Here is a 53016-nt window from a genome sequence, read left to right on the forward strand (position 1 = left end):
ACAGTTTTTTTGCCCACGCAAAAACACCTCCGAATAATGTCACAATACTTATCTCAAGTATTGCCATTTTGGAGGTGTTTTATATTGTCTCACTATTTTAGGTTAGTCCAGTTTCATGCTGTGAAACCATGCCTCTTTTATTTAAGCTTTATCTACATGCTTCTATTCAGAATAGTAGTAGCGAACTCAACAGATTCTTGGGTAGGTGGTTCAATTCCTTGTAGAGGATATTCTAGTCCTAGTGTTTCCCATTTATAGACACCTAATTTGTGGTAAGGAAGAATATCGATTTTTTCTACGTTTTCTAATGTGGCAATAAAATCACTTAATCTTGTTAGGTCTTCTTCCGTATCATTAATCGTTGGTACTAATACATGTCTTACCCAGATAGGTATTTTTTTGTTTGATAAATATTTAGCGAAATCTAATATATGATCATTGCCCATTCCTGTTAGTTTAATATGTTTTCTACGGTCGATATGTTTTAAATCGAGTAAAACTAAATCGGTATATTTCATTAATTCGTCTAACTGTTCTTGAAATAAGGGAGCTTTAGAATAGCAACCGCCAGAAGAGTCAATGGTTGTGTGAATACCGAGTTTTTTACATTCTTTAAATATCTCGATTAAAAATGGAATTTGTAGTAATGGCTCCCCGCCACTTACAGTAATACCTCCACCAGAAGGTTCGATAAAAGGAAGGTATGTTTTTAAATCATTCATAATGTCCATAACTGACATTTGTTTCCCAGTACCAATTTCCCAAGTGTCTGCGTTATGACAAAATTGGCAGCGAAGTAAGCAGCCTTGTGTAAACACAACATAGCGAATACCAGGACCATCTACCGTTCCAAATGTTTCAATTGAATGTATATTGCCGTTCATGATTAATTCCTCCTTATAATAGACCCACGGAATTTCGAAGTAATACTGTAAGAGGTAGGGAAGAGGGATTAAGAATAATCCCTCGACCAAACTTACATTACATAGATTCGTGGAAAGTACGACTAATAACGTCTTGTTGTTGCTCACGTGTTAATTTAATAAAGTTTACTGCATATCCAGATACACGGATAGTTAATTGTGGATACAATTCTGGGTGTTCCATAGCATCTAATAATGTTTCTCTGTTAAATACGTTAACATTTAAGTGGTGACCCGCTTTTGTTGCATAGCCATCAAGGATAGATACTAAGTTATTTACACGGATATCATCTTCTTTACCTAATGCTTTCGGCACAATAGAGAATGTGTTTGAAATTCCGTCTAATGAGTAATCGTAAGGTAATTTAGCTACAGAAGATAGAGAAGCTAAAGTTCCTTTTGTATCACGTCCATGCATTGGGTTAGCTCCTGGAGCAAATGGTTCACCTGCACGTCGTCCATCTGGAGTATTACCAGTTTTCTTACCATACACAACGTTTGAAGTGATTGTTAAGATAGACATAGTATGCATAGAATTACGATATGTTTGATGTTTACGTAATTTTTTCATAAAGCTTTCAACAATACCAACCGCAATGCTATCAACCGCATCATCATTGTTTCCGTATTTAGGGAAATCGCCTTCTGTTTCAAAATCAACAGCAAGACCATTTTCGTCTCTGATAACTTTTACTTTCGCATATTTAATTGCACTTAATGAGTCTGCTACAACGCTTAATCCTGCAATACCTGTAGCCATTGTACGAAGGATTTCTGTGTCGTGAAGAGCCATTTCTATTCTTTCATAGCTGTATTTGTCATGCATATAATGGATAACGTTTAATGTGTTAATATATAGTCCAGCTAACCATTCCATCATATTATCGAATTTTTCACTTACTTCTTTGTAGTCTAGATATTCAGAAGTTATTGGCGCAAATTTAGGACCAACTTGGATTTTAAATTTCTCGTCTTTACCACCATTGATTGCATATAATAAACATTTCGCAAGGTTAGCACGTGCACCGAAGAACTGCATTTGCTTACCGATTGCCATTGCGGAAACACAGCACGCAATACCGTAATCATCTCCCCATTGAGGTTTCATGATATCATCGTTCTCATATTGGATAGCGCTCGTTTGAATAGACATTTGAGAACAGAATTTTTTAAAGTTTTCAGGTAACTGAGTGGACCAAAGAACTGTTAAGTTTGGCTCTGGAGCAGGTCCTAGATTGTCTAATGTATGAAGGAAGCGGAATGAGTTCTTTGTTACTAAAGGTCTTCCGTCATTAGCCATACCACCAATAGATTCTGTTACCCATGTTGGGTCACCACTAAATAATTCGTTATAGTCAGGAGTACGAGCAAATTTTACAAGACGAAGCTTCATAATAAAGTGATCGACAATTTCTTGAGCTTCTTTTTCTGTTAAGGTGCCATTCTCCAAATCTCTTTCTACATAAATATCTAAGAATGTAGATACACGTCCTAAGCTCATTGCTGCACCGTTTTGTTCTTTAATTGCAGCAAGGTAGCCAAGATATACCCATTGGAAAGCTTCTTGAGCATTTGCTGCTGGTTTTGATAAATCAAATCCGTAGCTTGCTCCCAATTCTTTTAATTCGTTTAATGCACGAATTTGTTCAGAAAGTTCTTCTCTTAATCGGATAGTTTCTTCTGTCATAACGGAGCTTGTAGCTTTTTTATCTTTTTGTTTTTCGTTGATTAAGAAGTCTACTCCGTATAGTGCAACACGGCGATAGTCACCAATAATTCTTCCGCGGCCATAAGCATCTGGAAGACCAGTAATGATTGCAGCTTTTCTTGCTAATCTCATTTCATCAGTATAGGCATCAAATACTCCAGCATTGTGAGTTTTGCGGTGTTCGGTAAAGAATTTTTCTAATTCTTCGTCTGCTTTATAGCCATAAGATTCACAAGCTTGAACTGCCATTCTAATACCACCGTTTGGTTGGAAAGAACGTTTGAAAGGCTCATCTGTCTGAACACCAACAACTTTTTCCTTTGCTTTATCTAAGTAACCAGGACCGTGAGAAGTAATCGTTGATACGATATCAGTATCTAAATCGTAAACACCGCCTCTTTCTCTTTCTAATTTACTTAATTCCATTACTTGTTCCCATAATTGTGTAGTTTCTAATGTTGGACCAGATAAGAATGTAGAATCTCCGAAATACGGCTTAAAGTTTTTTAAGATGAAGTCACGAACATTTACTTCTTTTTGCCAAGAACCTTTTTTAAAGCCTTCCCAATAATTAGTTGTTTCTACTTTTTCCATTATAATCACCTCATGATTTAATAAAAATATATAACAGAAAGCTTTTTTCTTTCTGTTTTAACTATAACAGATTTTATGTGATAACTATCACAATAAATGTGTACATCTTGCGAATATTCTGTGGCATAAATGTGAACATCAATAATATCAAGGGATTAAGACGAAAAAGCAAAGATGGTTAAGGAGGGGTTGTAAAAAAAATCGAAAACAACTGTTATATAATTTTTTGGTTATTTTATCAAACTGTTATACAATAGTGTGAAGGTGTATAAAATTTATACAGTAAAAATTGGAGAAGAGGAGAAGTTTTCCTTTTAATAGAATAGTGATTTACATTTTGACCATACTATTGATAAGAAATAAACGATTGATAGAAAGAAAGTAGTTTTAAAAATTTCCTTTTCTTTACTAATATTTTTAATATATGATTAATCCTAGGTCAGAATGGATAGAATTATTCAAACATCATGTAAGAGGTGGTAAATATGTCAAACGGTATGAAAAAAATCTGGATTAATATGGCTAAGATACTCTTACCAATTGTCCTATTTATCATCGTTGTGCGAGAAATAAAGAATATGATTGTTTCAACAGATATACACCTTATATATGGATACTTGCAGATAATCCCTATTCAGAGCTTGTTTTATATTGTGATAGGGGGGTTCATGGCAACCTTACCAATGTTTTTTTACGATTTTTATCTTGCAAAGCATTTAAAGAAGGATATTCCCTTTGTAGAATTAGGGAAATATTCTTTTATAAGCAATTCAATTTCTAACTTAGTTGGTTTTGGTGGACTAATAGGTATCGCTTTACGAAACTTTTTTTACAAGCAATATGAAACAGATCGTAAGAAATTATTAAAAGGGATTGCTGTTGTAACTTTATTTTATTTAACAGGGATTAGTATTTTGGCATGGATTGCTATCTTATATAGTAAAAGATTAAATTTAATAGATGAACATATTTGGATATTTGCTAGCATTATTGTTGTAGGCTTAATATTTCCTGTTTTGGTCGTTAGTTATCAGAAGGTAAAATTACATAACTTTGTTTTTGAAAGAGAACAAATCCTTGGTTTAATATGTGTGTCGCTCATGGAATGGATTTTCTTGTTTTCCTATTTATTTTTAATTGCAAAACTAATTGCGCTTCCTGTCTCTGTCGGGGATTTCTTCTTGTTATTTTTAGTTGCTGCCTGTACAGGCATTATCAGTATGATTCCAGGGGGAATGGGCTCTTTTGAATTAATATTTTTATGGGGGATTGAATCATTAGGTGTAGAGTCAGAACAGATGCTAATTGTCCTATTTTTGTATCGTGTCGGCTATTATCTCCTACCATTTTTAATGGCAGTATTCCTTCTCTTAATGGAAGTCAGTAAAAAGATCAAGAAAAATGCAACAGCTATTCTAAGGGGCTTAACAAGTGAGTAGTACCCTTTACGTATAGATCAATATTTATTGTTTAAAATACAAAAGGATTTCAACTTTGTGACAAAATGATAGATGTTCTTTATTATTTAAATTTATTTGGTACAATAGTCATGGTATTTAAACACAGAAAAATAATAGGTGGGGGAAAATGAGAGAAACAATCATCACGATCTGTTTCGTATTACTACTAGTATGTCTTCCTACAATAAGTCAAGCAAAAGAAAATGGGGAACCAGAACTAGTAAGCGAGGCGGCATTCTTATTAGATAGTGATACGGGAGCAGTATTATATGAAAAGAATGGATATAAGAGAATGTATCCTGCGAGTTTAACCAAAATAGCAACAGCAATTTATGCAATAGAAAAAGGTAATATGGATGATGTCATTACAGTTAGTGACAACGCATATTCAACAGAAGGGACAAGAGTTTATTTAGAAAAAGGGGAACAAGTAACATTAAGACATTTGCTTGATGGAATGTTAATTAATTCTGGAAATGACGCAGCAGTAGCTATTGCAGAATATCTTGATGGTTCAATTAGTAATTTTGAAAAGAATATAAATCAGTTTTTAAAAGAAGAAGTAAATGTTCATTCCACAAACTTCAAAAATCCCAATGGTCTTTTTCATAAAGAGCATTATACAACGGCTAACGATTTAGCATTAATTACGCAATATGCAATGCGAAATGAAACGTTTAGAGAGATATTTGGAACAAATGAATTAAAGTGGGATGGATTATCTTGGGACACGACCTTAGTTAGTCATCATCAAATGGTAAATGGGTCTAGACCATATGATAAGGTTACTGGTGGAAAAACCGGATTTGTTAATGAGTCGAAACAAACATTGGCAACAACAGCAGATAATGGAGAGCTACAACTAGTAGCTATTGTATTAAAAGGGAATTATAAGCGGGATGTATATAATGATACGGAGGATTTATTTGATTTTGGTTTTAATCAATATACACATAAAGTGATTCCTGCTGGAAAATCTTTTTTTGTAAATGGGACAACTTATGAAACAACGAAAGAGGAGAAAATTACAGTTGCTCGGACAAATGGGGAAGAAGAAGTATCCTCAAGTGGTGTATTAATGATTGAAAATGACAAAGGCGATATTCTACAATCGATACAATTAGCAAAAGTGTTGCCAGCAGAGGAAACATTTAAAGAAGATATTCCTGAAGAAGCTGTAAGAGAAGAGAAGAAATCTTCATTTCCCGGAATCGTCTTTATTATTCCGTTAGCGTTATTCTTTCTTTTTTATATGAAGAGAAGAGCAATTAGACGGTAACCTCGATAGGCAGAATAAACTAAATAGCAAATATAATATGTAATCGCTCGTATCCTATTCGGCGCTTCGAGTGTCTATATCACCTGAGTATTTATATAAAGTAGATAACCAGTATGGGAAACAAGGGCATTTGTAAATAGCTAAATTAGAGAAGAGCATTTCACATTCTTTTAGAGGATAAGAAAAAAACCGGGAATCCCGGTTTTTTTTATTACTTATACATAGCAGCTATATTTTTTTGTAAATCGGCATCTTCTAAATACTCATCATAATTCATTTGCTTATCAACAAGTCCACTAGGCGTAATTTCCAAAATACGATTAGCGATTGTAGATACAAATTGGTGGTCATGAGAAGTGAAGATCAACGAACCTTTAAAATTAATTAAACCATTATTTAAAGCTGTGATAGATTCTAAATCTAAGTGGTTTGTGGGCTCATCTAAAAGAAGTACATTTGCTCCACTTAGCATCATTTTAGATAACATACAACGAACTTTTTCTCCACCTGATAAAACACTAGGCTTTTTCAACACTTCTTCACCTGAAAATAGCATACGACCTAAAAATCCTCTTAAGAAGCTTTCTGTTTGGTCATTTGGAGAATATTGACGTAGCCAATCCACGAGTGTAGCATCATCATTGCTAAAGTACTCTGAGTTTTCAGCAGGGAAATAGCTTTGAGAAGTGGTAACCCCCCATTTATAAGTGCCGCTATCTGGCTCCAATTCGCCTGCTAAAATACGGAAAAGAGTGGTTTTAGCAATTTCATTTGGACCAACAAGCGCAATTTTATCATCTTTATTCATAATAAAGCTTACATTATCAAGTACTTTTACTCCATCAATTGTTTTTGATAAGTTTTCAACTCTTAATAAGTCATTGCCGATTTCACGCTCTGGTGTAAAGGCGACATATGGATATTTTCTAGAAGATGGCTTAATGTCATCTAACGAAATTTTATCAAGTAATTTCTTTCTAGAAGTTGCCTGTTTTGATTTAGAAGCATTTGCACTAAAACGAGCAATAAAGTTTTGAAGCTCTTTGATTTTTTCTTCTTTCTTTTTGTTTGCATCATTTGCCATTCTAGCTGCTAATTGACTAGATTCATACCAGAAATCATAGTTACCAACATAAATTTGAATTCTGCTGAAATCTAAATCGGCAATATGGGTACAAACTTTGTTTAAGAAATGTCTGTCATGGGACACAACAATTACCGTATTTTCAAAGTTAATTAAAAATTCTTCTAACCACTTAATCGCATTTATATCAAGATGGTTAGTAGGCTCATCTAGTAGAAGAACATCTGGTTCACCGAAAAGAGCTTGTGCAAGTAAGACCTTCACTTTATCGGAACCGTTTAATTCAGCCATTGTCTTAGAATGAAGTTCTTCTCCAATTCCTAGACCTTTTAAAAGAATGGCAGCCTCAGATTCGGCTTCCCAACCATTAAGTTCTGCGAATTCTCCTTCTAGCTCAGCTGCTTTCATACCATCTTCATCTGTGAAATTTTCTTTCATATAAATAGCATCTTTTTCCTGCATAACTTCATACAATCTTGCATGACCCATAATTACTACTTTAAGCACTTCATGTTCTTCGTATTCAAAGTGGTTCTGCTTTAAAACAGCAAGTCTTTCACCAGGACCTAAAGAAACATTTCCAGATTGTGCTTCTAGCTCACCAGAAAGAATTTTTAGGAAAGTGGACTTTCCAGCACCATTTGCTCCAATTAATCCATAGCAATTTCCTGGTGTAAATTTAATATTAACATCTTCAAATAATTTACGATCACCATATCGAAGACCTACATTCGTAACTGTTATCATTTAAAATCCTCCAAACTACAATATCCTTCAAATTATATCATTTTTAGAATAGAAGCGCGAATTATTTTCATAAGCTTACATATCAAATTGTTCTTTCGTTCTATTCTATCTATTTAAATAACAGTAGGGAATAATATATTCTTAGAGGAAGTGCGTCTAATTGCAATTGGTTTTAGAGTTTCCAGGTTCGGTATAGGAATTTCTTATATAAAAATATGTAATATGTCTGATGGAAAAAAGGAAACATGTTTATCATAATAGGTGGATAGGGTAAAAAATAATCAAAAAATAAAGGGTTTTCTTTCCAAGGATAGAATGTATAATATAGAACGTATTATCTTGGTTAAGAAATTTTTAAAATAACAAGAATAATGTCTAAATTTATTTATGATTTGTTCATAATTTCTTCATAAATTTCTAGTACACTAAAACTATTATAAGAAGTAAAGGAGTAGTTACTATGGCTAAAAAACAGCTAGTTGAATTGGTAAATAAAATGAAAAAATCCGGTATCAAAATTAGCTTTACAAAGCCAAGATCTCAGTTTTCTGTAGCCATTCAACAGAACAATAAATTAACAACCACGACACACTAATCAAGATAACTTATGCTGTGTAAGTGGATGTGGTCAAAAAGTACATATCATATTGAAAGTATTGGGTGTGCCTTTTTGGAATAAATGAATTGTTAAGAAATGTTCATATTTTCACAATGTAATTCATTTTCCCTTTTGTATAATTATTATATACAGAAAGGAAGGTTTTACAATGGATATACACCCTATCGATAAAGCGATCAACTATGCGATGAAAAAGAAAGAAACAATTGATGATTCCTTTTTCCGTTATTTTGTAAAAGCAATTTTAGCAGGAATATATATCGGATTTGCTTTAATGCTATGTTATCGTTTAGCACAACCCTTTTTTGATGTTCATTCACCTGCAACATACATGATGACTAGTTTATTTTTTGGTATGGCTCTTGTACTTATTTCCTATGGTGGAGGTGAATTATTTACTGGCAACACCATGGCTTTTGCAATGAGCACCTTGTCTGGAGCAACAAGTTGGAAGGATACCATTTATAATTGGGTTACTACGTATTTTGGTAATTTAGTTGGCGCGCTATTTTTTGCTTTATTAATCTATTATTCTGGATTATTTAGCTTAGCTCCCAAAACAACTTGGCTTATGGATGTAGCCAATTCAAAAATGAGTGCTACAACACTAGAATTGTTTATTAGAGGAATCCTTTGTAACTGGTTAGTTTGTTTAGCTATTTGGATACCAATGAATATTAAAGGAGATGTCGGGAAAATAATTGCAACATTATTAATTGTATTTTCCTTTATGATTTCAGGTTATGAGCATAGTGTTGCAAATATGGCTCTTTTCGCCATTTCTCTAATTGTTCCTCATCCAGAAACAATTACCGTTGCAAATGCATTGCACAATCTCATCCCAGTTACGATTGGTAATATTGTTGGAGGGGCATTCTTTGTAGGTGCACTAAACTTATATATTTTTCCTAAGAAAAAAGGAAAAGCAAAAGATCCTGCTTTACATGTAACTACATCAAGATCTATTGCAAAGTAATACTAATTATATTTACCTCTAGTAAAACTGCCGAAAAACATAGCATGTTTTTCGGCAGCCGCTATCCAATATGACTCATGCTTAATGAAAAAATTAATCCTACACATGCAACAAATCCTACGGTAGGTCCTCCTTGCTCAAATGCTTCTGGCAACATAGTTGAGCAAACCATCGCAATTAATCCACCAGCCCCAAATGACTGAATGCTTGAAAGCATAGTAGGGGAAGCATTTTCTAAAAATAAATACCCAACTGAGCTACTAATAGCAGAAATGACAATCACACTACTCCAAAGCATTAATATTTTTTTATGTGAATATTGATCTTTTTTTAATCCTACTGTGGAAGATAAAGATTCTGGAAAGTTACTGATGAAAATTGCTATTAAAAATAGGAGATCCACTTTTTGTGTATATAACAAGCTAAGACCGATAATCATGGATTCTGGAATAGCATCCATTAAAGTACCGACAAAAATCGCTAAACCTGAATGTCCCTCTGGATTTTTATGTGATCGTTTTCGATTAGATCCGCCTTTTCGATAAAGGAAAATTTCAATAATGGTAAATAAACATGCTCCTGCTAAAAAAGCGATAGCAGTAGTAAACATACCACTTTTATTTACAGCTTCAATTAAAAGTTCAAAAGAAGAGGCACCTATTAAAATACCTGTTCCTAAAGCCATAAAATAGGCAATAATTCTTTTTGGAATGGAAAGAAATAATCCTATGACAGAACCTGCAAGCAATGAAGAGCTAGCAATTGCCCCCCACATGGCTGCTTCTAACATATTAAAAACTCCTTTTTACTTTACTTATTTTTCATTCTGCTACTTAAGAAATTATTTTTAAATTATTTGCGTTTTTTTTTGGAATATGTAAGCTTTTCTTTTCATACATAACCTTTTTTAGTAACAAATATGCAATTAATAAGTAGAATATTTTCATTTAATATGTTTATTAAAGATTTTGCTGAAATATCCGCACCTTCTACAAGATAGTTGTCCATACTTTTTTTAGACTTGTACATAGGATATTAGAGATTAACGTTGGAGGTGTGATAGATGTCTGGTAATAATTTTTATCATCAATGTTCTAGAGGTGTAGGAAGATGTGTTCGTATCCGTACTCATAGTGGAGAGATTCATACTGGAGTAATTGAAAGAGTTACACCAAATAAAGTCTATATTAGACCAATTGGAGGAAACAGAAGAAATTATGGTGGATTTGGATATGGGTATAGACGTGGTTATAGACCTGGCTGGGGTTGGGGCTGGGGCTGGGGAGCAGCAGCTGTAGGAGTTTCTTTAGGATTAATCGCTGCACTGGCTTTTATTCCTTTCTTTTAATCAAATTAAACAAGCAGAAAGAGGCTGTGACAAAAGCATTTCAACTAATAATAAACACGAACTTTTGTATAGTTAATATACATAAAAGTTCGTGTTTTTCAGTTTGAAAAAAGTTTAAAAACGAAGTGAAATGGAGCGGAGGACGCTCGACTCCTGCGGGAAATAGAGGAAAGGCTGAGACCCCGCAGCGCATGCGAGGAGGCTTAGCTTCCTCCCCGCGGAAAGCGAGCGTCTGTAGCGCAATGGAACGACTTAGTTTTTACACTTAACTATATTTAAAAACTTAGATAACCATCATGAGAAGTAGCTTTATTTAAGGGCTAAATTAGAGATTGTTCGTCTTTAAAGATTGGTTATTTAGTTTTGTCCCAGCCTCTTCCTACATAATAAACAAGTATATTATATTTTTTTTGCGAGCGCCCAAACAGGACAATCTCTAGACTCATATGATGCTTATGTGTATGAGGGAGGTGGAATAAATGAGTGGTGGCCCAGTAGCTGGTTTTGGTGGAGGATTTGCTCTACTAGTAGTGCTATTCATTTTATTAATAATTGTAGGTTCTAGTTACGTTGGTTTTGGATACTAAGAAAGATAGAAAAAGGAGTGTTTTATAAATGAGTTACGGTTTTGGTGGTTATGATTATAATTCTTGTGGATGTGGGTATGCTGCACCTATGGCAGCTCCAGTAGCATCTTGTGGTGGTTTTGGTAATGGATTTGTATTAATCGTTGTCTTATTCATTCTATTAATCATCGTTGGAGCAGCTTGGCTATAAGAAAGGAAAATAGTAGCTTTCTTAAGATTTTAGAAGCAAAATAATTGGATACATGGCAGTCTGAGTTTGAGCATGTAAGATACTCTCAGGCTGCCTATTAACAAAAAACCTCCAATTTATAAAGATACATGTCTTTGTAAGTAATGCTGGACAAGCCCATAATCCCAATTGATTCATTCAAAATTAGTTCGATTAATGATACAATGTTTTAAAGAAATGTTCGGAAAAAGTGGGGAGTTTTATATGATGATGAATAAAGCCCGTAGTATTCTAAAAGAATACTTTGGATATGATGATTTTAGAAAAGGACAGGATGAAATTATTCAGCTTTTATTAAATAAGGAGAACGTTGTAGGGATAATGCCAACTGGTGGAGGTAAATCCATATGTTATCAAATACCTGCAATGCTTTTCCCAGGATTAACGGTTGTTATATCGCCATTGATTTCTTTAATGAAAGATCAGGTAGATGCACTAACGGAAGTTGGTATTCCCGCTACTTTCATCAATAGTACGTTACATAATGAAGAAGTGCAGGAAAGAGTTTATAATATAAAAAATGGACATTATAAATTACTATATATTGCACCAGAACGACTAGAAGCAGATTATTTTATGGATATATTAAAAGAAGTTACCATTTCATTTATTGCAGTGGATGAAGCGCACTGTATTTCACAATGGGGCCATGATTTTCGACCAAGCTATGCAAAAATTGGACACATGATCAATAAATTATCTGAAATGCCACTTGTAGCAGCGCTAACAGCTACAGCAACTCCTAAAGTTCATGAAGATATATGCCAATTATTAAATATACCATGGGAAAATACTGTTAAGACAGGCTTTGCCCGTGATAACTTGTCCTTTTCGATTATAAAAGGCCAAGACAAAGGGAAATTTCTTGAATCCTTCCTAAAGAAAAATAGAGAGGAGTCTGGCATTATCTATGCTTCAACAAGACAAGAGGTAGAAAAGCTCTATGACCGTTTATTGAAAAAGGGATATTCTGTTTCGAAATATCATGGAGGGATGAGTGATTTACAAAGGGAAACGGAGCAGCAAGCATTTATAAAAGATGATGTATCGATTATGATTGCGACAAATGCCTTTGGGATGGGCATTGATAAAAGTAATATAAGATATGTTATTCATTATCAGCTTCCCAAAAACATGGAGGGATATTATCAAGAGGCAGGAAGAGCGGGGCGTGACGGATTGCCGAGTAAGTGCATATTATTATATTCTGCACAAGATATTCGCATCCAAAGATTCTTGATTGATCAAACGATACATGATGCGGATAAACAAAAGCAAGACATCGATAAACTACAATCTATAATTAATTTTTGTCATACCGAAGATTGCTTGCAAGAATATATTTTACATTATTTTGGGGAAGAGCATACGGAAAAGTGTGGGCAATGTTCTAACTGTACGGATGAACGAAATGTTATTGACGTAACAGTCGATACCCAAAAGGTGCTGTCTTGCATGATTAGAATGGGAGAGCGATTTGGAAAGACAATGATTGCCCAAGTATTGACTGGTTCTAAAAATAAGAAATTAATGGATTTTCATTTAGATCGTATAAAAACGTACGGACTGATGAAGGAACAATCCGCAAAGGAAATCAGTGATTTTATTGAATTCTTAATTTCTGAACAATATATTGATGTAAGTTCAGGTGCAATGCCAATATTAAAGGTTTCCAAAAAGGGAAAAGAGGTACTTTTAGGTAGATTAACAGTCGAAAGAAAAGAACAAGTCGTCACAGTGAAAGTATCTGAAAATAACGCATTGTTTGAGTATCTTAGAGGTATAAGAAAACAGCTTGCTGAAGCAGAAAACGTTCCTCCTTTTGTTGTTTTTTCTGACCAAACGTTAAGGAATATATCAATGACAATGCCTGTAACACAGGAGGAGTTTAGTGAAATAAAAGGAATTGGCGATCATAAACTGCAAAAATATGGAGATATGATGATAGAACATATCAAAAAGTTTAAAAACGATCATCCTGATTTTACTACTGCAGTAAAAAGCGATCAATCATTGTTAGGAAAAAGGGAAAAACAAACCAAAAAAAGCGTGGGAAATTCCCACTTAGTAACGCTAGAATTATGGAATAGTGGATTATCATTAAAGCAAATTGCAAAAGAAAGAGATTTAAATATGCAAACAGTAGAAAATCATTTACTTCGATGTGGGGAAGAAGAGTTGGAGGTTGATTGGACTCATTTTCTTAAGCCAGAAGATCAAATGAAGATTGTTGATGTTATGCGGAAAGTTGGGACGGAAAAACTAAAACCGATTAAAGAAGAACTACCAGAAGAGATTAGCTATTTTATGATTAAAGTGGCCATCATGCTTGAAAGTCGCAAGCAACAGATTTTACATTAATTGAAAAAAGTCGATGACAAATTCACTAATTGTCATCGACTTTTTTATTTATAAGGTGTTTAATAAGGTTACATTTAATTTTTTTAAACAGGCTTGTAATTGCTGAACGGAAGGGAAAGTAGCTTGTGCTAAGATTTCGTTTCCGCCACCTTTGCCTTCGAATTCTTGGATAGTTTCCCGAAGAAGCTTCCCGCAATGAAAGGGAAACTCCCCATTATGCTGTAGTAGAAGTTTTTTGTCAATTTCTGAGCTGAAAAGAATGACAAGACTAGATTTTTGTAATATATATTTAGCTAGTGTTGATAAGTCCTTCATTGTTTTCTCTTCAAACTTAAGGGAGATAACTTTTTCGTTATGTTCTGCAAGAATTTGTTCTGCATGAAATGCATTATTTTCTGCTTTAAGTGTTTCTAATTCTCGATTGACAGCTTTTTTCTCTAATTCTAGCTTACTGATACGATCTTGAAGTTGCTGCTTATTCGTTTTAAAATGGTTGCTTAAATCATCTAATATCGAATGGGAAGTTTGATAGTCATCAATGGCTCTCCATCCACTTAGGAAGAACACTCTCGTCTGACCCCGATGTTTTTCTGTCTTCACTATTTTAAAGTTGCTTAATTCACCTGTTCTTTGTACATGTGTCCCAGCACAGGCAGAAAAATCAATTCTAGCTATTTCAACGATTCTTATAGCCCCTGTTACTTTTGGAAGCTTTCTTAAAGGGAATTTATTCACATCTTCATGTGTAGTAAAATATGTTTTGATTTCTAGATTTTTCATGATATATGTATTACAAATATGCTCAATCTTATCTATTTGCTCTGTATTTAATTCAGGTGTATCGACATCAATCGTCGTATAATCCTTCCCTAAATGAAAGCTAACTGTCGGAATATTGTATTGTTCTTCTAGTACAGCGGATAAAAGATGCTGTGCCGTATGCTGTTGCATATGGTCAAATCTTCTATTCCAATTTAATTCACATTCTACATGCGTATTTACTGGTTTTCTTTCAACGAGGTGATAAATTTGCTCGTTTTTAATCTGAACATCTAACACATCAATGCCATCTATTGTACCAGTGTCTGCTGGCTGGCCACCTCCTTCTGGATAAAAAGCAGTTTCTTTTAAAATCACAAAAAATTTATTTTCTGTTTCAATTACTTCTTCTATTTGGGTTGACCATTTTGTTTCATAGGGCATGGAATAATACAACTTTACTGACATCTGCGACTCCTTTTATCATCGTTTTCCCTTATTTTATCATAGTTGTTAGCTTTAAAAATAGAGTTGATAGAAATTTGTGTCTAGTTAAGTTAAAGCAATATTTTATTTGTGAATAAGGAATATGGGGGAGCTTGGCAAATAAGCAAGCATATTTGCCACTTGAAAATTACATTTCCATTCCGTATTTTGATAAATAGTTTCAAAGCGTTATGCTCGGAACATGTTATACAATAAATGAAAGCATCTATTAGTGCTGTTTAAACGACAAAAATATCTATTAATACATAAATAATGGAAGTAGTGGCAATAATAAAGAAAAAAGGGGGCACTCACATGTTTTTTAATCGGAAAGGTGCAGAAGAAAAACCAGAAGAAGTCTTGATGAGTATGGAAGTATATGCATGTAATTCATGCAATGGCTGGATGAGAAAGGATTTTGCTACAGATGATCTTCTTTGTCCATTGTGCGGAGATCAAACATCGGTGGAAATGAGAGAGCTTCCTCAAATCAGTAATTAATCTCTAAACTATCGATTGTTGTAACTTGCAATCAGTGCTGGTAATTCCCCACTGATTGCAGTTTGTTAAACCCCCATATTTCTATTCAAAGATAATAATAAATAGATTTGATAGAAGCTAATTATTGCTCCCTCTATTAATAATCTGACCATCCAATAATCCTAGTATAATATTAAAAGAATACCATATAGTCATTATTGTGACTAAATTGTGAATGATTTGTAGAAAAGTACTTTCTTATCTGTTTTATTTGATTTACAATCAAATAGAATGCAATCCTGAAGTAGCCTATTATCCTACTTTAGGGGTGTATTATTTTTTGGTATAGATTAGGAGGATTTTTTGTTGTATAACTCCATATTGATTTTTATTAGTATCCTAATCGTCTATATGGCATGCTATTCTTCCTTTGACTTATTTCAACTAGTGAAAAATGGGGAGAAAAATAGTAGATTTTTATTTTTAGCAAGCACGTTTACGATTGGGTTTGGATTTTGGATATTAAGTTTTATTGACATGATGATTAAGAACGTATATGCCACTGCCAACTATAATATTCCTATTACTATCTTATCGATGGTAGTCGGTATTTGTTTTAGCGGGATGGCGTTTTATGCGTTATTAGATAAGGAGAAAAAGAAAAGAAGAATTTATGTATCTGCATTCTTTTTTAGCTTATCTATATTATCGGTTTCTATTATTGGTTTTTATTCCATTGGCAGTAAAGTGTATTATCAACTTCCACAATTATTAGTAAGTTTTATTTTATTGTATGTTGGCTTTTTTATCTCCATTTGGCTTTCTTTTTACCCAGTACAGCTTTCTGTTTACTTAAAAAAGTGGATACGACCATTATGTAGCTTATTAATGACAGGTGTTTGTTTAATCAGCCATTTTATCCTGTTAACTAATATTAGCGCACCAGAAGTTGCCATTGCAAAGGATTCCTATGAAAGCAGTTTTATCATTTACATTGCATTATTTATCTCTGTGCTAGTTTTAGGCGGACTTATTGGAACAAGTACATTGATTGGTGAGCGTACAGATGTTGGGGCGATTAATGTGCGAGATATGCAGCATGCCCTGGATGAATCGGCGATTGTGGCATTTACTGATAATAACGGCATTATTACATATGTAAACGATAAATTTATAGAAGTGTCGAAATATAGTCGTGAAGAATTGCTTGGTCAAAATCATCGCATGGTTAATTCGGGTCATCATTCACCTGAATTCTTCCGTGAATTATGGAATACGATCAAGCAAGGACAAATCTGGAAAGGAGAACTGCTTAATAAAGCAAAGGACGGTACTCATTACTGGGTGGATACGGTGATTGTTCCGTTTTTAAATAAAGAAGGTACTCCTTATCAATATGTTGCCATTCGTAGGGACATAACAGAGCAAAAAAAGGTTCAGCACCAATTGGAAGAGTCTGTCCGTGAAGTGAGTGATATTACTTATGCATTAGAGCAATCGAGTATTATTGCATTTACAGACAAACGAGGGATTATTACAAATGTCAACTCAAAATTCTGTGAGATATCTGGCTATAGCAGAGAGGAACTAATTGGAAAAACACACCGTATCGTAAATTCAGGGTACCATTCTAAAGAGTTTTTCCGAAATGTTTGGCAAACAATTGGGAAAGGGGATATCTGGAAAGGGGAAATTAGAAATAAAAGAAAAGATGGTTCTTATTACTGGGTAGATACTACCATTGTCCCTTATTTAGATAAAAACAATAAACCTTACCAATATTTAGCGATAAGAAATGATATAACAGAAAAGAAGAGAACGGAAGATATTCTTCATCGACAAGATAAATTAGCAGCTGTAGGGCAGTTAGCTGCTGGCGTTGCACATGAAATTCGAAATCCACTAACATCTATTAAAGGGTATGCTGAATTTCTAAGCATGGATGAAACCGCAAAGGATAGACAGGAATACTTTGATATTATTTTAGAGGAGATCGAAAGGGTAAACTCAATAGTAGAAGAATTTATGCTTTTATCGAAGCCGACAGTTTCTGTATTAGAAAAGAAGCCATTACTCCCAATCATGGATAATGTCGTTTCCATTTTAGATTACCAGCTTCGGAAAAATAAAATTCAATTACATCGCTCCTATGAAAATCCAAATTTTTTCGTAGAATGTGATGAGAATAAATTAAAGCAAGTATTCTTGAATTTTATTAAAAACGCTGTAGAAGCAATGCCAAATGGTGGTTTCATCGAAATAATCGTGAAAAAAGAGAATGACAGCATTAGCATTGTCATTAAAGATAGCGGGATTGGTATGTCAAAAGAACAATTAAAGAAATTGGGCGAGCCATTTTTCACGACAAAAAAGGACGGAAACGGGCTAGGCTTAATGGTAAGCTTTAAAATCATTGAAAATTTAAATGGCAAAGTATATATAGAAAGCGAACTAGGAAAAGGGACAAGCTTCCATATCACTTTACCAGCAGTAGACTAAGATTATGCGAAACATCCATGAGCAGGGATAGTCTTCCATCACCTGCTCTTTGTAAGTTAAACCATTCGGAACTATTTGGGACAGAATAGCAAGGTAAATAAGCAAATAAACAGTGGGTAAAAAGGAAAAAGTGGCTAGAAGGGGACAATGCATACTACGATAATAGGCAGTTAGCCGTGAGAGACAAAATATTAAAAATTATATTATATTCAAACAGAGGTTAATTAATTCATTATTCTGACGATTCGTATTGTGATTGTTAATTGATTGTCATATAAGTAATCGAATTAACAACTCCCTGTTCTTTTTTTTGAGCTTTTTCATGTTAAGATTATACCGTTAGCTCAACTAGAGCTTTTTCGAGGAGGTATAAAAATGAAAAAGATTTTTTCTATTGTAACTTGTGCATCATTACTGACAACAGCTGCTCCGTTTGTTGGTGCGGAAGAAATCAAAGTAGAAAAAGGAGATACCCTTTGGTCCATTTCACAAAAGAAGAATGTTAGTGTTACAGATATAAAAAAATGGAATAACTTAAAAAGTGATCTCATCAAAGTCAACGAAACATTAATACTTCAAAAAGTGAAGAATTATAAAGTTAAAGCAGGAGATAATCTTTGGAAGATTTCTCAAAAATATAATACAACCGTTGAACAAATTAAGAGCTGGAATAAACTTAAAAGCGATACAATACATAAAGGTGACGTATTGATTGTTTCAAAAAGTAAAGTTTCAAAGGAAAGTGAAACAAAAACAGCTGCCCAAACTGTAAACAATACAGTAAAGACAAAGAATACGGTAAATACGGTAAAGGCTGAAAAGACAGAAAAAACAAATACTGATGCAAGCTCAAAAGAAATTACTGTAACTGCTACCGCTTATACAGCAGATTGTAATGGTTGTTCTGGTATAACAGCTACAGGTATAAATTTAAAAGATAATCCCAATAAAAAGGTTATATCCGTTGACCCTAACGTAATCCCACTTGGTTCTAAAGTATATGTTGAAGGGTATGGTACAGCAATCGCTGGTGATACTGGCGGTGCGATAAAAGGAAATAAAATCGATGTCCATGTCGCAAGCACATCTGAAGCATTAAATTGGGGAAGAAAACAAGTATCTGTAAAAATTCTTGACTAAAAATATGCTGGGCATAACTAATTCAGCCAAAAGAAAAAAGCCAAACAATCATCCTTTCGTGTGATTGTTTGGCTTTTTAATTAGCTTATTAATGACTGTTTTCAGTTGTTATTAGCCGTAGTCATCACTAGATAGTGGGCGCTTAAAAAATATAAACCATAAAATGAAATGAGGATTAATTTATTTGGTGGCTAAACAACCATCAATAGCTAACAATTTTTTTGCCTCATCCTTAAACGCTCATTAAGTCGTCTGAATACGAAAACACAACTTTATAGTATTTATTTATTCATTGTTTCATCCTTTTCTGAATGAAGAAAGAAGCGTTGGATTGGTTGTGCAATGCTTTTCACATTGTTTTCAATTTTTTCGGCTAAAAAATGAACCCTTTCAAACAGAATTTCCTTCATATGTTCTATTTGTCGACTCAGCCTATTTACATTACCATTTGTTTCTTCGATGTTTTCAATAATCGTTTTGTGAAAGATTTCTTGGATATCCAGCTTTTCCGATATGTTATGATAGCTCGACTCTGTTTCATCCAATTTCGTTTTCATATCAGTAGCAAGATCATTAAATTCATCCATTTTCTTAGCAATTAAGGAAATGTCTTGTTCCTGAAATGTTAACTGGTCAAATAAAGCAGTGTTGCGAAGTGATTCTTCGTTTATTATTTCTTTTTGTTCTTTGGATAGTGTTACAAGGGAAGCTAATTGCTCTTCAATTTTTGCTGTATCCTCATCTAATACAGCAAGTTTTGTTAATAGGTCCTTAGTTACCGAATCATTTAACTGCAATTTGGAATCAATTGCATTGATTTGCTTAAAATGCTTTTCCTGCTTTTCCAGAGACTCTTCCTGAAATTTCGTTACTAAAGTGGCTAAATATTCATTTTGAAGTTTTTGAGTTAATAAGTAATCTTGTAAATAATTTTGTTGAAAATGTGATTGATTATTTAAAGATTCTGCAGGAAGTTTTGGAAGATAGACCTTTGAGTTCGGGGGGATTTGGTCATTTATGGGCATTTTACTCCTCCTTTCATCCTTCTTTATCCTATTTAGATGAAGGAAAAAGGGTGCAGACTAAAATTAGTTTTAAACATAGAAGAAAATAGAAAACATCTACTTGGAATAAACGTTTTGGATCTGTAAATACTTTCTATTTTCTTCTACTATCATTACATAAAAGGAGGGAGCCCTTTACTTATTTCCGTTAATATTGATGTAATGGAGGCGATATCTTGATCGTCAATATTAAACGTTTGCCTAATCTTATTTTCTAAATCTTTACTAACTCTTCGTTTTCCGACTTCCACCAAGGCAATTAATGCGAAACTACAATTTAAAACGCGGGCAAAGTCTCTTTGGGTCATTTCATAATTTTTTCTGATAAATTTAATGATTTCTTTATTCATAGTCCACCTCATTTAATTAAATAAAAAGTATAAATAAGAAAGACGAAAAGAAGAATATATTAATGCAAGATACGTGCATTATAGATGATAATGAAGAAAATGTAAATATATTAAGCTAGTAAAATAGATTGTTTATGAAAAAGGACGGATAAAAATATACAAATAACGAATAATTTAGAAAATTTGTTTAAATCGACTAAATTTATTTGTTTTTATTATATAATTAATCCAATGACATATAAAAATATAGCAATTAATATGATGTAATAACATGATATGTGATAAAAAGTAACACCGAGATATTAAAAAACTTACTATTGGAGGAATGTCGATGTCTTCCGATCATTATTCTGTTATTGATTCTGTCAGTAATAAGAAGAATCAAGGGTATTTGGCTACAATCGTTAAGGTAGAAGGTTCAGCCTATCGTAAAGAAGGCACAATGATGTTTATTTCGGATAAAGGTATGGAGAAAGGCTTGCTTAGCGGTGGATGTGTTGAGGAGGATTTACTTGCTAGGATTGACATGCAAAAATATGCTGAACCATTTCTGATGGAATACGATTTACGCTCTGAAGATGATTTATCTTGGGGGCAAGGTGTCGGCTGTGATGGGAAAATTTATATTATGGTAGAGCCGGTTACTATGGAAACAAGACAAATTTTTCAAAAAATACAGCACCATTTAAATAATGGCGAAAATGTAGAACTTATTAAAAAATTTAATCAATTAAATAAACAGATGGAAAATAAGATAAGTGTTGAAGCAAAAAAGGAGTATCCAAATGGAACATCCTTTATCTCAGAATTCATATGCTCTCCTAGTGACATGATTTCATTCACTCAATCATTCGAGCCTCAGCCCAAATTAATCCTATATGGAGCGGGACCAGATGCAAAGCCCGTTGTGCATTTTGCTAGTAAAGCAGGATTTTATGTCATTTTAGCAGATTGGCGACAAAGCTATTGTAAGAAAGAGAATATTCCATATGCCAAAGAATATATTATTGGCTCGCCAACGGAAGTAATGGAAGCAATAAACCCCACAGAAAATGATTATGTTCTTACAATGACGCATAGCTTTATGAAGGATCAAGAAATAGTCGATTACTTCCAAGCTAGAAAGACAAAGTACTTAGGCCTCCTTGGATCCAAAAAAAGGTCGGAAAGATTATTAGCTGGAAAAAAGGATAAAGACTGGATTCGTTATCCAGTTGGTTTGGCTATACATTCAGAAAGTCCGGAAGAAATTGCGATTAGTATTGTAGCGGAATTAATTCAGCTGAAAAATACGAAAAAGTCTGAAGCAATGGTTAAGCAATGATTACAGCGATCTATTTGGCTGCTGGGAAGAGCAGTAGGATGGGAGAACATAAATTATCGCTAACCCTCGGGCAGAATACGATTGGTAATGCAGCTTTATCCGAATTATTAGCCGCTTCTTTTATTGATTATTCCTTAGTCATTGTTCAACCAGATGACACTTTAGATTGGATATCTCTAGAAAATAAAAATCAACTATTCGGAAAAAAAGGGGAAATTATTAGATGCAAAGAGGCTGATCTAGGGCAATCTTATTCTTTAAAGGCTGGATTTGCGGCTGCAGTAGAAAGAAAGTCTGATAAAATCCTTGTATGCTTAGCAGATCAGCCGTTTGTGACTGCAAATATGTTAAGCAAACTAGTAAAAATCAATTTAAAACCACCAGAAGAATATGTGGCAAGCATGTATAATGGAGTAATAATGCCTCCAATTTTATTCCATCCAAATGTATATGAAAATATAAAACCATTAAAAGGAGATTGGGGAGCTAGAAAACTATTAAACAATGGAGCACTGCAAGGGAAAAAGATTGAATTTTCAGAAGAAATATATTTTATCGATATAGATACAAAAAGCGATTATGAAAAAGCGCTAGCAAGGAGGGAACAAGATGAAAATATCTGCCGAAACGTATCCAACTTCAGTCGAGATACCTAACAATTTATCTGACATTCAGAATTTAATTGTCCAACATAATACGATTATTTCTGGTGGAACTATTCTCCAAATTAATTGGGAAGCTGGTGTAGAAAAACCAAAACATCTAATAAGCACAGAGAAATTGCCAGAATTAAAAGGAATAGAAGAAGTCCAATTGGATGGACAGTTATACTTGAGAATTGGTGCAGCTATGACCATCTCTGATTGCTTGAATAACTCATTTGTTCGAAATAATGCTTCTATTCTTGCAGAAGCTTGTGAAAAGATAGCCGCTCCTGCAGTGCGTAACAGAGGAACAATCGGTGGCAATATTTGTAGCAAAATTGGAGATACGATACCGGTTTTATTGGTTTTAGAGGCACAATTATCCTTTTACAATGGCGAACAGGAAAAGATGATTTCTTTAAGAAAATGGCTCGCAAAACCAACTCCTCCATCATCTGAATTATTAACAAATATTTTTATTCCAATCATTAATGCACAAAATTACTCCTTCTTTAAAAAAATTGGCAGACGAGAAACCTTTACTGCAGCTATTATTTCTGTTGCAGGATATCTAGAGTATGAAGAATACAACATAAAAGCAAAGCTATCAATAGGCGGAGGCGCACATCTCCCTTGTCGACTTACTTTAGCGGAAGAAGAGCTTAATAAAGGAATGAAAGAGATTGATTGGTCATGTTTATATAAAAAGATTCAAGATGATTTTTCATCCTATACTGATCCCTTTGTAACAGCAGACTATCGTAAAAAAGTTGCAGCAAACCTATTTCTTGCAACTATAAAAGATTTTGTTAAAAAGCAAAGAAAGGAGTAATTTTATGGTTCTTGATATAACTAGCGCAGGCGCAAGATGGAAAATTCGCCGAGATGGTGCACCTAAAGTAACTGGGGAACTTAAGTATCTAACAGATATGAGTTTTCCGCAAATGCTATATGGGACAGTGCTAAGAAGTGAGCATCCACATGCGAAAATTGTATCGATTGATACAGGAGAAGCTGAATTACTTCCTGGTGTTGCAGCTGTAATTACACATAAGGATGTCCCAGGCTTAAATGGCTTCGGAATTGTCATACAAGATCAACCAGTCTTATGTGAGGACAGAGTGAGGTATGTGGGTGATGCTATTGCAGCAGTGGCCGCCGAAACAAAAGAAATTGCAGAAAAGGCAATCTCCTTAATTAAAGTTAAGTATAGTCCGTTACAACCTGTTACAGATCCGGAAATTGCTTTGACGGAATCTTCTATAAAGTTACATAAAGATGGTAATCTCCTTCACAAGGCTGCTTTTAGAAAGGGAGAAACGACAATAGAGGACATATTTAATGAGTGTGAATTCCTTATAGAAGAAACATATCATACACCAAGGCAAATGCATACATATATGGAAACAGAAGGAGGGGTAGCAGTTCCAAATGACGATGGCGGAATAACTGTATATGCTCCAACGCAGCATGGTTTTAAAGATCAATTACAGCTTTCTAGAATTCTAGGGATGGAACCTGAAAAAATCCGCATCATTTCAAGTCCGATTGGAGGGTCATTTGGAGGCAAGGATGAACTGAACATTCAGCCGTATATTAGTATCTTATCCTTAAAAACGAAGCGACCAGTAAAGATTCATCAATCTAGAAGAGTTTCTATAAAAGCTGGCTTAAAAAGGCATCCAATGAAAATTGAGATGAAAACAGGAACAAATAAAGCAGGAAAACTACTTGCACATCAGGTGAAAATCATTGCGGACACAGGTGCTTATGCTACATTAGGTCCTGCTGTACTTGATTTTGCTGTAGAGCATAGTGCTGGTCCCTACCGTATCGAGAATATAGATGTAAAGGGTTATTCTGTTTATACAAATAACGGTGTGGCAGGTGAATTTAGAGGATTTGGCGGAAATCAAATCACCTTTGCCCTAGAAACACAGATAGAGCGCTTAGCAGAAAAAATCGGAATATCCTCAACAGAATTGCGCATAAAAAACTTGCGGCAAACAGATGATCCCGGACCTGTTGAACAGCCGATAGTTCCTACTGACGGAGCACATGCAGTTCTTACAGAAATCATCAAATCACCCATTCTTCAAAAGAATGAAGAATGGCAATCTTTGAGTGACTGGAAGCTAAAAGGGAAGGGATATAGCATCACAATGCACGGGGGAGGACTTGGTTATGGTAGACCAGACCCATCTGGTGCTTGCATATCCCTAAATAAAGAGGGGAGATTAGAGGTTTCCTTTGGTTTTGAGGAATGTGGGCAAGGATTAATTCCAACAATTGATATGATCATGACTGAAACATTTAACTGTGACACAAATGATGTAGAAATAATCATTGGAGATACCGCAAAAGTGCCTCATTCCGGATCATCGACAGCATCTAGAGCGACAAATATGGTATGGCTAGGTGTAAATAAATTAAAAACTCCTTTTATAGAAAAAATACTTACTGCTGCTGGAAAACAAACGAATGCACCGATTAAGAATCTTAGCCTTGGCAAAAGAGGAATTTGGCTGAGTGAAGAAAATAAGGAAGCCCAGCTGTTATTGACCTATAAAGAATTGGCAACATCTCTTGAAGAGCTTCCATCTGTTACTACTAGCTATCATTTTCCAACTACTCCCCATTCCATTGATGGAGGACATTTTTTATATACATTTGCAGGTGTAGCAGTAGAAGTTGAGGTAGAAGTTTTAACAGGGAGAGTAAAGGTCGTAAAAATGGACCATGTCATTTCAGCAGGCCCGGTTGTAAATCCGATGGGCTATTTAGGCCAGATTGAAGGCGGTGCTAATATGGGATTAGGCTTTACGCTTATGGAAGACGCTGTTATGGAAAATGGCCGCTATATGACAGAAAACCTTGATACTTATTTGATTCCGACTATATTAGATATTCCAAAAGAAACCAATGTTTTTGCAATGGAAGACTTAGTTAGTGGTGATATATATGGACCAAGAGGAGTAGGAGAAATTGGTACTGTTGCAGTTGCGCCAGCGATTGTTTCCGCGATTCATGATGCTACTGGAATTTGGCTGAATAAGCTGCCGGTTCAATCAGAGATGATTTTGAAAGAGATTAACATAGAATATTAACGAAATAGGAGGAGTGTAATGGAAAGCAAAAAGGTAATAGAAAGAGTAACACGCTTTAAAGTCAACGGAAAACAACAAGAACTATCACTCTCTCCAACGTCTCGTCTAGTCGATATTGTTCGAGATTCTTTATCTCTGACAGGAACGAAAATAGCTTGTGAGGTAGGAAGATGTGGAGCATGTTCTGTCATTATGAATGGAAAATTGGTGAACTCCTGTTTAATCATGGCATATCAAATAGAGGATGCAGAGATTTTTACGATTGAAAGTTTAGCAGAAGAGAAACTTCATCCAATTCAAGAGGCATTTTTGCAGGCAGGGGCTCTTCAATGTGGATATTGTACCCCAGGTATGGTTATAGCTTTAAAAGCTTTGCTTGATGACAAGGAACAACCAACTAAAAAAGAAGTGCTAACAGCATTATCTGGTAATCTATGTCGGTGCACAGGCTATGAAGGGATTTTACGGGCAGTCGACCTTTTAACACAAAAAGATTAATCAAGCCTATACGGAAGGAATGAGGATATGTATTCGATAGAAGAAATCAATGGAATGAATCGACAAGAGTTTATAGAAAAAATCGGTTGGGTATTTGAGTATAGTCCTTGGATTGCCAATAAGACATGGGATTATCACCCCTTTCCCAGTCTACAAGTACTCTACCAATTGATGGTACAGGCAGTAACAGAGGCTCCTATTGGAGATCAATTGGACTTAATTCGAGCACATCCTGATTTAGGAGGAAAGCTGAAAATGACGGATTCATCCGTAAAAGAGCAAAAAGGAGCTGGACTTGATGCACTTTCAGAAAAAGAATATCAGGAATTTGCAGCATTAAATAAAGCATATTCCGAAAAATTTGGCTTTCCATTTATATTAGCAGTAAAGGGACATACAAAGGACAGCATCTATAAAGCGATGAAGGACAGATTAAATCATTCAAAAGAGCAAGAATTTCAAACAGCCTTAACGCAAATATTTGCCATTTCGAAATTCCGATTAAATGATATCGTGAAACTAGAGACAAAAGGACAAGGTGCATAAATATGAAAACTGGAATCACAACTCATGTATTGGATGTAACACAAGGAAAACCAGGAGCATCAATAAAAGTAGAATTATGGAAATTAACAGATTCAGCTAGAAGTTTTATTTCAAAGGGAATAACCAATGAGGATGGCAGAGTAGATACTATATTATTAGAGAAAGTGGATAACGGAGAATATGAATTAGTATTTTTTGTAAAAGAATACTTTCAAAGATTAGAAGTGAAAAACAACTTTTTAACGACAATCCCTATTCGTTTTTATACAGACGAAACACAAAAGCATTATCATATTCCTTTATTATTATCTGGTTGGGGATATCAGACATATCGAGGGAGCTGAAGCATTTTGAGTGAATTTGATTTAGTAATTAAAAATGGAATCATTGTTAATGAGGAGAAATTATCAAAAGCAGACGTCTTGATAAAAGATGGGAAAATAGTAGATATAGGATTACATATCAAGGAAACTAAAGCAAAACAAATCATTGATGCAGAAGGCTTATATTTGTTTCCTGGTATTATTGATTCACATGTGCATTTTAATGAGCCAGGAAGAAGTGAGTGGGAAGGATTGGAAACCGGTAGTAAAAGCTTAGCTGCTGGCGGCGCAACATTATTCTTTGATATGCCGTTAAACAGTCATCCACCAACAACATCAGAACAAGCATTTCATCTAAAGAATGGGTTGGCCAAAGAAAAATCAGTGATTGATTATCGGTTATGGGGCGGAGTTGTACCTGGTAATCTAGATGAACTAGAAAAGCTATTGCAATGTGGAGTAATTGGCTTTAAAGCGTTTATGTCCAATAGCGGAATCGATGACTTTCAAAGTGCTGATGATCGCACACTTTTACAGGCGATGAAAAAAATAGCAGAATTACATAGTATTTTAGCTGTCCATGCGGAAAGTGATACGATTACAGAGTTTTTAGGAAAGGAGATTAATAGGGAAAGTGACCATATAGCATTAGCTTTTTCGAATGCTCGACCGATTTTTTCAGAAATAGAAGCAGTCCAACGTATCATTGCTTATGCAGAGGCAACGAAATGTAGGCTGCATATTGTTCATATCAGCAGCGCAGATGTTCTAGAGCCAATTTTAGCAGCAAAACGAAGAGGGCTTGATATAAGTGTGGAAACCTGTCCACACTACTTATCTTTAACAATGGATGACTTAGAGAAGCTAGGAGCAGCTGCAAAATGTGCACCACCATTACGGTCAAAGCAGGAAGTAGATAATCTTTGGGAGGCTATAAGAAAGGGAGAGATTGATGTAATTGGCTCTGATCACTCCCCATCTTTGCCCTCTATGAAAATGGGAAATCTTCTCGAAGCATGGGGAGGTATTTCAGGGTGTCAAACAACGCTTTCTGTGTTACTAGAAGAAGGATATTGGCAAAGAGGAATTCCGTTAGAAATGATTTCAAAAATTACAAGTACTAATCCTGCAAGACGCTTTGGTCTCTATCCAAATAAAGGAAGCATTCTGAAAGGATATGATGCTGATATAGCAATAGTGGATGTAAATGAAAAGTTTATCTTGAAAAAGGAAGATTTATATTACAAAAATAAAATTAGCCCTTATATCGGAAAGACATATAGAGGCAGAGTAAAAGCGACCATAAGTAGGGGAGAACTCATTTATTCTCATTTTTCTGACAGCAACAAAATGACCACATAAATCCATTTGCTACTTAATCAATTAAACTTTATAAGTGTAGGTAGAGAGTAATTATTTTCATAGAAAAGAAAAGCAACCTAAAAAAAGCATTGGAAATATTCCGATGCTTTTTTTTGTATGTCCATAAAAAGAATGGATGAGTTACATAAATATAGCGATTTCACTTTTGTTGAAAATACGAATTATTTATACAACCTAACTAAAATTGTTCGGAATTAGAGAAAAAAACCCTTGAATAGAGGATGATTTTACGTTATTATGCAGAATAAAGGAATAATTATTTTGTTTAGGGGGATTGGCATCGTGGTAGGAGCACCAAATACTTCACAAGCAAGAAAAATCATGTTATTAGGTTCTGGGGAATTAGGGAAAGAGGTCATTATTGAAGCACAGCGCTTAGGAGTGGAAACAATCGCTGTTGATCGCTATGACAACGCACCAGCAAGCCAAGTGGCACATCGTTCATATACAGTAGATATGCTAGATGGTGTCCAATTGAAACGGCTTATCGAAAAAGAAAAGCCTGATTATATTGTTCCTGAAATAGAGGCAATCGCGACTAGTACTCTATTAGATTTAGAAAATGAGGGCTATACGGTAGTTCCGACCGCAAACGCTACTTATTTAACGATGGATCGTGAAGGGATTAGAAGATTGGCAAGCGAAACACTAAAAATACCAACAGCAAAATATGCCTTCGCAAATGACATAAAAGAACTGGAAGAAGCAGTACATAAGATTGGATTTCCATGTGTAATTAAGCCTGTCATGAGTTCCTCTGGCAAAGGTCAAAGCATTTGCCAGAGTGCGGAAGATATCGAATCCTCTTGGAAAGAAGCGGTAGATGGCGGAAGAGGAAAGAAAACTCGTGTCATTGTAGAGGAATTTATTTCCTTTGAATCTGAGATAACTCTTTTAACAGTCCGTTCTGTTAGTGGCACAACCTACTGCCCTCCGATTGGTCACACACAAAAGGATGGCGATTATATTGAATCATGGCAGCCTCATTTTATGTCAGCTGACCAACTAGCACAGGCAGAGGAGGTAGCAAAGAAAATAACAGATAGTCTAGGAGGGTACGGACTATTTGGTGTGGAATTATTTTTAACAGCAAATGGCGTATATTTCAGTGAAGTATCACCAAGACCTCATGATACAGGGATGGTTACAATGATTACCCAAGACCTATCTGAATTTGCTTTGCACGTTAGAGCCATTCTTGGTTATCCCATTACTGGTGTAAAATTATATGCTGCTGGTGCTAGCAAGACTATAAAAGCAACAAAAGAAAGTGAAACTTACTTAATTACTGGTTTGAATGATGCATTGTCGGTCGAAAATACCCAAGTGCGTGTGTTTGGTAAGCCGAGAACAACAAAAGGAAGAAGAATGGCAGTTGTATTGCATACAAATGAAACGGTTGAATTAGCGATAAATGGGGTTAGAAAGGCGGCAGAACCGCTTGCTATTTCTTATAGTGAATAAAGCTATTATTGTTAATGGCTGTTTTCGCATAGTTTGTTGCTATCGCCCGCAGCCGGAATACCCTTCACATTCCGTTGGCCTTGCGCTTTAGCCGCTTCGTCGCTTCGCTCCTGCAGGGCCTTAGGACTGTCTCGCTAATCCCACAGGAGTCTAAGTATATTTCTTGCTGCTCTATTTTGGCAACTAATTCATATTTTCTATTAAAAAAACAACAATCTTTTGGAAAACAGCTTTGTTAAAAGTTAAGAACGCTAAATAATATAATAGGGGTATGGTTTATATGAAAACAAAAAATCGTTGGTTAATTGCATTATCTGCAGTTGGGATTCATATTTCAATCGGGTCTGTATACGCTTGGAGTGTTTTTACAAAGCCGCTTGAAGCTCAATTTAACTGGAGTTTAACAAATATTTCATGGACATTTAGTATCGCTATCTTATTTTTAGGATTATCCGCAGCTTTTCTCGGTCACTTTGTCGAAAAATATGGTCCTCGTGCTGCTGGCAGACTTTCTGCCTTCATGTTTGGGATAGGGATGGCTGGTGCTGGATTTGCAACAAGCATTGAATCTTTACCATTACTCTATATCACTTACGGTATGTTTGGCGGAATTGGTTTAGGTGTTGGCTATATTACTCCTGTATCAACATTGGTTAAATGGTTTCCGGATCGTAGAGGTTTAGCAACAGGATTAGCGATAATGGGATTTGGCTTTGCTTCGATGATTAGTAGTCCGGTAATGAATCATTTGATTAATTCGGTTGGGATATCTAATACCTTTTATATTCTTGCAGCAGTATATTTTGTTGTTATTCTTTGTTCCGCACAATATTTAGAAGCACCACCAAAAGGATATATGCCAAAAGGGTTTAAGCAATCTGTGGAAGCTGGCCACATGAAAGTAAGAGAAGATTTGTCACAGTTAACAGCAAATGAAGCAGTAAAAACGAAACGGTTTTGGGCATTATGGATTATGTTATTTATCAATATTACATGTGGGATTGCCATTCTCGCTGTTGCCTCTCCAATGGGCCAAGAATTAGCAGGAATGTCTGTAGCTGGAGCTGCAACACTTGTTGGTATTATGGGCGTTTTCAATGGTGCAGGAAGAATTGCTTGGGCTGCTATTTCTGATTATATTGGAAGACCAAATGTATATACATTATTTTTTGCAATACAAGTAGTAGCATTCTTTGCTCTTCCTCATTTGCATCATTACATTGCTTTTTCAATCATTATATTTATCATTATGTCTTGTTACGGTGGAGGATTTGCTTCTATACCAGCCTATATTGGCGACTTATTTGGTACAAAACAACTTGGCGCTATTCACGGATACATTCTTACAGCTTGGTCCGCTGCCGGTGTTGCTGGTCCTAGCATCGTATCATGGATTCGTGATACGACAGGTAGCTATCAAGGAACACTGCTTGTATTTTCTTGTATGTTTATTGTATCACTGGCAGTGTCATTATTAATTCGTCTTGATATTCGCAGATTGAAAGAAATAAATAATACTGTAAGTGAAAGCAATAGCTTTTAAATAGAACCATTTAAAAAGGATTAGATTCGTTTGATAAGATTATTTGTCTTGTCACGCATCCAATCCTTTTTTTCGAAACTAAGCCTTTAAAAGCAATCCGAATAGTAGTATAGTAGGTTCATTAGTAGTTGTAACTTAATAGTTAGGGGAAATTAGAGAATGGAAAATTTTAATACCCAATTTTTGTATTCGGTTATTATCATCGCAATCGGTTATTTCTTTAAACAGAAAAATATTATTAAAGAAAAGGATGGAGAAGGATTAGCTCGGATTATCTTTAATATCACTTTACCTTGTTTAATTATCTCTACCTTACATAATGTTATTATTGAGAATTCCTTGCTTTTGTTAGTTTTCCTTGGCCTATTTTATGGAATAGTCATTAGTGTTTTCGGACTTTTTTTATTTCGAAAGGAAGAAAATAAGGAAAAAGGGATGTTAGGAATGCTCATCCCTGGATTTAATATTGGCATTTTTGCATATCCTTTAGTTCAAGGAATTTGGGGGACGGAAGGAATCAAGTATTTCGGCATGTTTGATATTGGCAATGCTATCGTTACTTTTGGGATTAGTTATTTAATTGGGAGTTATTATTCGAAAGAAGGAACAGTACTTAGTGCAAAGCATGTAGCAGGGCAGCTTTCAAAATCCATACCATTGATGACATATGTTTTTATTTTCATCATTAATATTACAGGTATCCACTTGCCTCATCAAATAATCGATGTAACGGGTACTATTTCGAAAGCAAATATGCCACTTTCATTATTATTGCTTGGCATCTATTTGAATTTCTCGATTGACAAGAAGTATTGGAAAGGAATTGGAAGAGTACTTGGGATTAGGTATGGTACCGGTCTCTTATTAGGATTTCTCGCTTTTTTTCTTTGGCCAGCTGAAGAAATGTTCCGCTACACAATATTAATCTGTTTAATCTTACCAATGGCATCTTGTGTGCTTCCATATAGCATAGAGTTTAAATATAACCAACGCTTTGTCGGCACTGCTGCAAATTTATCCATTGTGATTAGCTTTTTCTTAATATGGATGATTGGAAATTTAATTATTTAGTAGAGGGTAAATGGTAAATAGCTAGTTGATTAATTTCCTGAGACAGAAAACAGAAACTGAAAAATTGCGCAAAATGAGGTAGGAATCATATTATTTAGCAAGTGATAAATGCGAACGATTATACTAAATAAAGTATAGCTGTTCGCATTTTTTATCATTGTTAAAAAAGACGGTTTCAGGCACGTTTGTTGATCATTCTAGCATCCTGAATACACTTGCTTTCCGTGGGCCTCTTGCTGATCTTACAGGAGTTTATGCAAATTCAGGATGCTCCTTTTTTCCAACTAATTGATTTTTCTAGGAAAATCAATATTTTTAGGAAATAGCTTTTAAAACGAAGTGGATGGAGAGGAAAGCTAAGTGTCTATAGCTCAATGGTACGACTTAGTTTTTGTCCAATCCTCATTTTGTAAGGAAATTCTCTGTATAGTATGGCTGAGCATCGTTGTTAAAGGCAACTCCGACGCCTAAGGATGCAAAATCCTTTTGTAAGATATTTTCGCGATGCCCCATTGAATTCATTAAGCCTTCATGTGCAAAAACACTGCTGTTTTGGCCATAAGCTAAATTCTCGCCTGCCATACTGTAGTGTATTCCATCGTTAAGCATCCGATCAAATGGTGATTCGCCTTCAAGATTGGTATGGCTGAAATAATTATTTTCTGCCATGTCTAAACTGTGTTTGCGGGCTGTTTCTCTTACTGCTTCATCCCATGTTAAAGGATTTAAATTATTATTTACTCTACTTGCATTTGTTAAATCAAATAATTGATATTCAAAGCCTTCTTTGAGATTCTCAGTACCATCCACATAAAAATCTTTCCGATTATCTTCTAAGGAAGAGCTGATGATTTGAAGAGCGGTAACAGTGTTATTTTCATGTTTATCAAAAAAAACAGTGACATAGGAATCTTCGAGAGCAAACATTTCATAATCACGATCTTCAGCCATTTTATAAGAAACCAGTCCTTTTCTTAACTCTGTTAAAGGCTCACCCAATGTATCTAACACTTGTTCTTTCTTCGTTCCCTTTTTGATACCGTAACTAGAAGCAATTAAATCCTGATTTGTATATAGAGCCGCTACTTTATTATTGTCATCATAACCTATCATTACAAAGTTATGATAATTGTTATGATAAGTAATCCAAGAAATTCCGTATTCATTTTCCGTTACTCGTTGCGGAGCGCCAAGTGACTTTTCAACCTTTTGTTGCTCATCTCCAAGGGAAATATTATAGATAGAAAATGGATAGTCCTTTGGTGTTTCCAATACAGGTTTAGGAATATCTGCGGAATGTTTCTCCACATTCCAGTCTGGGAGAAAGTCCTGTGCGTCCTGAAAAATTGACTTTAGGCCATTTAATTCTCTTGTAAGTGTCTGAATAAAGGAAGTAATAGATTCTTGATTAATACTATTTTCTATTTCTTCAGAAACCGTATTTATCGCAGTATCTTCCCTCTCTTTAATAAAGAAATTATATGCCGCATATATGATAAGAAGGGTGAGTACCCATTTTAATAGTTTTGTCATTTGAATAACCTCCAGTTGTCTAACCAGTATAACCAAAGAGAAGACCATGCATAACGAATGAATCAAGTGAAAATGGATAAACTAAAGGTAGACAGCTAATTTCTAACGAATTAAACGAAAGAGAAACAGAGATAGCTCAATTCCTCTTAAAACTATATCCATTGTAATAGATAGTATTGATTATTATAACATGTTCTTATAATTTCTCGTTGTAATAAAGAATTTCATCATTTTGTCTATAAGGTGTAATCAATTTGTAAAGCAGGTTTATTATATGTAAACAGGGGTAAATGCTATAATAAATATAACCGTTTCCAGCTTGGAAATTATATTAGGCGTAATCTCTAGACAGAATTAAGACGGTTTTAAAGGAGGCAATCATGCATTTAATTAGAACCGACATTGACGAAATTTTAACAAACACAACTGATTTAGAGCAGGAAATATCCTCATGGAATTTAATCGACATAGAAATTGATGAACTTTTAGATGATACAAAGCATTGGAATTAATAGTGCAGCCAAATTTACATAATGTAGATTTGGTTGTTTTTTTATTGGCTTTTTTAATACAGCTATAAAATGATTTGTGGAAATTTTTTCAAAAAAGTTACTTATCATTTCCTTAGCTACGCAAAATAATTTCTAACTTTTTATCAAAATTACTTTCTCTATAGAAACTTTGCGTTATAATAAATAGAAATAATATTTATGATAAGGAGAATGGAACGTGACAGAACAAACAATCACTGTAACATTAGCAAAAGAAAAGAAACCAAAACCGGATCCAGCAACATTAGTATTTGGTAAAGTGTTTACTGACCATATGTTTATGATGGATTATTCAGTCGATAAAGGATGGCATGATGCACAAATTCTTCCATACCAACCGATTACTTTAGATCCTGCTTCTGTTATTTTCCACTACGGACAAGCAGTTTTCGAGGGGTTAAAAGCTTATTTAACGAAAGAAGGCAAAGTCCTTTTATTTAGACCAGAAAAAAATATGGAGCGTTTAAATAAATCAAATGACAGACTTTGTATACCTGAAATAGATGAAGAGTTTGCCTTAAATGCTTTAAAACAATTAATTAATATCGATAGAGAATGGATTCCAAATGGAGAAGGAACCTCTTTATACATAAGACCTTTCGTTATATCTACTCAGCCTTATTTAGGTGTAGCAGCATCTGTTAGCTATAAATTTATGATCATTTTATCACCAGTAGGTTCGTATTATAAAGAAGGCGTTAAACCAGTAAAAATCTTCGTTGAAAATGAATATGTACGTGCAGTTGCAGGTGGTACTGGGTCAGCAAAAACAGCTGGTAACTATGCAGCAAGCTTAAAAGCACAACAAATTGCTAATGAAAAAGGCTACTCTCAAGTTCTTTGGTTAGATGGAGTAGAAAAGAAATATATTGAAGAAGTTGGCGCAATGAACGTATTCTTCAAAATAAACGGAGAAGTAGTCACACCTCAGTTAAATGGAAGCATTTTAGAGGGGGTAACAAGAAGAAGTATTATGGAGCTTCTTCAGCATTGGAATATTCCTATTACAGAAAGAAAAATTTCGATTGCTGAAATTTTTGAAGCCCATAAAAACGGTCAATTAGAAGAAGCATTCGGTACAGGAACAGCTGCTGTTATCTCTCCAATTGGTGAATTCTTCTGGAACGAAGAAAAAATAATCATAAATAATGGAGAAACAGGAGAATTGGCATCGAATTTATATAAGATAATCACTGATATCCAAAATGGAAGACAAGAAGATCCATTCGGCTGGACAGTTGAAGTGAAATAATTCCTTTACAAGGAAAATAAAGGAGCATCTTAATGTCTAATAAAAGCCACACGCTAAATTTTGGCTGGAATTTAATAGCACATAAAGACTATAAATTATTCTCAAACCAAAATGAATATGTATTAATGGATTGGGATGGAGATGTTGTTTTGTGTGTTGCTGTTCAAGACCATGAGATAGAGGTCCTTCGTAGTAATTGGAATCTTCATTTTAAAGTGAACTTGGCTTTTAAAACGATAAAAGTTTTTAATGATCCAGACGAGGAAGAGTGAGTAACGAAATTAGTGGATATAAGTAATTGCTATGTTAAAAGGAGTATACCTATTCTGATTAGGTATACTCCTTTGTTATTTTTACTGAAAGATAAAATTATATCAAACAATATAATTACACTAACTTGGTAGTAACAGGGTCTAGAATAAAAGTATGGATAACTTTTGCAACACCATCGTTATTATTAGTATCTGTCACGTAATCAGCAAGCGCCTTTACATCATCAGGGGCATTTCCCATCGCAACACCAAGGCCAGCAAATTCAATCATCGCTACATCATTATAACTATCACCAATAGCAATGACTTCTTCTCTTGTAATGCCCAGTTTTTCAATGAGAATGGCGAGGCTTGTCCCTTTAGTAACTCCTAATTCCGTAAATTCAAGGAAAAATGGTTTAGAGCGCATGACACTTAAATGTTCTGCTAACTCTTGTTGTAGCTTTGCTTCTACTACTTTAAGATGCTCTTCTTCTTTCACCATTAATACCTTTACGACAGGAGAGGAAACAGTTTGTTTGAAATCGGAAACTGTCTTAATAGGTAAGCCGGTAATATCTGCTTCGATTTCAGTGAATGGATTATTCTGTTGTGTAATGATTTCATCCTCCATATAAGTATGAATCCACACATTTTCCCTTTGGCTTAAATCATAAAGATCATGAACGGTTTCTGGTGGTAATGTACTACTAAATAGTTCTTCTTTCGTTTTACAATTTGTTATTTTTGCACCATTAAAAGAAAGAATAAAACTCCCATATTCAGCAAGCCTCAACTCTTCTGCAGCATCTTCGATAGCATATGTTGGTCTTCCAGATGCAAGGACCACCTTAACGCCATTTTCTTGTGCTAGCATTAAAGCTTTTTTTGTTGCATCTGAGATAGTATGGTTATCTGTTAATAAAGTATCATCCATATCTAATACGATCATTTTATAACTCATTTTGAACTCCCCTTTCCTAACCTCTATCAAGAATACATGAAAAAGAGACAATAGCCTATACATAAATCCACTTTTTTATAAAAGTTTTAAAAGGAATAAATTTCCTCGAAAAAAAGTATTTGAATTATCAGAAAATTACTGCTATAATGTAAAAAAGAACAAGGGGTTGATTCAAATGGAAAAGTATTTATTAAATGCTCCAAAACAGTCTGTAGGAAATGTAGTTGATTCTTTATTCGCTGAAATGGTATTAGAAAAAGCCCTTTACGACTTTCGAAAAGCTGAGCTAAAAAAACAAATTGACAAAACATTAATTGCTGGTGACAAGGAACAATTTTATCGTTTAACAGAAGAGTTAAAGGAATTAACCGCATAATAATCGTAATAAATTATATTTGTAATAAACATAACAGCTATCCTAAATGGGATGCCTCACTGTATTTTCACTCTGAAAAATCAGTGAGGTTTTTCCCTGCAAAAAAAGGATAGCTTTTTGTATGGACATATAAAAATAAAAACTGCCAATAAACAAAAGTTTATCGGCAGTTAGGGACACTACAAATGTGTCCTACGTATTGAGGCAATAAACTACGCTCCACATAGCGCAATAATGTTCATTGACTTATTCAATATAGCTCATCGCTTGATTAATATAACATAGTTTCTAGAAGTTTGGCAAGCTATTTCTTATGGATTCTCTTCAAAGCTTTGTTATTTATTAGACAAATTCCGTTCAATCGACCTCCAATTATTACAAGTATTGAAAAAAAGTATTATGGAACAATAATGATAATTTTGGAAAACTCCCGTACAATTCGATAGAAGCGTTTATACTTTACATAATAGGATATGGCTAGGTATGATTTAAGCATAAACATATCTTTTCATTTCATGATAACAAGTGAAATATAGAAAACCAATGAATAGGAGGAAGTTTATGAATACATATAAAACAAGGGAAGAAGTTACAGATTTGGAAAAATGGAATTTGAGGGATATTTATAAAACAGAAGAAGATTGGGAAAACGATCTTCAATTATTGGAGAAAAAAATCGAGGAGCTTGCCACTTTCAATAGTAATATTTCAGACGGGGCAAGCTTATTAGCATATCTTACTTTATCAGAGGAAACTAGTTTTATCTATCGAAAAGTATATGCTTATGGAATGCTTCTATTAGACTTAGATACGCGTAATACCCATGCCCAAAGTCTAATTGAAAAAGCTCGCTATGTAGGGCAGAAATATAGTAGAGCTACCTCCTTTTTTATGCCTTTTTTATTGTCATTAGAAGAAAGCAAATTAAAAGCCTACATAAAAGCTGAGACAGGATTAGCTTATTTTGAAAAAGACTTATTAGAGTCTTTTCGCTATAAGAAGCATGTATTAAGCAAAGAAAAAGAAGAGATTTTGTCCGAACTAGGAGAAGCATTAGGTGTACCGAGCAATGTATTCGGAATGATAAATAATGCAGATATTACATTTGGAGAAGTAACAAATGAAGATGGAGAAAAAATTGAGCTAACAAGGGGAATGTATGCAAAAAGAATCGAAAGTGAAGATCGAAATGTACGGAAAGAAGCATACCTAGCCTATTATAAACCATATATAGGCATGAAAAATACGATTGCAACAACCTTTAGTGCTGCAGTGAAAAATAATGTAAAAACAGCAAAATTAAGAAATTATCCTTCTGCTTTAGAAAAAAGTTTGTTTGGAGACCAAGTCCCAGTAGAAGTGTATAATAATTTAATTGAGACTACAAGAAAGAACTTACCTTATATGGATGACTATATGAAGTTTCGCAAAAAGCGACTTCAGCTCAAAGAACTGCATGCCTATGATTTAAGTGTTCCATTAGTCGGAGAAGCAGCCAAAGAAGAGATTAGCTATGATGACGCATTTCAAATAATGGTGGATGCATTAAAACCATTAGGTGAAGAATATATCGCAGTGCTAAAAAGTTTTAAAGAAAAGCGTTACTTAGATGTACGGGAAACACCTGGGAAACGTTCAGGTGCTTATAATTTAGGATTATATGGTGTACATCCATTTATTCTGCTAAACCATCGGGACGATTTAGATAGCTTATTTACATTAGCTCATGAATGTGGACATGGGATGCATTCCTATTTTAGTAGTAAACATCAGCCACAAATAAGTGCAGGCTATAGCATTTTTGTTGCGGAAGTCGCTTCTACTGTGAATGAAGTATTGTTAATAAGACATTTATTAAAATTAGAGCAGGATCCATTAAAAAGAGAGCATTTACTGCACCATTTTATTGATAGTTTTAAAGGTACCTTCTTTACACAGGTAATGTTTAGCGAATTTGAAAAAACAGTGCATGAGCAAGCAGAAAACGGGCTTCCTCTCTCATTGGATTTTTTCAATTCAACTTATGAGGAATTATTTAAAGCATATAATGGCAGCGATTTAGTCATTGATGAGCAAGTGAAGTATGGATGGTCGAGAATTCCCCATTTTTATCGTCCTTTTTATGTTTATAAGTATGCAACTGGTTTTGCATCAGCGATAAATATAGCTGATAAATTAATTGTAGGAGAGAAAGGGGATGTAGAAAACTACTTAGACTTTTTAAAAAGTGGAAGTTCTGACTATCCACTCGAGCTTCTCAAAAAGGCTGGTGTCGATTTGACAACCCCAGAGCCTATCAATCACGCTTTATCTATTTTCCATTCCTTAGTGAAGGAAGTTTTAGAAAAATAAATAATGGGTAGGGAAGTAAGGGTCTAACTTTAACTAAAAGTTTGAGACCCTTATCCCATCCCATTATTGATATTTTTCTAAAATAGTGAAAAAGTCGATGACAAATCGACGAAAGGTTTGGACAGATGGTGGAGATTCCCGATTGCTCGGAACGATAATTCCGACAGTTCGATTAATTATCGGATCTTCAATTGGTATTTTCACCGTAAACTTTGGAACAGTATCATAAAAAGTGCTTTCTGGCAGTAGTGTTACACCCATACCAGCAGACACCAATCCTTTAATCGCATCTAAATCTTCGCCTTCCGCATTTATATTCGGTAAAAATCCTTCTTGTTTGCAAGCGTCAATAGCGATTTTTTGCAAAATATAGCCTTCCGGAAATAAAACAAATTCATCATTGCGTAAATCCCGTAAGCGAAGGGATCTTCTTTCGCTTAAAAAATGATTACTTGGTAGTAAAGCAAATATTTTTTCAGTGAACAATATGTTTCCTGTTAATAAAAAATCGTCTGTTGGTACTGGACCCAAGAAGGCTAAATCTAAGTCTCTATTTTTTACCCCTTCTGTTAAAAAATGATAGGATCCTTGCCGCAATTGGAATTTCACTTTTGGATGTTTTTCTTTGAAAGCAGAAATAACCGTTGGTAGTAAGTGGCTTGCAAGACTTGTTGGAAAGCCAATTTTTATAGAGCCTCTTTCTGGATCCAAGTAGGCATTTACTTGTTCAATGGCACGGTCAACCGATTTGACTATGGCAAGAGAATGGGTTAGAAATATCTTTCCAATGGAAGTCAGTTTCACGTTTCTACCCTCCCGCTCAAATAATTGCACACCTAACTCATCTTCTAAGTTAGCAATTTGACGACTAACAGCAGATTGGGCAACATGCAGATGTTCCGCAGCGGCTGATACATGTTCCCTTTCCGCTACTTCAATAAAATATTTTAGTTGTCTCAGTTCCATTTTTATCGACCTTCTTTTTAATTATCTCATTTTTAGATTGTTTCTATCTAAATGATATATTGTACATATGAATTTGTATAGTATAATTGAATTATCTGAATAAAAAAATTTGTTAGAAAATCTGACAGGGGTGGTTGAAATGACGTACAACCAAATGGAAAAAGCGCAGGGCTTATATAGACCGGAATTTGAACATGATGCATGTGGAATCGGACTGTACGCTCATATAAAAGGGGAAGCGACGCACGACATTGTCACAAAAGGATTAAGCATGCTTTGTAAATTAGATCACCGTGGTGGGCAAGGTAGTGATCCATTAACAGGAGACGGTGCTGGATTAATGGTACAAATTCCAGATGCCTTCTTTCGAAAAGAATTAACAGATATTAATCTACCAGAGAGTGGAAAATATGCAGTTGGAATGGTCTTTTTTTCAAAGGATGACCCAAATCGAAATCAAATTGAAACAAAGATTAACGAATATATTGAAGAGATAGGAGAAGTACTTCTTGGTTGGAGAACTGTCCCAACCGAATTCAGAAAAATCGGAAAAGTTGCACAAGAAAGTTGTCCGGTGATTCGTCAAGTATTCATTCAATCCAATCAATCAAATAAAGATAAGTTAACGTTTGAACGAAAATTATATATAATTAGAAAACTAGCAGAAAAGTGGGGAAGCGAGGAAGAAAAAGAATTTTACTTTGCGAGTCTCTCATCAAGCACAATCGTCTATAAAGGATTATTAACTTCCGATCAAGTGAAGAGCTTTTATTTAGATGTGCAAGACCCAGCATTTGTTTCAGCTTTCGCAATTGTACATTCTCGTTTCAGCACAAATACATTTCCTAGCTGGGAAAGAGCTCATCCAAATCGATATTTAATCCATAATGGAGAAATAAATACATTACGAGGCAACTTTAACTGGATGAAAGCAAGGGAGCAGCAATTTGCATCAGAGGTTTTTGGAGCTGATTTAGAAAAAGTGTTACCAATCTTAGATTCCAATGGTAGTGACTCGTCCGTATTTGATAATGCATTAGAATTCTTTATTCTATCTGGTCGCACGCCGGCTCATGCGGCAATGATGATGATTCCAGAGCCTTGGACCGAGAATCCGCATTTATCAAAACAAAAAAGAGATTTTTACGAATATCATAGTAGCTTAATGGAACCATGGGATGGTCCAATGGCGATTACTTTTACAGACGGTAAACAAATTGGCGCGATTCTTGATCGTAACGGCTTACGCCCAGCAAGATATTATGTCACGAAAGATGATTACATCATTTTCTCTTCAGAGGTTGGCGTTATTCCAGTTGAAGAAGAAAATATTCTTTATAAAGAGCGCTTAAGTCCTGGTAAAATGCTGTTGATTGATTTAGAAGAAGGACGCATTGTTTCCGATGAAGAGCTTAAAAACTCGATTGCTTCTGAGCATCCATATACAGAGTGGCTAGAGGAAGTTGTGCGCTTAGAGGAAAACATAGAAGAAAAGGCGGAGACATTTGCTGATTTACTTGCAAGGCAAAAAGCTTTCGGTTACACGTATGAAGATGTGCAAAAAAATCTAATTCCAGTTGTATTAGAAGGAAAAGACCCGATTGGATCAATGGGAAATGACACGCCGCTTGCTGTATTATCTAATAAGCCACAGTCATTATTTAATTATTTCAAACAATTATTTGCACAAGTAACCAATCCGCCGATTGATGCAATTCGCGAACAACTAGTAACCTCGACTCTTTCTTGGATAGGTGCAGAAGGTGATTTATTACATCCAGATGAAAGCAATTGTCATAGAATACAACTGAAAACACCGATTCTATCTAATGGCGATGTTGAACAATTACGCACCAATGCTAAACTTGAGTTTACAGCTAGAACAATAGATGCTTTATTTACAGATAATTTAGAGGAAAGTTTAAACAACCTTATGCAAAAGGCAGAAGAAGCTATCACACAAGGTGTATCATTGCTTATTTTATCTGATCGTGCAATGAATAGAGAAGAAAAAGCTATTCCTGTTCTACTTGCTGTTAGTGCTTTGCATCAAGATTTAATTAAAAAAGGACTTCGTACGAAGGCAAGTATTATTGTAGAGTCTGGCGAAGTTCGAGAAGTACACCATTTTGCGAGTCTAATTGGATTCGGTGCGGATGCTATTAATCCATATTTGGTATATGCGACATATAATCAAGCAGTAGAGGATGGCATCTTATCCCTTTCCTATGAAGAAATTGTAGCGCGATACAATACAGTAGTTACAGAAGGCGTAGTAAAAGTAATGTCTAAAATGGGTATTTCTACTGTACAAAGCTATCGTGGTGCACAAATTTTTGAAGCAGTCGGGATTGGCAAAGAAGTAATTGATCAATACTTTACTGGCACTGTTTCTCAGCTAGGTGGTATCGGATTAGATATTATTGCGGAAGAAGCAACAAAAAGGCATTTATTAGGCTATCAAGAATCAATCGATGAAACATTAGATTCTGGAAGTGATTTCCAATGGAGAAAAGGCGGGGAACACCATGCTTTTAATCCAAAAACAATCCATACGTTACAGTGGGCATGTCGACAAGGTGACTACGGATTATTTAAACAATTTTCTGAAGCGGCTAATGAGGAAAGCATGAGTTTCTTGCGTAATTTATTTGCTTTTGATCCATCAAGACGGCCGATTGATATTAATGAAGTGGAATCTGTTGATTCCATTGTTAAAAGATTTAAAACAGGAGCTATGTCATTTGGTTCTCTAAGTAAAGAAGCCCATGAAACATTGGCAATCGCGATGAACCGATTAGGTGCAAGCAGCAATAGTGGAGAAGGTGGAGAAGATCCATCCCGTTATACAATGGATGAAAATGGCGATAATCGGAGAAGCAATATTAAACAAATCGCCTCTGGTCGATTCGGAGTTAAAAGTCATTATTTAATCAATGCGAAAGAATTGCAGATTAAAATGGCCCAAGGTGCAAAGCCTGGTGAAGGCGGACAGTTGCCTGGAAATAAAGTATATCCATGGGTTGCAGAAGTACGTGGCTCAACGCCAGGTGTAGGATTAATTTCTCCTCCACCACACCATGATATCTATTCCATTGAAGATTTAGCACAGCTTATCCATGATCTTAAAAACGCGAATAGAGATGCACGCATTTCCGTTAAATTAGTTTCAAAAGGTGGAATTGGAACTATTGCAGCAGGTGTTGCCAAAGGTGCTGCCGATGTTATAGTAGTGAGTGGTTATGATGGGGGAACAGGAGCATCGCCTAAAACAAGTATTAAACATACTGGTCTTCCATGGGAGCTTGGTTTAGCAGAAGCCCATCAGACATTAATGTTGAACGGTTTACGAAGTCGAGTCGTCCTTGAAACAGATGGGAAGTTAATGACAGGAAAAGATGTTGTTCTTGCAGCCTTGATGGGAGCAGAAGAATTTGGTTTTGCAACAGCTCCGTTAATTGTAATGGGTTGTGTGATGATGCGTGCATGTCATTTAGATACTTGTCCAGTTGGAATTGCAACACAAAATCCAGAATTGCGATATAAATTTGCTGGAGATCCTAATCATATCGTAAACTTTATGCGCTTTGTTGCAGAAGAGGTACGTGAGCTAATGGCACAGTTAGGATTCCGCACAGTAGAAGAAATGGTCGGAAGAACAGATGTGCTTACTGTTAGCAAAGAAGCGAAAACGCATTGGAAAGCGAAGGACTTAGATTTATCTAAGCTATTATATAAAGTGGATGGTCCAAGAACATTCCAAACACCGCAAAATCACAAGATTGATGAAAGCTTAGACATACAGAAGATTCTACCAGCAGTTCAAAATGCGATAAAAAACAAGGAAACATTAGATTTACATTATACAATCCGAAACACAAATCGAGTTACAGGTACCATTGTAGGTAGCGAAATTTCAAGGCATTACGGAGAATCTGGATTACCAGAAAATACAATTAATCTTCATTTCACCGGATCAGCAGGTCAAAGCTTCGGCGCGTTTATCCCTAAAGGTATGAGTCTTTATTTAACAGGAGATGCGAATGACTACATCGGAAAAGGGCTATCCGGTGGGAGAATTGTTGCTAAAGCATCAGCGATAAATTCTTATACAGCAAAAGATAATGTTATTATTGGCAATGTAGCATTTTACGGTGCGACAGGTGGAGAAGCATTTATAAATGGAAAAGCAGGAGAGCGATTTGCCGTACGTAACAGTGGTGCAAATATTGTCGTAGAAGGCATTGGCGACCATGGCTTAGAATATATGACTGGTGGAGAAGTTGTTATTTTAGGAGATGTGGGTAAAAACTTTGCAGCTGGTATGTCTGGTGGCATAGCCTATGTATTATCGAAAGACGCAGACCAATTCAAAACATTATGCAATAAAGAAATGATTATTTTTGAAGCGCTAGAAGATCGAGCAGAAATAGAGAGAATACAAGGACTAATTGAAAAACATGTGGTAGAAACAGATAGCTTAGTAGGTCAACAAGTACTTGCTAATTGGGAAAATTATGTACAACAGTTTGTTAAAGTAATTCCGAAAGACTATAAACGAATGATTGCAAACATCCAAAAAGGACTAGAAAGTGGATTATCAGAAGAAGCAGCTTCCATGGAAGCATTTGAGAATAATTCCAAACAAGACAAAAAAAAACAATCAGATAAAATAACCGTATTAGTGCAGTAGAAAGGAGAGAACAGAATGGGTAAAGCAACTGGTTTCATGGAATTTAAACGGGAGGAAGCGGAAGAGAGAAATCCGCTTTCCCGCCTAAAAGATTATAAAAAATATTCTGCTCCTTTCGCTGATGAGGTACTAGAAAGACAAGGAGCAAGATGTATGGATTGTGCTACACCATTCTGCCATATTGGAATGGAAATTGCCGGAAGCACATCTGGCTGCCCGATCCATAACTTAATCCCTGAGTGGAATGACCTTGTATATAAAGGGAGATGGAAAGAAGCATTAGACAGATTATTAAAGACAAATAACTTTCCAGAATTCACTGGTAGTGCATGTCCAGCTCCATGTGAAGGTTCTTGTACAGTTGCAATCTCTGATCCAGCTGTTGCGATTAAGAATATCGAACGTACTATTATCGATAAGGGGTTTGCAAACGGGTGGATCCAACCACGAATTCCTCAAAAGAGAACAGGAAAAAAGATAGCCATCATTGGGTCTGGTCCAGCAGGACTTGCTAGTGCAGATCAATTAAATCAAGCTGGCCATTCTGTAACCGTTTATGAAAGAGCAGATAGACCAGGTGGGTTATTAATGTATGGTATTCCAAATATGAAAATAGAGAAAAAAGACGTAGAGCGTAGAATTAAGCTTCTTACCCAAGAAGGTATTGATTTTATTACCAATACAGAAGTAGGAAAAGATATAACTGCAAAAGAATTAAGAGAAAACTATGATGCTGTGATTCTTTGTACTGGTGCTCAAAAGCAAAGAGATTTAGTAATGGAAGGTAGAGATGCAGAAGGTGTGCACTTTGCTATGGACTATTTATCAGGTGTAACCAAAAGTTTGCTAGATTCTAATTTGAGAGATAGAAACTTTATTGATGCAGAAGGCAAGGATGTCATTGTTATTGGTGGGGGAGATACAGGAGCTGATTGTGTCGCAACAGCTCTTCGCCAAAACTGTAAAAGCGTCGTCCAATTTGGTAAACATCCTAAGCTTGGGCTAATGCGCACAAGTGATAATATGTGGCCAGCAGCACCAAATGTTTTTACATTAGAATATGCATACGAAGAAGCGGAACAGAAGTTTGGGGAAGATCCTAGACAGTATGGAATTCAGACGAAGAAGATGGTAAAAGACGATAATGGTAAATTAAAAGAATTACACACTGTATCAATGGAAAAAATAAAGCAAGAAGATGGGACATTTATTTTCAAAGAAATTCCCGGAACAGAAAAAGTATGGCCAGCACAGTTAGTTTTTATCGCAATTGGCTTTGAAGGTCCTGAACAGCCAGTATTAAAGCACTTTGGTATTGAAACAATGAATCGAAAAGTTGCTGCAGCATACGGTGATTTTGAAACAAATCTTGAAGGTGTTTTCGCAGCAGGTGATGCCCGCAGAGGACAAAGCTTAATTGTTTGGGCAATTAATGAAGGAAGAGAAGCAGCTAGAAAAGTAGATGAATACTTGATGGGTGCTTCGATTCTACCAACTGTTAATGCTTAAGAAAAAAGATGTGATAGAAAGCTCTATCACATCTTTTTTTTATCCTATGAATGAAATAAAAGATAATAATATACATATAATCTCTCTTCTTAGCTAGGCGTGCAATTTTTAATGATTGAATTATAGTCTTGTTAAAATGGAACTATTTTGAGCAAAATATATAAATTGAGTGGAAAATAGCCTTTATAAAAAACTTTCCCAGCTAGTAAATTTACGAGAATATCCCATTAAATTTTACGCATTCAAAATATTATAAAAATTTAAAAACAAAATATCATTAAAACAAATATAACTAAAACTTGGTTTCAAGTTTTCATCCTTATTTAGGTGTTTTTTATTATCATTTTATTAAAAATATAATATAATAGGAAAAATACTTTTTTAAAGGTGCGAGGAAGGAATGAAACATTAACCCATTTTGGGTGTTTTTTTATAAATGCAAAACAATGGACGCTAGATGGAAAAGTAATAGCTTTAGCCCATGTGTCATCGTAGCGAAAAAGGAGAATAGGTTTAATTAATAGCAACAGACCTGCACAAACATATTAAGTTATGGGTTCAAATAAAGAAAGGAAGTGTCGGAGATGAGAGATGTTAAACTTATCGATATTTATAACCACCATATTGCTCAAAAATATATTACACGTTCAGGTTTAGCTCATGCTCTGGCAGTTGCTTATCATGCTTTTGAAATGGCAAAAGAATCAAATGTCGATGTCGATAATGCAGCTAAAGCCGGATTTTTACATGACATGGGTCATTACACTTGGTATAAAGATGGGAAATGGGATTATAAATTATATAGACAAAATGACATTCATCCAATTAAAGGAGCAGAAAGAGCGCATAAGTTATTAATTCGTTTAGGTGAAAATCCTGTAAAAGCGAAAGAAATCGCATTAGCTGTCCTTTTTCATACCGATAGTTTTATTCCAGGAGGCTCCGTCATACTCTCTCCTTTACAAAAAATCGTAAAATTGGCAGATGAAAAGGATGAAGAGCCTGGAGGACATCATCACTATCGCACGATAACAAAGGAAAGAGCATTGAAAAGCTTAGAACGATTAGATACAAAAATAGATGCATATATAGAAAAACAGAAGGATAACTGCTAAAAAGAAGGATAGAAAAGGAGTACTCCATTTTCTATCCTTCTTTTTTTATAAGTGTTATAATTATACAATCGATTTTTTATAAAGGAATTAGTGGAATGACAAATATTATTAAGACGATTAAAGAATGGCAGCAAGCACTTCAAATAGAAATAAATCATTTAAAAAAATTCGGCCAATCTAAAGTGGCTTTATATAATGGAATACGATTAAATACAGAGAATGATTTTACTTATTATTTTGAAAGTATCGGCAATTTAAAAGTTCCTATTGGCTCAAATGTAATCCTTCACTGGGGATCTCTTGCAGTAAAAGGGCGAGTATTATCGGCAGATGGAAAGAGCCTTCTTGTCATTTTGGAAAAGATGATTGGCGAGTATATAGCTGAAGCCTATTTGTCCCATGATCCTTGGGAGCTTCTAGAACAGCTACAAATTCGCTTTGATTCGATTAAAAAGAATAAACGAAAGCTTAGCAGAATTGTAAAATTGATGCGTCCAAATGATGCAACAAAGCATCCTACAGAAGAGCTGAAAAATCATGTCCATGAGCTTTCATTAAGGTGTAAATATAATCCTGTCTCCTTTGTATGGGGACCACCGGGAACTGGGAAAACCTATACGCTAGCAAGAGTAGCATTACAACGTTATTGGAAAGGAAAAAGAATTCTTGTTCTAGCGCAAAGTAATCAAGCAGTGGATGTACTACTAACAGAAATAACTACAACCATTAAAGAAAAAGACCGTTTTAAACTGGGAGATATCCTACGATACGGGGGAAATAGCAGTAATGGCAATCTGGAACAAGAGCAAATTACTTCTAGCTCTTTGCTAGATAATAAAGATATGGATCTAGCAAAACAAAGGCAACAGTTTATCGAAGAAAAGCAAAAGCTTAAATCTGATCTTGCCAATGCATTTACAATTAGAGATTCTTCCCAGCTCTTAGAAATGGAAGAGAAACTGGCAAGTGTAATGGAAAAAATCCGCAAAAGAGAAGTACAGTTTGTACAAAAAGCGAAAATAGTCGGGACCACCTTAGCAAAGGCTGCGACAGACCCAGCTATTTATGAAGATGAGTATGATTTAGTTATCGTGGATGAAGCAAGCATGGCATATATCCCACAGGTGGCATTTTCCGCATCTCTTGCAAAGAGAATCATCATATGCGGTGACTTCAAGCAATTACCTCCAATTGCCTCGAGCCGCCATGCTATTGTAGACAGATGGTTAAAGGAAGATGTCTTCCATGCAACGGGAGTAGCTGATACAGTACATACTTCCTCCATGCATCCACAGCTTTTATTGTTAAATGAGCAAAGAAGAATGCATCCATCCATCTCTGAATTTACAAATAAATATATCTATCATTCATTAGTAGGAGATTATAAGAACGTCGAAAAAAAGAGGAAACCAATCGCTGCTCAATCGCCCTTTAAGGATAATGCCAGTGTGTTATTAGATTCTAGTCATTTTGGGTCCTATGCAACTTTTGAAAAAGCCTCTAAATCACGAATGAATTATATACATCTTTTACTTGCCTTACAAGTAATCCAAGAGTCTTTAAAGGAAAAAGAAGCAAGTATTGGCTATGTTACACCTTACAGGGCACAGGCGGAAATAATGGAAGCAATGGCAATCGAATTTTTCCCAGAAGCAATGGCTGATAAGCGTTTAATAGTAGCTACCGTTCATCGTTTTCAAGGGAGCGAAAGAGATGTTATTGTATTTGACAGTGTAGAAGCTCCTTCTTTTTCTCGTCCTGGAATGCTTTTAACTGGAAAAGAGAGTGAACGGCTTATCAATGTGGCAATTAGTAGAGCAAAAGGGAAATTTATTCATATTGCCAATAGAAGCTTTATCAAAACAATGATTGATCACCGCAAAACGATTCGTCAGCTTATCAATCACCAAGAACAAATTAATAAAGTTGTTACTAACCAACATATTGGCGAATGGATTAAGCAAAAGAATCCCAAACTTTATTGGACACATGGGCAAAGAATTGATTTATTAACAAAAGATTTGACTCGTTCACAAAAAGAGATATTCGTATCTATTCCCCATTCGAAGGAAACTTTAAATCAAGAATGGAAACATATTTTTTCTAAAGCGAAAATCGTTACTACACCTGAAATTCCCTTTCCTGTGGTAATTATCGATCATAAAGTTGTTTGGTTTGGCTTTCCGATAGAATTGGTCAATGGCAGTAAACCACCATCTTTAGCAATTCGCATCCATTCACCCTATCTAGCATCTTATCTTTTAAATTATTTTGCGTAAAAAGAGGCTGGGACATAAGCATTTCAACCAATAATAAACACGAATTTTTACGCGGCTAATCGCATGAATATTTGTGTTTATTATTTTGGAAAAAGGTTTAAAAACGAAGTGTAATGGAGCGGAGGACGCTCGACTCCTGCGGGAAATAGAGGAAAGGCTGAGACCCCGCAGCGTATGCGAGGAGACTCAGCTTCCTCCCCGCGGAAAGCGAGCGTCCGTAGCGCAATGGAACGACTTAGTTTTACACTTGACTATATTTAAAAACTTAGATCCATGAGAAAGTAGCTTTATTTAAGAGCAGAATTAGAGATTGTTCGTCTTTAAAAGTTAGTTATTTAGTTTTGTCCCAGCCCCTTTTTTCCTAAATAGGTTATTTATTGTATAAAAAGAAAGATTTCGCTAAAATGGGAAGGTAACGGAGTAAAGGAGGAGTCTCATAGTGCTAACAAAACGGACTGGATCGATAATGATTGTATTTTGTGCTTCCTTGCTATTATTGCTGACAGGATGTGGAACACAGGAGGATACCGCACCAAAAAATGAAGAGAATAAAGCAAAAAGTAACACTATATCTCCAGAGGATTACCCAATTGTAACCATTACAATGGAGGATGATTCCAAAATTGTAGCAGAATTATATCCTGATAAAGCGCCTAATACAGTGAATAACTTTATTTCATTAATCAATAAAGGCTTTTATGATGGATTGATTTTCCATCGAGTAATTCCTGATTTTATGATCCAAGGTGGAGATCCAAATGGAAATGGAACAGGTGATCCAGGGTATTCCATCAAAGGAGAATTTTCAGAGAATGGCTTTGAGAACGATTTAAAGCATGAAAGAGGCGTCCTTAGTATGGCAAGATCTCAAATGCCAGACTCAGCAGGCTCTCAATTCTTTATTATGGTAGCAGATGCCCCCCATTTGGATGGCCAATATGCACCATTTGGTAAGGTAATAGAAGGAATGGATGTAGTTGATAAGATTGTAGCAGCAGATAGAGATGAGCTGGACAAACCTCTAAAAGAGATAAAAATGAAAAAAGTTACAGTTGATACAAAAGGAATTGATTACGAGGAACCTGAAAAAGTAAAAGAATGAATCAGGAAATAAACGTTTTATTTTCTTTCTTAAGCAAAAGATGATATGATAAAAGCTGATTTTGAATTAAGGAGATGGTAAACATGGCAACAAAAGGATACATATTAATGCAAAATGGCGAAAACATCGAATTTGAATTATATCCAAATGAAGCTCCTGGAACAGTAGCTAACTTTGTAGAACTTATTAATAAAGGGTTCTATAACGGTCTAACATTCCACCGCGTCATTCCTGGTTTCGTGAGCCAAGGTGGAGATCCAAACGGTAATGGAACAGGTGGTCCTGGTTACACAATTAAATGTGAAACTGTTGGAAATCCTCATAAACACGTAGAAGGCTCACTTTCTATGGCACATGCAGGTCGTGACACAGGCGGCAGCCAATTCTTTATCGTTCACGAGCCTCAGCCACATTTAAATGGTGTTCACACTGTATTTGGACAAGTTACTTCTGGTATGTCTACAGTTAAAGCGATGAAAAATGGCGATGTAATGGAAAAAGTAGAAATCACTGAACAATAAAAGCAAAAAAGGCAGGCTGAGAAATTAGCTTGCTTTTTTTATCGTTTTTTTATTAATATAGATACTTTTCATTTATATATAGGGAGGTAGATTCTTTTGTTTAAAGATAAAGTTGTGATTGTTACAGGTGCTAGCAATGGAATCGGAAGTGCGATTGCAACAGCCTATATACAAGAAGGGGCATATGTTGTTCTAGCAGATATAGATGAATCTCAAGGAAATCAACTTCTTGAACAGCTTGATGCAAAAGAGAAAGCATTATTTATTAAAACAGATGTCCGAAACGAAGCGGAGATTATTCATTTGGTTCACATGACTAAAAATACATTTGGAAAAATTGATATTCTGATTAATAATGTAGGAAAAGGGATTTTTAAATCCTTCTACGAGTTATCAATCGAGGAATGGGATGATGTCCTAAATACGAATCTTAGAAGCGTATTTCTCTGTTCAAGAGAAGTGGCCAAAATCATGCGTGACCAAAAGAACGGTGGCTCCATTATTAATATGTCTTCTAGTAGAGCTTATATGTCTGAGCCAAATACAGAAAGCTATAGTGCAAGCAAAGGTGGCATTATGGCCATTACTCATGCATTAGCGAATAGTCTTGCAGAGGCACATATAACCGTAAATAGCATTTCACCAGGCTGGATTGAAACAAAAGACTATAATAATCTCGGTGAAATCGATCATGAACAACATTTATCAAAAAGAGTAGGGAAACCAGAGGATATATCAAGAGCCTGTCTCTTTTTAACAAACCCACAAAACGACTTTATCACTGGTACGAATTTAATGGTAGATGGCGGTATGACAGTAAAAATGATTTATGAAGAATAAACATTTCTCTTTTAGTGCTTTTCTAGTATGAGTAAAATGTTTGTGGGTAGAAAATAATTTACCCTCTGGTTTGGTTGGTGGTCGTTAGACCGCCAACCAAACGCAAGCGCGGTAGT

44 protein-coding genes are annotated in these 53016 nt (G+C 35.2%); 34 read left to right on the forward strand and 10 right to left on the reverse strand.

Going from position 1 to position 53016, the window contains the following annotated elements; genetic code table 11:
* Positions 1-152 precede the first annotated feature (152 nt).
* Entirely contained in the window at positions 153-884 is a 732-nt protein-coding gene (pflA, locus tag ACTNDN_RS15355) for a pyruvate formate-lyase-activating protein (RefSeq protein WP_031536561.1), read from the reverse strand.
* 97 nt (positions 885-981) lie between these two features.
* Positions 982-3225 (reverse strand): formate C-acetyltransferase, encoded by a 2244-nt coding sequence (gene pflB / locus ACTNDN_RS15360; protein WP_031536560.1) that lies wholly within the window; start codon positions 3223-3225, stop codon positions 982-984.
* Positions 3226-3710: 485 nt separating this feature from the next.
* Between pflB and ACTNDN_RS15365 the strand changes: the two genes are divergently transcribed.
* Together ACTNDN_RS15365 and ACTNDN_RS15370 are read left to right on the forward strand one after the other, a co-directional pair.
* Complete coding sequence (locus ACTNDN_RS15365; RefSeq protein ID WP_031536559.1) at positions 3711-4664, forward strand: lysylphosphatidylglycerol synthase domain-containing protein; 954 nt, start codon at positions 3711-3713, stop codon at positions 4662-4664.
* A 148-nt stretch (positions 4665-4812) separates the two neighbouring features.
* The gene (locus ACTNDN_RS15370) at positions 4813-5964 is read left to right on the forward strand and encodes a D-alanyl-D-alanine carboxypeptidase family protein (RefSeq protein ID WP_031536558.1); all 1152 of its coding nucleotides are present in this window, start codon (positions 4813-4815) and stop codon (positions 5962-5964) included.
* Between the two features lie 211 nt (positions 5965-6175).
* Here ACTNDN_RS15370 and ACTNDN_RS15375 read toward each other — a convergent pair whose 3' ends face one another.
* On the reverse strand, positions 6176-7795 hold the full coding sequence (locus tag ACTNDN_RS15375; RefSeq protein ID WP_031536557.1) for an ABC-F family ATP-binding cassette domain-containing protein: 1620 nt from the start codon (positions 7793-7795) through the stop codon (positions 6176-6178).
* Between the two features lie 460 nt (positions 7796-8255).
* Here ACTNDN_RS15375 and ACTNDN_RS15380 point away from each other — a divergent pair, with 460 nt between their 5' ends.
* Positions 8256-8390: a hypothetical protein gene (locus tag ACTNDN_RS15380; RefSeq protein WP_268817967.1), complete on the forward strand. Its 135-nt coding sequence runs from the start codon at positions 8256-8258 to the stop codon at positions 8388-8390.
* 172 nt (positions 8391-8562) lie between these two features.
* Positions 8563-9390 (forward strand): formate/nitrite transporter family protein, encoded by an 828-nt coding sequence (locus ACTNDN_RS15385; RefSeq protein ID WP_031536556.1) that lies wholly within the window; start codon positions 8563-8565, stop codon positions 9388-9390.
* Between the two features lie 61 nt (positions 9391-9451).
* On the opposite strand, the gene ACTNDN_RS15390 is transcribed toward ACTNDN_RS15385, so the two are convergent.
* Positions 9452-10180 carry a ZIP family metal transporter gene (locus ACTNDN_RS15390; RefSeq protein WP_031536555.1) on the reverse strand — a complete coding sequence of 243 codons (729 nt, stop codon included), beginning with the start codon at positions 10178-10180 and terminating at the stop codon, positions 9452-9454.
* Positions 10181-10453: 273 nt separating this feature from the next.
* Here ACTNDN_RS15390 and ACTNDN_RS15395 point away from each other — a divergent pair, with 273 nt between their 5' ends.
* The 4 genes from ACTNDN_RS15395 (at position 10454) to recQ (ending at position 13915) form a co-directional block, all read left to right on the forward strand.
* Positions 10454-10738, forward strand: coding sequence for a hypothetical protein (locus ACTNDN_RS15395; RefSeq protein WP_031536554.1), 285 nt, complete (start codon positions 10454-10456; stop codon positions 10736-10738).
* A 479-nt stretch (positions 10739-11217) separates the two neighbouring features.
* Entirely contained in the window at positions 11218-11325 is a 108-nt protein-coding gene (locus tag ACTNDN_RS15400; protein WP_081836584.1) for a YjcZ family sporulation protein, read from the forward strand.
* A gap of 88 nt (positions 11326-11413) precedes the next feature.
* Positions 11414-11515, forward strand: a complete 102-nt coding sequence (locus ACTNDN_RS15405) for a YjcZ family sporulation protein (RefSeq protein WP_192840926.1) — start codon at positions 11414-11416, stop codon at positions 11513-11515.
* Positions 11516-11761: 246 nt separating this feature from the next.
* Positions 11762-13915, forward strand: coding sequence for a DNA helicase RecQ (recQ, locus tag ACTNDN_RS15410; protein WP_031536553.1), 2154 nt, complete (start codon positions 11762-11764; stop codon positions 13913-13915).
* A 48-nt stretch (positions 13916-13963) separates the two neighbouring features.
* On the opposite strand, the gene ACTNDN_RS15415 is transcribed toward recQ, so the two are convergent.
* Positions 13964-15142: an alanyl-tRNA editing protein gene (locus tag ACTNDN_RS15415; protein ID WP_048717118.1), complete on the reverse strand. Its 1179-nt coding sequence runs from the start codon at positions 15140-15142 to the stop codon at positions 13964-13966.
* A gap of 333 nt (positions 15143-15475) precedes the next feature.
* Between ACTNDN_RS15415 and ACTNDN_RS15420 the strand changes: the two genes are divergently transcribed.
* The 3 genes from ACTNDN_RS15420 to ACTNDN_RS15430 all read left to right on the forward strand — a co-directional run bounded on the left by ACTNDN_RS15420 (position 15476) and on the right by ACTNDN_RS15430 (position 19279).
* A complete protein-coding gene (locus ACTNDN_RS15420) occupies positions 15476-15661 on the forward strand; it encodes a cold-inducible protein YdjO-related protein (protein ID WP_031536551.1) in 186 nt (61 codons plus the stop codon).
* A gap of 390 nt (positions 15662-16051) precedes the next feature.
* Complete coding sequence (locus ACTNDN_RS15425; RefSeq protein WP_081836585.1) at positions 16052-18139, forward strand: PAS domain S-box protein; 2088 nt, start codon at positions 16052-16054, stop codon at positions 18137-18139.
* 375 nt (positions 18140-18514) lie between these two features.
* On the forward strand, positions 18515-19279 hold the full coding sequence (locus ACTNDN_RS15430) for a 3D domain-containing protein (protein WP_031536549.1): 765 nt from the start codon (positions 18515-18517) through the stop codon (positions 19277-19279).
* Between the two features lie 281 nt (positions 19280-19560).
* On the opposite strand, the gene ACTNDN_RS15435 is transcribed toward ACTNDN_RS15430, so the two are convergent.
* Together ACTNDN_RS15435 and ACTNDN_RS15440 are read right to left on the reverse strand one after the other, a co-directional pair.
* Positions 19561-20304 carry a hypothetical protein gene (locus tag ACTNDN_RS15435; protein ID WP_031536548.1) on the reverse strand — a complete coding sequence of 248 codons (744 nt, stop codon included), beginning with the start codon at positions 20302-20304 and terminating at the stop codon, positions 19561-19563.
* Positions 20305-20456: 152 nt separating this feature from the next.
* Positions 20457-20693 carry a helix-turn-helix transcriptional regulator gene (locus ACTNDN_RS15440; protein WP_031536547.1) on the reverse strand — a complete coding sequence of 79 codons (237 nt, stop codon included), beginning with the start codon at positions 20691-20693 and terminating at the stop codon, positions 20457-20459.
* A gap of 331 nt (positions 20694-21024) precedes the next feature.
* Here ACTNDN_RS15440 and ACTNDN_RS15445 point away from each other — a divergent pair, with 331 nt between their 5' ends.
* The 11 genes from ACTNDN_RS15445 (at position 21025) to ACTNDN_RS15495 (ending at position 32596) form a co-directional block, all read left to right on the forward strand.
* Complete coding sequence (locus tag ACTNDN_RS15445) at positions 21025-22017, forward strand: XdhC family protein (RefSeq protein ID WP_031536545.1); 993 nt, start codon at positions 21025-21027, stop codon at positions 22015-22017.
* Positions 22014-22673: an NTP transferase domain-containing protein gene (locus tag ACTNDN_RS15450; RefSeq protein WP_065429054.1), complete on the forward strand. Its 660-nt coding sequence runs from the start codon at positions 22014-22016 to the stop codon at positions 22671-22673. Before ACTNDN_RS15445 ends, ACTNDN_RS15450 begins: the two co-directional genes overlap by 4 nt.
* A complete protein-coding gene (locus ACTNDN_RS15455) occupies positions 22627-23493 on the forward strand; it encodes an FAD binding domain-containing protein (RefSeq protein WP_031536543.1) in 867 nt (288 codons plus the stop codon). Before ACTNDN_RS15450 ends, ACTNDN_RS15455 begins: the two co-directional genes overlap by 47 nt.
* Positions 23494-23497: 4 nt before the next feature.
* Complete coding sequence (pucD, locus tag ACTNDN_RS15460; protein ID WP_031536541.1) at positions 23498-25768, forward strand: xanthine dehydrogenase subunit D; 2271 nt, start codon at positions 23498-23500, stop codon at positions 25766-25768.
* Between the two features lie 18 nt (positions 25769-25786).
* Positions 25787-26266 carry a (2Fe-2S)-binding protein gene (locus ACTNDN_RS15465; RefSeq protein ID WP_031536540.1) on the forward strand — a complete coding sequence of 160 codons (480 nt, stop codon included), beginning with the start codon at positions 25787-25789 and terminating at the stop codon, positions 26264-26266.
* A gap of 27 nt (positions 26267-26293) precedes the next feature.
* Positions 26294-26812, forward strand: a complete 519-nt coding sequence (gene uraD, locus ACTNDN_RS15470; RefSeq protein ID WP_031536539.1) for a 2-oxo-4-hydroxy-4-carboxy-5-ureidoimidazoline decarboxylase — start codon at positions 26294-26296, stop codon at positions 26810-26812.
* Positions 26813-26814: 2 nt separating this feature from the next.
* Positions 26815-27156, forward strand: coding sequence for a hydroxyisourate hydrolase (uraH, locus tag ACTNDN_RS15475; protein WP_031536537.1), 342 nt, complete (start codon positions 26815-26817; stop codon positions 27154-27156).
* 6 nt (positions 27157-27162) lie between these two features.
* Positions 27163-28497, forward strand: coding sequence for an allantoinase (locus ACTNDN_RS15480; RefSeq protein WP_031536536.1), 1335 nt, complete (start codon positions 27163-27165; stop codon positions 28495-28497).
* A 303-nt stretch (positions 28498-28800) separates the two neighbouring features.
* Positions 28801-29982, forward strand: a complete 1182-nt coding sequence (gene purT, locus ACTNDN_RS15485) for a formate-dependent phosphoribosylglycinamide formyltransferase (protein ID WP_031536535.1) — start codon at positions 28801-28803, stop codon at positions 29980-29982.
* 280 nt (positions 29983-30262) lie between these two features.
* Positions 30263-31525: an L-lactate MFS transporter gene (locus ACTNDN_RS15490; RefSeq protein WP_031536534.1), complete on the forward strand. Its 1263-nt coding sequence runs from the start codon at positions 30263-30265 to the stop codon at positions 31523-31525.
* Positions 31526-31684: 159 nt separating this feature from the next.
* Complete coding sequence (locus ACTNDN_RS15495) at positions 31685-32596, forward strand: AEC family transporter (protein ID WP_031536532.1); 912 nt, start codon at positions 31685-31687, stop codon at positions 32594-32596.
* 402 nt (positions 32597-32998) lie between these two features.
* On the opposite strand, the gene ACTNDN_RS15500 is transcribed toward ACTNDN_RS15495, so the two are convergent.
* Positions 32999-34129 (reverse strand): CAP-associated domain-containing protein, encoded by a 1131-nt coding sequence (locus ACTNDN_RS15500; RefSeq protein ID WP_031536531.1) that lies wholly within the window; start codon positions 34127-34129, stop codon positions 32999-33001.
* 380 nt (positions 34130-34509) lie between these two features.
* Between ACTNDN_RS15500 and ACTNDN_RS15505 the strand changes: the two genes are divergently transcribed.
* The 3 genes from ACTNDN_RS15505 to ACTNDN_RS15515 all read left to right on the forward strand — a co-directional run bounded on the left by ACTNDN_RS15505 (position 34510) and on the right by ACTNDN_RS15515 (position 36204).
* Complete coding sequence (locus ACTNDN_RS15505; protein WP_268817856.1) at positions 34510-34641, forward strand: hypothetical protein; 132 nt, start codon at positions 34510-34512, stop codon at positions 34639-34641.
* Between the two features lie 217 nt (positions 34642-34858).
* Positions 34859-35932 carry a branched-chain amino acid aminotransferase gene (locus ACTNDN_RS15510; protein ID WP_031536530.1) on the forward strand — a complete coding sequence of 358 codons (1074 nt, stop codon included), beginning with the start codon at positions 34859-34861 and terminating at the stop codon, positions 35930-35932.
* 32 nt (positions 35933-35964) lie between these two features.
* On the forward strand, positions 35965-36204 hold the full coding sequence (locus tag ACTNDN_RS15515; protein ID WP_031536529.1) for a hypothetical protein: 240 nt from the start codon (positions 35965-35967) through the stop codon (positions 36202-36204).
* Positions 36205-36319: 115 nt separating this feature from the next.
* Here ACTNDN_RS15515 and ACTNDN_RS15520 read toward each other — a convergent pair whose 3' ends face one another.
* Positions 36320-37147 (reverse strand): Cof-type HAD-IIB family hydrolase, encoded by an 828-nt coding sequence (locus tag ACTNDN_RS15520; protein WP_031536528.1) that lies wholly within the window; start codon positions 37145-37147, stop codon positions 36320-36322.
* Between the two features lie 175 nt (positions 37148-37322).
* Here ACTNDN_RS15520 and ACTNDN_RS15525 point away from each other — a divergent pair, with 175 nt between their 5' ends.
* Together ACTNDN_RS15525 and pepF are read left to right on the forward strand one after the other, a co-directional pair.
* Positions 37323-37523, forward strand: a complete 201-nt coding sequence (locus ACTNDN_RS15525; RefSeq protein WP_031536527.1) for an IDEAL domain-containing protein — start codon at positions 37323-37325, stop codon at positions 37521-37523.
* A 561-nt stretch (positions 37524-38084) separates the two neighbouring features.
* Positions 38085-39875, forward strand: coding sequence for an oligoendopeptidase F (gene pepF / locus ACTNDN_RS15530; RefSeq protein ID WP_031536526.1), 1791 nt, complete (start codon positions 38085-38087; stop codon positions 39873-39875).
* A 63-nt stretch (positions 39876-39938) separates the two neighbouring features.
* On the opposite strand, the gene ACTNDN_RS15535 is transcribed toward pepF, so the two are convergent.
* Entirely contained in the window at positions 39939-40841 is a 903-nt protein-coding gene (locus tag ACTNDN_RS15535; RefSeq protein WP_031536525.1) for a LysR family transcriptional regulator, read from the reverse strand.
* Between the two features lie 139 nt (positions 40842-40980).
* Between ACTNDN_RS15535 and gltB the strand changes: the two genes are divergently transcribed.
* The 7 genes from gltB (at position 40981) to ACTNDN_RS15570 (ending at position 52900) form a co-directional block, all read left to right on the forward strand.
* Entirely contained in the window at positions 40981-45534 is a 4554-nt protein-coding gene (gene gltB / locus ACTNDN_RS15540; RefSeq protein ID WP_031536524.1) for a glutamate synthase large subunit, read from the forward strand.
* A gap of 15 nt (positions 45535-45549) precedes the next feature.
* Complete coding sequence (gltD, locus tag ACTNDN_RS15545) at positions 45550-47043, forward strand: glutamate synthase small subunit (RefSeq protein WP_441131414.1); 1494 nt, start codon at positions 45550-45552, stop codon at positions 47041-47043.
* A gap of 584 nt (positions 47044-47627) precedes the next feature.
* Positions 47628-48158 (forward strand): HD domain-containing protein, encoded by a 531-nt coding sequence (locus ACTNDN_RS15550; protein WP_031536522.1) that lies wholly within the window; start codon positions 47628-47630, stop codon positions 48156-48158.
* A 95-nt stretch (positions 48159-48253) separates the two neighbouring features.
* On the forward strand, positions 48254-50437 hold the full coding sequence (locus ACTNDN_RS15555; protein ID WP_441131416.1) for an AAA domain-containing protein: 2184 nt from the start codon (positions 48254-48256) through the stop codon (positions 50435-50437).
* Positions 50438-50876: 439 nt separating this feature from the next.
* On the forward strand, positions 50877-51539 hold the full coding sequence (locus tag ACTNDN_RS15560) for a peptidylprolyl isomerase (protein WP_396953898.1): 663 nt from the start codon (positions 50877-50879) through the stop codon (positions 51537-51539).
* An 83-nt stretch (positions 51540-51622) separates the two neighbouring features.
* Positions 51623-52060: a peptidylprolyl isomerase gene (locus ACTNDN_RS15565; RefSeq protein ID WP_031536519.1), complete on the forward strand. Its 438-nt coding sequence runs from the start codon at positions 51623-51625 to the stop codon at positions 52058-52060.
* 96 nt (positions 52061-52156) lie between these two features.
* Positions 52157-52900, forward strand: a complete 744-nt coding sequence (locus ACTNDN_RS15570; protein ID WP_235251595.1) for an SDR family NAD(P)-dependent oxidoreductase — start codon at positions 52157-52159, stop codon at positions 52898-52900.
* Positions 52901-53016: the final 116 nt, after the last annotated feature.

Source organism: Niallia sp. HCP3S3_B10 (assembly GCF_052064465.1).
GTDB lineage: Bacteria > Bacillota > Bacilli > Bacillales > Cytobacillaceae > Niallia > Niallia hominis.

Coding starts and splice junctions, on each gene's coding strand:
- pflA (WP_031536561.1), bottom strand. CDS start 884: ATGAACGGCAATATACATTCAATTGAAACATTTGGAACGGTAGATGGT.
- pflB (WP_031536560.1), bottom strand. CDS start 3,225: ATGGAAAAAGTAGAAACAACTAATTATTGGGAAGGCTTTAAAAAAGGT.
- ACTNDN_RS15365 (WP_031536559.1), top strand. CDS start 3,711: ATGTCAAACGGTATGAAAAAAATCTGGATTAATATGGCTAAGATACTC.
- ACTNDN_RS15370 (WP_031536558.1), top strand. CDS start 4,813: ATGAGAGAAACAATCATCACGATCTGTTTCGTATTACTACTAGTATGT.
- ACTNDN_RS15375 (WP_031536557.1), bottom strand. CDS start 7,795: ATGATAACAGTTACGAATGTAGGTCTTCGATATGGTGATCGTAAATTA.
- ACTNDN_RS15380 (WP_268817967.1), top strand. CDS start 8,256: ATGGCTAAAAAACAGCTAGTTGAATTGGTAAATAAAATGAAAAAATCC.
- ACTNDN_RS15385 (WP_031536556.1), top strand. CDS start 8,563: ATGGATATACACCCTATCGATAAAGCGATCAACTATGCGATGAAAAAG.
- ACTNDN_RS15390 (WP_031536555.1), bottom strand. CDS start 10,180: ATGTTAGAAGCAGCCATGTGGGGGGCAATTGCTAGCTCTTCATTGCTT.
- ACTNDN_RS15395 (WP_031536554.1), top strand. CDS start 10,454: ATGTCTGGTAATAATTTTTATCATCAATGTTCTAGAGGTGTAGGAAGA.
- ACTNDN_RS15400 (WP_081836584.1), top strand. CDS start 11,218: ATGAGTGGTGGCCCAGTAGCTGGTTTTGGTGGAGGATTTGCTCTACTA.
- ACTNDN_RS15405 (WP_192840926.1), top strand. CDS start 11,414: ATGGCAGCTCCAGTAGCATCTTGTGGTGGTTTTGGTAATGGATTTGTA.
- recQ (WP_031536553.1), top strand. CDS start 11,762: ATGATGAATAAAGCCCGTAGTATTCTAAAAGAATACTTTGGATATGAT.
- ACTNDN_RS15415 (WP_048717118.1), bottom strand. CDS start 15,142: ATGTCAGTAAAGTTGTATTATTCCATGCCCTATGAAACAAAATGGTCA.
- ACTNDN_RS15420 (WP_031536551.1), top strand. CDS start 15,476: ATGTTTTTTAATCGGAAAGGTGCAGAAGAAAAACCAGAAGAAGTCTTG.
- ACTNDN_RS15425 (WP_081836585.1), top strand. CDS start 16,052: ATGGCATGCTATTCTTCCTTTGACTTATTTCAACTAGTGAAAAATGGG.
- ACTNDN_RS15430 (WP_031536549.1), top strand. CDS start 18,515: ATGAAAAAGATTTTTTCTATTGTAACTTGTGCATCATTACTGACAACA.
- ACTNDN_RS15435 (WP_031536548.1), bottom strand. CDS start 20,304: ATGCCCATAAATGACCAAATCCCCCCGAACTCAAAGGTCTATCTTCCA.
- ACTNDN_RS15440 (WP_031536547.1), bottom strand. CDS start 20,693: ATGAATAAAGAAATCATTAAATTTATCAGAAAAAATTATGAAATGACC.
- ACTNDN_RS15445 (WP_031536545.1), top strand. CDS start 21,025: ATGTCTTCCGATCATTATTCTGTTATTGATTCTGTCAGTAATAAGAAG.
- ACTNDN_RS15450 (WP_065429054.1), top strand. CDS start 22,014: ATGATTACAGCGATCTATTTGGCTGCTGGGAAGAGCAGTAGGATGGGA.
- ACTNDN_RS15455 (WP_031536543.1), top strand. CDS start 22,627: ATGAAAATATCTGCCGAAACGTATCCAACTTCAGTCGAGATACCTAAC.
- pucD (WP_031536541.1), top strand. CDS start 23,498: ATGGTTCTTGATATAACTAGCGCAGGCGCAAGATGGAAAATTCGCCGA.
- ACTNDN_RS15465 (WP_031536540.1), top strand. CDS start 25,787: ATGGAAAGCAAAAAGGTAATAGAAAGAGTAACACGCTTTAAAGTCAAC.
- uraD (WP_031536539.1), top strand. CDS start 26,294: ATGTATTCGATAGAAGAAATCAATGGAATGAATCGACAAGAGTTTATA.
- uraH (WP_031536537.1), top strand. CDS start 26,815: ATGAAAACTGGAATCACAACTCATGTATTGGATGTAACACAAGGAAAA.
- ACTNDN_RS15490 (WP_031536534.1), top strand. CDS start 30,263: ATGAAAACAAAAAATCGTTGGTTAATTGCATTATCTGCAGTTGGGATT.
- ACTNDN_RS15495 (WP_031536532.1), top strand. CDS start 31,685: ATGGAAAATTTTAATACCCAATTTTTGTATTCGGTTATTATCATCGCA.
- ACTNDN_RS15500 (WP_031536531.1), bottom strand. CDS start 34,129: ATGACAAAACTATTAAAATGGGTACTCACCCTTCTTATCATATATGCG.
- ACTNDN_RS15505 (WP_268817856.1), top strand. CDS start 34,510: ATGCATTTAATTAGAACCGACATTGACGAAATTTTAACAAACACAACT.
- ACTNDN_RS15515 (WP_031536529.1), top strand. CDS start 35,965: ATGTCTAATAAAAGCCACACGCTAAATTTTGGCTGGAATTTAATAGCA.
- ACTNDN_RS15520 (WP_031536528.1), bottom strand. CDS start 37,147: ATGAGTTATAAAATGATCGTATTAGATATGGATGATACTTTATTAACA.
- ACTNDN_RS15525 (WP_031536527.1), top strand. CDS start 37,323: ATGGAAAAGTATTTATTAAATGCTCCAAAACAGTCTGTAGGAAATGTA.
- pepF (WP_031536526.1), top strand. CDS start 38,085: ATGAATACATATAAAACAAGGGAAGAAGTTACAGATTTGGAAAAATGG.
- ACTNDN_RS15535 (WP_031536525.1), bottom strand. CDS start 40,841: ATGGAACTGAGACAACTAAAATATTTTATTGAAGTAGCGGAAAGGGAA.
- gltB (WP_031536524.1), top strand. CDS start 40,981: ATGACGTACAACCAAATGGAAAAAGCGCAGGGCTTATATAGACCGGAA.
- gltD (WP_441131414.1), top strand. CDS start 45,550: ATGGGTAAAGCAACTGGTTTCATGGAATTTAAACGGGAGGAAGCGGAA.
- ACTNDN_RS15550 (WP_031536522.1), top strand. CDS start 47,628: ATGAGAGATGTTAAACTTATCGATATTTATAACCACCATATTGCTCAA.
- ACTNDN_RS15555 (WP_441131416.1), top strand. CDS start 48,254: ATGACAAATATTATTAAGACGATTAAAGAATGGCAGCAAGCACTTCAA.
- ACTNDN_RS15565 (WP_031536519.1), top strand. CDS start 51,623: ATGGCAACAAAAGGATACATATTAATGCAAAATGGCGAAAACATCGAA.